Below are 57671 nucleotides of genomic sequence, written 5' to 3'. Positions count from 1 at the left end.
TTGGCGGGAACTTAAATACAATACAAGGAATTTGGGGTAGTCCTTATATGCCACCTATTCAAGAAGGTGATATTCTATTTATTGAAGATAGCTCAAAAGATGCAGCTACTATTGAAAGAAGCTTTTCCTTACTTAAACTTAACGGAGTATTTGATAAAGTCTCTGGTATCATTCTTGGAAAACATGAGCAATTTGATGATTGCGGTACGAATCGAAAACCTTACGAAATACTATTAGAAGTACTACAAAATCAAAGAATCCCTTTTCTAGCTGACTTTGATTGTTGTCATACGCATCCAATGATCACTATGCCCATAGGTATTCCAATTAAGTTGGATGCGACCAATAAAACGATACATATTTTAGAAAAATGGACGGTCTAAGCACACTTATATTATAGGAAGAAAATATAATGAACTTACCATTAGAAAACAATGAAAAGCTCCGTTTATGAAAAACGGAGCTTTTCATTATTGACCTAAATTTTGTATCTTATCTTTCAAATCTCGCACTTGATCCATCGTCTGCATAAGCTCAGAGTTTTTAAATTGCTCTACATCAATTTTCCCTTCCTCTACCTTCTTCATAGACGTATCAATTAATGTATTTAACTTTTCATTATATCCGACGATTTGTTGGTGAAGATCCTTCGCAACATCTGGTGGTGTTAATTCATTAAAAGCTGGTATATGTTGTTTAATTTCATTTAGCTTCGCTTCCAATTCTTTTCGGGCTTCTTTATCATTAACAGCCTTTTCCGCTAACGCTGGAGCTTCATTTGCAAATGCGCTTATTTCATTCACATAGTCTGTTGCCTTTTGAGCATAATCTAATGAGTTCTTTCCTTCCTCTACTATCGAACAACCTATTAAACCAATTGAAACTATCAATACTAATAAAATTGATTTTATTTTCATTTTAGACTCCCTTCGTCTTTATAATTGTCTGTAAGCTTCCCTTCATAACTTCTAGCTTAATTGCTTATAACCTTTTTTCAAATAGCAATTTACCCACTTACATGCCCTATTATTGTTACAACATCAATTTCTATATGTACGCTAATAATATCTTCAATTATATCCATATATCCTTGTCCTATAGCTGTTCCATAGTGTAATGACAGCCCCTTCTTTTCATAAACTGACTTTGGCACTGTAAAAATAAATCTCCTCAAGTTTCTTTCATCAGCTGGTTCCATAATTAAAACAATCCCATCCTCATCAAACATATACACTCGCCCTCCAACTTTACATTCACTATGGCTCAGTATTGCCTTGGTCAACTAAATTTAAAACCTAAAAATACGATACACGCTGCTCTATAATTAAAATAAGAAGCATTCATTCTTTTTTTAAAGAATGAACGCTTCTTCAAAACGTTGTTTTAAAGGTCCTTCCCCCCTGTAGATGGGGGATATCACTTCCCCTCAATACACATCTCTTGCCTATCATTTTCGGACAATATAGAGCATATCTGTTTCAGATAACCCAAATTTCTTAGCGCTTTTCATTCCTTGTTTTTCAGCTATGTTATACAGTTCCACCTTAAATCCTGCATTCATTAATCGTTGAATAAATCCTGATTGATTATAAATTCTTACATGATCTTCATGACCAAAAGCTAATTTTCTTAATTTCGGTGTTACAATTAATTCATTCTCTATAATAGAATCTACATTCATTACGATTGGCACTTGAATAATTCCCCATCCATTTGGCTTTAATATTCTATATAACTCTCGCATCGCTTTTTCATCATCGAAAACGCGTTCTAATACATGGTTACATAAAATCACATCAAATGTGTTATTTTCATATACAATTCTTGTAACATCTATTTCTTTCATTAACGGATCCTTCGGTTCAATATCTCCACATACATATGTAATGTTTTTATACTGACTAAACCATCCTCTTACCTTTGCTTCCGGTGCAATATGAAGTACAGTATCATTTCCACTTAATAAATCAGTTTCCATTTCAATATAAACACGATATAACCTTTCACGATCCATCGAATCACATACCGGACAAATCCCCGTATCTTTATTCCACATCTCGAATTTATATTTTGGAAAATCGTAATGTGCTGGCCAAGGGGAAAATTTTGCAAATTGTTGATTGCAATATTGACAATAACATACTTCTTTCTCAAATATACGAGTAACTACCTTATTTAGTGCCTTCTCTATCTTTCCATTATCAATTTCATTTAAATGTCCACCTCTTACTGCATCTTTCATTATGAACACCGCATTTTCCAAACAATAAGTCAAGCACTCTTTATAATCTTGCTCATCATTTAAAAATCCACTATTATATGCATCTATTATTAATTCAATCCATTCCTCAATTGTCATGAATATAAACTGCTTTTGCTTTTGATTTCGTCCACTATACTGTCTAAAATAACTAAGCGGTTCCTGTATATAAACGACTCTACCTTTCTTCATCATATCGAGCCATGTTGCAATGTCATGAATAGCAGAATAAGCTTTCCCCTTAAAACAACCAAACTCCCCTCCAAAAAACTTCCGATTAAACAGAACTGTTGTAGGTTCACCAACTACATTTTTCAAGTTTTTTAACATATAATTCCCTAATTCTTTCCCTTCAAAAAGTGTAGTTTCTTTGGCAATTTTCATATTCAATGTTGATGGGTGTAAAACCTCTCCATTCTCATCAATTAGTTCCCGATATGATGTCACAAACGAAATGTTTTCTATTCTAAAAAAACAATTCATCATTTTTTTAATCTTTTCAGGATGAAATAAGTCATCATCTAATAAAAAGTTTATATACTCTCCAGTTGCAAGTTCTATACATTTATTAAAGTTCTCAGCTTCTAATGGGGTTTCATTTTTAACATATGTAATGCATTCATATTCACGTAAATATGGTTGGATCATCGCGTGAACTTCAACGTTCGTACTGTCGTCAGAAATTATTATTTCAATATTTTCATATGTTTGTTTCAAAGCACTTTTGAGAGCTAATTCCAAATAATGAGGTTTATTATAGGCAGGAATAAGTATGCTAACTTTCGGTAAATGAGAGTTGTAATTCATATATTGTTTTTTCTTTTCTATATTAATTTTCTTTAGCTTAATTTGTTGATAAAAATCTAATGTATATAATAGTGATGATGGAACTATTCTTCTTGCATAGTCTAGAAAATTAGTTATTGCTTTGTCTAACTCTGTTTCATTAGCTAAAAAACCATATTTTTCTCCAACTATAATACTATGTGAAAAATCTTCTAATCCATCCATAAGTTTATTAGATTCATTTAACTGTTGACCTGGATGTAATCGGAAGTAACTAAGTGTCTCCGCTATATATACTGCTTTTCCTTTACTTAATAAGGATAACCATGAGGCGATATCTACGTTGCATAGATACCTCCTTTTATCAAACATACCATACGGTTCTTTCAAATCATTTTTACGAAATAATACCGTTGTAGGTTCTCCTATATAATTCTTTTGATTTACAATTACCCTATTTGCTAATTCCACCCCATCTACTATTGTGTCATTTTCAAATAGACGTACTGTTGAATAAATATGTCTTAATTCGTTCTCTTCATCATCAATTACTTGGCGATGGGATGTTACGAGCTTAATTTCATGATTTAAATCATTGACATAATATTTCATCATTTTTTCAATTTTATTAACATGAAATATATCATCATCCATTAAAAAGTTAATATACTCGCCGTTCGCCTCATTACATAACATAAGTGCATTTTCAAATTGCCCTAGAGTTGAGCTATTTTTTATATAATTAATATTTGAATACTTACACAAATATTTTTGTAATACCTTTTCTGTTTCGTCATTCGTACTATCATCTCCAATAATAATTTCTATATTAGGATATATTTGTTCTAACACACTACATAATGCTTTTTCAAAGTAGTGAGGACGATTATAAGTAGGAATTAATACACTCACCAATGGCATTCGATCTATCGCCTCTTTACTTTTTTCAAAATGACCTCTCATCTTATTCCTCCACCTTTTCGCATATTATTTATATACGCGACACAAAATCACATGACTAAAACCGCATGGAACCTTTATACTTTTATGCAAGCTCGTAACAAAATATCCTACTTTTCACTCCTATATATACACACTCAATAATACAGACATTTGATTTACAGCTTTCCATTCATAATGATTACCATCCTAAAACAGTATTGAGCCAAATAAATCTATACGTTGAAATGAATATATATTCCTTAACAAAAAATAGCTACACCATAAGGTGCAGCTATTTTTACGATAAGTACTTAATCAAATTATATTCCTTTATCTAGCTCATAAAGCATACGATATCTCTCATTTTCTTTAAGTAATTGCTCATGACTTCCTTGCATTACAATTTGACCACGATCAAGGAATATAACTTCATCTACATGTTCAATTCCTACAAGATGATGCGTAATCCAAATGACTGTATTTTCTTCCGTTGCAGAAAACATTGTCTCTATTAAAGATAACTCTGTCTTTGGATCTAACCCGATAGTAGGTTCATCAAGTACAATAATCGGCGCTTCTTGCATAAGCGTTCTAGCAAAAGCAACCCTTTGTCTTTCTCCACCAGAAAATCTCTTCCCCATTTCATGCATTTTTGTTTGTAATCCATCTGGAAGAGAAGCGATATGCAAAGCTAATTGTGCTTTCTCTAAAGCGTTCCATATCTCTTCATCATTAGCCTCTGGTTTACCGATTCGCACATTGTTTCCAATTGTCGTATCGAACAAATGCGGTTTTTGATTTAATACGGAAATATATTTGGATAAAAGATTCGTATGCGCTTGTTCACCATTCAATAAAACTTGTCCATGTACCGGACTTAACGCCCCTGTTAACAATTTTAGTAAAGTAGATTTCCCTGTCCCACTTCTACCTAAAATGGCAATTTTTTTTCCTGCTTTTATTTGTAACGATATATCTTTTAATACAGTCTCGTTACTGTCTGGATAACTATACGATACATGATTCAGTTCAATATCTACATGTTTTGGTGCACCGTAATCCTTATCTTCATGCAAATCCATTTCATCATGTAAAACACTATCACTTTCTACACGATTCAGACGATGAGCAGATTCTACATAAGATGGGATTCGATCGATGGCATCTGAAATCGGAATAAGCGCATTCGTTACAGATAAAGTCATTAATACGAAGGCCGCGATAACTGTAGGTGCAATCTGTTCACTTGCCACTTCATTCCCAGTCCATATAATCATTGAAATAACTACAATACCTACTACTAAATGAATGAGACTGTCTCGAATATGATACCAGCGTTTCAATCTCTTCTCTGTTTTTAACAATCGATCATTTTGCTCTACATACTCATTAATAAATTCATCTTTTCGACCACTTGCCTGCCAATCCGATAATCCAAAGACTGCATCTGTTAGTTGTTGATACAAACGGCTTCTTCCCTGCTTTAAAGTAACATGATTTCGCCTCATCAATAGTAATGATACGAATGGAAGAAGAAAAACGATAATAGCTAACATACAACCAGCAATCAGTGCAAATACGAAGTCAAATGTACCGATAACAAGTACGAAAATGCTATATACAACTAGTGCTAATATACTAGGGAATATTGTACGTAAATATAGGTTTTGTAAATGCTCTATATCTTCGGATAGTACGCCTAACACATCACCCGTTTGAAATCGCGAACGGAAAAATAACGCCTGTGGTTCTACTATTCTGTATAGTTTCGTTCTCATTCGTTCTAATATGCGTAGTACGACATCATGTCCCACTAAACGCTCTATATAATGGAAAACAGCTTGCCCTATACTAAACGCACGTGTTGCAACAATCGGAACATATACAGCCATTACATTTTCTGGTCTAAGAGCAGATTTAGAGATTAAATAACCTGAAATAAAAAGTAACATCGCACCTGAACTAACTCCAAGAAGCCCAAGGAAAATAGTTAAAGTCATTCTACCTTTATTTTGCTGTATATAAGGTTTAATCCAGTTACTCATTTCTCTCCCCTCTCTTCCCTATGAAAATGTAATGTCTCTTTCTTTAACAGTTCTTCATACGTTCCACTTTCTTTAATTTTCCCTTTATTTAAAATAAAAATATGATCCATTTGTTTCATCCAATGCAGACGATGTGTTGCAAGAAATACTAACTTACCTTCAAACAGACGTAACATCGATTGCTTTATTTCAAATTCAGTTTCAATATCAAGATGCGCCGTAGGTTCATCTAATAAAATGATTGGTTTTTCACTTAAAAGTGCACGCGCCATAGCGACACGTTGTTCTTGTCCGCCACTAAGCATACGTCCACCTTCTCCAATTCTTTCATCCATCCCATTCGGAAGGGATGCAACGAGTGAGCTAAGCCCTACATCATGAATAACTTTCTTCATTTCTTCATCCGTTGTATTTGTCTCGTAGAAACAAATATTATCTTTTAATGAAAGTGGGAAAATATATGGTTGCTGTGGAATATAAGCAATATTTTTTTGCCAATCTTCACGAGTAGATCCGTCAATTCCCACACCATTTACTAACACTTTCCCACCGGACGGAGAGAGAAATCCTGCTAACACATCGATTAAAGTTGATTTCCCTGCCCCACTTTCACCAATAATGCCTATAGCACCGTTACCTTGCCAAGCAAAGTCAATTCCCTCTAATATAGCCTTTTTAGATTCATCGTTATTTACTTTTACATCTTGTAATTTCAAGCTACTTGAAGAATTCCATACTATATCTACATTTGAATCTTTCTTTTCTATTTCTTTTTGTTGCTGTAGAATTCCCTCTATTTGTTCCATCGCAAGTTGGCCATCTAATGTAGCATGATAATTCGCTCCAACTTGCTTAATCGGTAGAAAATATTCCGGAGCTAAAATTAATATTGTAAGAGCAGGCAATAAAAGAATCGTTCCGTCTATTAAACGAATTCCTAAACCTACTGCCACAAACGCAATTGATAAACTTGTAAAGAAATCTAATGCAAAAGAAGAAAGAAAAGCAACTCGCAAAGTACGCATCGTTGCTTTTCTATATCTTTTACTAACCTTTTCAATCTTTCCTTCGTGCTGTTTACTTTTCCCTAAATACTTTAATGTTTCTAACCCTTTTAACGTATCTACAAAATGATTAGAAAGTACACGATATGTTTCATATTGACTATCAGCCATTTTCTGCGCTGCTAATCCTAAAAGAATCATAAATATGATTACAATAGGAATCGTTACAACTAAAATGATTCCAGACTTAATATCCAGCGTAAAAACATATAGTACAATTAATCCCGGAACGATACTACTTCTAATCATTTTAGGGATTGTCAATTCAATATATGTTTTAAATTTTTCAATCCCTTCAATCGATAAGGTAACCAGATGACCTGTTCCGACAGTTTGAACATATCTTGGTCCTAACGTGAAATATGCCTCTATTAATTGCTTTCTTAGCAACGTTCCTGTTTTTTCAGCGAAACGTTCCACTAAAATTTGTGATATTCGAACCAACATGTGGCGCGCTGCAAACATGACCCCAAAATAAACAGTTTCATTCAACACAGATTGCACTGTTTCTCCATTAAATAAAAACGTAATAGCTCTCGCTAAAAACACTGTTTGCGCAATAATACTAAAAACTTCTAAAATACTAATAATCGTTAACGCTACATATAACATACGGCTACCGGGATAAGACGGAAGTCCTCTTTTTCTTTTCATTAGTACTCCAAATCGTTGTCTGACTTAACAGGTTGTCTAAATACATAATAACTCCATATTTGGCTTCCAATAACGAAAGGCAAAATAGCAATCGCAAAGTAAGTCATAAGTTTTAATGCATAAGCTCCTGATGCTGCATTGTAAATTGTCAAATCATTCATTGCTCCTAAAGAGCTAATCATAACACGTGGGAACATACCGATAAATACACTCGCACTTAGTAAAATGATTGTTAAACTCGTCATAAAGAAAGCCCAACCATCTCTTCTTCTTTTATTTAATAAAGTGGACGCTAATAGTGCTACAAAAGCTCCAATTGGTACCATAATCCATTCTGTACCATGGGCAGTGAAAATATCGGTTTTCCATAACCCTATACCAGCAAAAATAAGAAGTGTTATTAATGAAAATGGTGCAATTTTTATTGCAGCAATTCGTGCACGTTCTCTCAATTTACCCGTTGTACGTATTGTAAGGAATTGTAGTCCATGAACAATACATAGCAGAAGGAACATTACTCCTCCAAGTAACGCAAATGGATGAAGTAATTGCAAGAATCCACCTACAACATTTTTACTCTCATCGATAGGTACACCTACCATAAAGTTTGCAATCGCAACTCCCCAAAGGATAGGAGGTAGCATACTTCCAAGAAACATACCCCAATCCCATGCACTCTTCCATTTATGATTATCTATTTTCGCCCGGAATTTAAAGGAAACACCTCTTAAAATTAAAGCAAGTAGCATAAATACAAAGGGAACATAAAAACCGCTAAATAAAGTTGCATACCAGTGCGGAAATGCCGCAAACATAGCGCCACCAGCACAAACAAGCCATACTTCATTCGCGTGCCAGAACGGTCCTATTGTATTCAAGTAAACTCGTTTTTCAAAATCATTCTTTCCTAAAAATCTTGAAACCATTCCTACACCAAAATCGAAACCTTCCAGTACGAAGAATCCAACAAATAAGATTGCAATAACTAAAAACCACAACTCATTAAGAGATAACATACTCTTCCTCCTTATCAAATGGATCATGGCTTTGATAATCCTTTTTCGTTTTCTTATTCGTATGTCCCTTAATAGTACGAACAAATAAGTACACACAAATTCCACCCATAATTAAATACATTGATGTGAATGAAATAAGTGAGAATAATACTTCACCGAATGTTACATTGGGTGATACAGCATCTTCTGTTTTCATTACACCAAATACTACCCAAGGCTGACGACCCATTTCAGTCATAATCCATCCTACTGTATTACCAATGAACGGAAGAGAAATTGCATACACCATTACTTTTAAATACCACGTTTTTTCAGCTAAACGATCTTTTCTTGATAAGAACCATCCGTAAGCTCCTAGAAGTAACATGAATGTTCCACTCATTACCATTGCTCTAAAACTCCAAAACATCGTATGCACTGGAGGAATATAATCTCCAGGTCCATATTTTTCTTCATATTGTTTTTGAATTTGATTCATCCCTTCAACTTGACCGCTAAACTTATCATACGACAATAGACTTAGCATATAAGGGATTTGAATTTCAAATGAATTTTCTTTCTTCTCTGTATCAATTTTCGCAAATGCTGTAAATGGCGCTGGATCCTCACTCGTATTCCATAGCGCTTCAGCTGCAGCCATTTTCATTGGATGTGTCTTAATTAATTGTTGTGCTTGTGCATGACCGAAGAACAATACAAGCGCTGTTGTAATCGTTCCAACAATGATAGAAATTCGGAACGATTTTTTAAATACTACAGTTTCTTGTCCTTTTGTAATTTTCCATGCACTTACACCCGCAATAAAGAATGCACCTGTTGCAATTGCCGCTGTAATTGTATGCGGGAACTGTACCCATAATTGTGGATTTTGAATAATCGCTAAAAAGTCATTCATTTGCGCACGACCATCTGCTGCCATTTCATACCCTACAGGTGACTGCATAAATGCACTTGCAGTTAAAATCCAAAACGCTGATAACATTGTTCCAATTGAAAGGAGCCAAATACATAATAAGTGAATTCGCTTCGGTAATTTATCTTCACCGAATACCCATAAACCTAAAAATGTAGACTCAATGAAAAATGCTAGTAATCCTTCAATTGCAAGTGATGGACCAAATACATCACCTACGAAACGTGAATATGTGGACCAGTTCATACCAAACTGAAATTCTTGTAAAATACCTGTTACTACACCTACTGCAAAGTTAATAAGGAATAATTGCGTCCAAAACTTCGCCATCTTCTTATATACTTCTTGTCCTTTTACCACATACAACGTTTGCATTATCGCAATAATAAAAGCTAAACCAATTGACAGCGGAACAAAAAAGTAATGGAAAATCGTTGTTGATGCGAACTGTATTCGTGCCAATTCGAGCGTTTCCATACTAAAATCACTTCCTTCATAGTTTTTATAATTAAAATTAATTGAGCAATCTAAAAAAACTCAATTATTAAGAAATGCGAAAAGACAAAAACATCTTGTATGTATTGTCGAAAAATGCAAAATTTCAGTTTTTCAAACTATTGCAATGCTATTTTTTACCTTTTCACTATTTCTGTAGTGTTTTGATTCGTTAATCGAATTGTATAATATACTTACATAATAAATTCAGATGATTTTTGACGTATTATTGACATCATTTTGTCTGAAATATGTCTTTTGGTATTTTTTTGAATTATATTTTTCACGTTATTAAAATGCATTCTTCGAATGTAAGACTTACTCTTTTATCAATAAAAGTATCCCCATCCCTCTTTGTACACTTGACTTTTATTCCAAAAAATGTCCTTGAAACTAACCAGAAAAAACGCTAGATTTTTGTCAAGAGAAAAATGCATTTCCTAAATTCAATCCTATCATTTTGCTATTCAAAAATAGAAAATAAGACTCTTCTCTCTAAACTAAAAATTCATTTCTTTGTCATTTTTTCAAACGAAATAAAGTGAAACTTTAATCAGCGGGGGATTTGTTCATCCCCCACTGATTATTAGCCCTCGCCAATCAAGCGTTTATGGACGATGTAACCTCTTTGCTTCAGCCTAATTTTGAGGTGGGATTTTTACTTCCCGCTAATAGCGAGATAAATACAGAAAAAAATACCGAGAATCCATTGGATTCTCGGTATTTTTAAATTATTTCGCTGTATGTTTTCTAACAGCTGGTAAAATTTCAGTAGCAATTAATTCAATGTTTTTCTCAATTTTATTAAATGGTACACCGCCGAAATCAATTTGTGCCATAAAACGTTGCTGTCCGAACAATTCATATTGATAAAGCATTTTTTCAATGATTTGCTGCGGGCTACCAATCATTAACGCATCACGGTAATCTAACGCATTTGTAAATTGTTGCTTCGGATACCCACCACCACGCAATGCAATCATTCCAGCATTAATATGGGGATAATATTCACTAAGCGCATCTTGTGAATTTTCTGCTGTATAGAATAAACTCGTTGTTGCAATCGGTAAACTCGCTGGATCAAATCCATTTTGCGCAGCCGCCTCACGATAAGCATCTACTGAAACTTTAAAATTAATAGCTGGTCCGCCAAGTGTTGTTATCATCATTGGAACACCTGCGCGTCCTGCTTTAATCGCACTTGCTGGCGGACCACCTACAGCACGCCAAATTGGTAAGTTATTATTTTTAGCTCTTGGAATAATCGAAGCGTGCTCAAGTGGTGCTCTGAACTGCCCATTCCATGTGACATGTTCCTCTTTATTAATCTTTAATAAAAGATCCATCTTCTCCTCAAATAGCTCTTCATAATCATTTACATCATAACCAAGTAAACTATATCCTCCAATACGAGATCCTCGACCAGCTACGATTTCAGCACGGCCATTAGAAATTAAATCAATTGTTGCAAAGTCTTCATATACTCGAACTGGATCTGATGTACTTAATATCGTTGCTGAACTTGCAATTTTTATATTTTTCGTTGCTTGCGCAATAGCTCCTAAAATAACTGTATGTGCTTGCGTTGTAAAATGCGTTTGATGGCTTTCACCGACAGCAAACACATCAAGCCCGGCTTCATCTGCTATCTTAGCTGTTTCAATTAGTTCATGAATTCTTTTCTCTGGAGTAATTTTCTCTCCATTATGTGGATTTAAAATATGATCCCCAATTGAATATAATCCAAACTCAATTCCTTTACTTGTATCCATACGGTATTTTTCCATAGTTGCTCTCTCCCTTAATCAAGTGGTGTTAACTTCTCTTCTATCTCTTGTCTTCTCTCTTCTAAAAATGGTGGTAAATCAAGTTCTTTTCCTAATTCTTCAACTGCTGAATCTATAGTAAAACCTGGTCCGTCAGTCGCAATTTCAAATAAAATCCCATTGGGTTCACGGAAATATACACTTTTAAAGTAAAAACGATCAATAATCCCCGTCGTTTCAAAACCTTTTTCTTTCACTGCTTCATTCCAATAGTTTAGCTCTTCATCATTTTTCACACGAATTGCTACATGATGAATACTTCCCTTTCCAGGTCTTTCATTTTCTCCCTCTTGCTCTTTCACTAAAATTTCTCCGAAAGACTGACCTAGGACAGATTGATATATCCCTTCACCCTCAGAGAGAGATACTTCTTTATACCCAAACAAATCTGTTAACGTTTTTGATAATTTATTTAAGTCCCTTACAGTCATTTCAACTGTACCCATGCCTAAAATACGATGATTTTGCTTTACAGAAGATTCATTCCATGCAGTCCAATATTCTGGTACTTCTTCACCGTTATTATTTAACAGTACTAAGCGGAGACCGTCTGGATCTTCAAAATGCAGTGCATCTCGCTTGGCATATATTGTAATTTCTCCATGTGTCACTTGAAGTGATTTAAAACGCTCCTGCCAAAATGTAAGGCTCTCTATTGAAGGTACGAGTAATCCTATTTGTGTTATCGCATTCGTACCATGAATTGTTCTCCCAACATTCGGCATTTCAAAAAATGATAGTTCAGTCCCTGCACTACCTGTCAAATCCCCGTAAAACAAATGATACATAAAAGGATTATCTTGATTGACTGTCTTTTTCACTCGTCGTAGTCCTAAAACATCTCGATAAAAATCATTATTCGTTTTCGCATTTTTTGTTACCATAGAAATGTGGTGGTGTCCTGGAATTGTATACATAAAGCTTCCTCCTTTTATCACTTGATTAGTCAATTGATTCTGTAAAAAAAATTACTCTTGCGGTAATTCTTTTTTTTCACTATGCTTATGAACTTTTGTCATTAACTCGTATAGTATTTTCTGTTCTTCCTCGTTCAATACATCATCAAAAAATGATGATTGAAATGCAAGTTGCTCTGGCAATGCTTTTTCTAAAGCTGCTTCCCCTTGCTCTGTAAGACTAATGGTTTTCGTTTTCCAATCTTGCTTTCGTACAATATATCCTTCTTTTTCAAGACGAGTTAACATTCGAGAAATACCGCCTTGCGTAACAGTAACCTTTTCAGCTAACTCCATTTGTGTCAACGGCTGGTATGTCCGTATTTGCAAAAGGACATCAAATTGGGCTGTCGTTAAATCAAACCGTTTTAAAAATTCGTTTGACATTTGATTACTTTGATTCGTAAATCGTATTAAACGTAACCATATTAACGATCCTATCGTATTATCACGCATGTTTTATCACTTCCTGGCGTTTATCTTATTGTCACTTTACTACGCAAGTGATGTTAATGCAAGTGATAATTACATTTTTTTATATAACTCAACTTACTTGAACTTAACCAAAGGTATTACTCATGTACTATTAGGTCTACTTACCATTCTCTACATCTCCATAAAAAAAGGATTAAGCTCCAACGCCTAATCCTTATCATGCATTTATTTTTGTTTTCCAAAACGGTATGTTTGAAATTCACACCATCTAACCTATTATTTTCTTTTATCGTACCGTAAATTCATTCAAGATTACCATCTTCAAGTAAAACTTGTATAGGTTTGCATAAGAGACCCTTGTTTACACCAATAGGGCTTTTACGGGATAAATTATTTAAGTTCCACTTTTACTTCCTCTTTAGACATAACATCAGGTCTATAAATTAATTGAAGATTTGAATCCCCTTTTTTCGCTTCAAATGTTATCGCTCCTGTTAACTTACCATTTGGATCTACATCTTTAATTTTAAAAATATTTTTATTACTAGTTGAAAATGTATGGTCGACAATACTTCCATCGCCTCTTTCAAGGTAAAAATCTAATGGATTAATTCTAACTTTTTGATTACCAATATTCTCTACTGTGACATGAACAATAACAAACTCATTACCTTTTTCCAACTTATCATACTCTGCCACTTGTGCTATTTGTACCTTATGGACTGTTAATTTTTGATCTCTAATTTGAGTTGTTTTTTCAACACTATATTCCCTTGTATCTTCATTCTTCGTATTTTCTTTTTTTGCACTACCTTGTTCTTCCTTAGTATTATTTGATACGGTTTTAGCTGCTTCTTTCTTCTCATCACATGCCGATAAACTGAAAGCTAATGCTCCTGCTAAAGTGACTGTCCCGATTTTTTTAAACATATATTCCCTTCCCCCAATGTGAAAATGATACAGATTCCCAAAAACTATATACTATAATAACAGATGAATGAACAGTATATTGTCGTTGTTTGTCGAATGTAGTAAAGCGGTGTATAAGTATGAAGTATTACTTCATCTCTCGTCTGTTCGGCATATGATAAAATCTCAAAAATAAGATATCTACCTTACTTACGAACTCTTTCTTATCATAACTATGAGTATCATAAAATTTTAAATAAGAAAAAATTCAAATAAAATGATAAAATTAAACAAAACACTCGTATTAAGGTGGGCTGAACATGCATATTTCTAAACAATTTATAAAAACGTTTCCTGCATATGAAGAAGTATTTTATGATAATTTGGAACTGCATAAAAAACACTTTTTACCCATTTGCTCTATAAACTTGCAATGTATTGAACCTGAATCGAACGAATGGTTACATATTGTGTCAGCAAAAGAAATCCATGATGGGTGCGTTGGTGATTTCACCAAACCATTTCACACAAATTTTACAAAAGCAGATACGTTAGGCTTCGATGTCATTGATGGGAAGTATAAATTCGAAGCAGATTGGAATTATTTCGAAATCGAACAAAGGAATTCTGATGTGATAGAACAAGCCTACGAGAGTAATGAAAAAAATTATCAAATCCGTAAAGAATATTTTCAACGTAACCAAAAAATTTATCCTTATTCTAGCTTTGGAAAAGAATTTACATCTGTAGAAATATTAGAACAAGAGTTTGCTAAAAAACAAACAAATGGCTGGGGATTAAATTATCCCGAGATAAATGGTATCCTAAATGATGTACGTTTTATGACAGAAGAAGGTAAAGAATTATTAGAAGACTGCGTTAACGAAGACGAAATTTTTGACTATACTAATCTTCTATATGTGCCAAAAGATGAATATGGTCATCCATTTACGTATGTTGGATTTGTTACAGGATATTATTTTCAAGCTTATGGTGCAGATCGTATATACTTATTCTTTAATAAAGAATTAAGAAAAGCAGTAATTTGTTTTGAGTATACATAAGATAACCAAGAAAAATCCATTTTGAACCTTTTTACTTGAATCAAAATGGATTTTTTATAAATAATTAATCTATATTTCAATTCCACATCTACTGTGAAATGTGTAGAACTTCATATATTGTAATATCCTTCATTGCTTCAATTTCAGGCTTTTCTTCATAAAAATCAAAATGACTATATCCCCACTTATCTGGGTTATAGACTATTACATTCCCTATACAATTTTCTGTATTCTGGACATTCTGATTCGAAATATTAAATTGAGCCCCAATCAATGAATCCATTTGAGAAATACTCCCTACATATTCAACAACATATCTACTTTTTCTAAAGTCATTACTTACATTAACAACGAATGGAACACCTATATTTATTTGTTGCCACCCGAACGATTGTAAAATATTATCGTAATACCCTTCAAAGATAAATTTGTTCATCCCTTCATGACCATTCCAAATATATAAAGGTGCATAGCAATTATAGAAATTCCCGTCCTTACCTGCCTCAGTAATTAAATAGGCCTTAAAATTCAACTCTTGAAAACCATCTGTTTTATGACCATTCTTTTTTACCCTTTCTCTAATAATCCTTATATCATAATCCTTTGGCAAAATAACCTTATATTGCATTCCAATCATGTTTATCACTCACTTTCAATCTTATATACATAATGATAAACCGATGGCTAACTAACGTAAAATAGGTATAAATTATGTTTGGTATCATTTATAATGATACCGTATAAGGGGCTGAAATGAATGGAAATAAATGATCTTATCATATTTAAAACTGTAGCGAATGAAGGCTCTATTAGTAAAGCTGCTAAAGAGCTAGGTTATGTGCAACCGAATATAACGGAGCGAATAAAAAAATTAGAACAAGAGTTAGAAACACCATTACTACATAGAGATAACAAAGGTGTTTCATTGTTACCTTCTGGTGACATTTTATTAGACTACACGAATAGAATATTAACTCTGTTAGAAGAAGCAAAAAATGAAATTAAAACGAGTGGTTCTTCTTATGTAATTGCGACATCACAATCTATTTTGACAAATTATTTAAGTATGCGCATTAAAGAAAATTTTAGGAGTTACCAACTATACATTGAAAGTAGTAGCCACTTACAAACACTGTTACAGCAACAAAAAGTTGATATGGTCATAACTTATGAGGATTATCCTGACGCAGCGTTTAAAAAAGTATTCACCACTTCAATTTCTGTAGGTTTATTAAAAGCGAAAGAAAAGTGTACCATTGACTATTCAAAAGAACTTTTCTTCGTTAGTAATGACAAGAAGTGCCCTTTTAGAAATAAGACAATACAATTTTTAAAAGAAAACAATCTATCTCAGCGCCAACTTCAACAGTTAGATTCTTATTCGCTTATGGAAGAATTTATCGTTGAGGGAAATGGGATAGCTTTTTTACCGATTAAAAATGATAAGTTAGTAACAATTGAAAATGTTCCAATAGAGAAATTAGCTGTTCATTTTTTTACGAATCGAAACTTTATTAAGCATACCCCTGATGAACTATTTGAGTAATAGAATGACTTTGTTTACAAACTTTTTTCAAAATAAAAACCCCTCTTGAACGTATATAAAAGAGGGATTTTTTTTATATACAATTGATTTTTCACACGTTCTGCTCCACACCTGCGCTTTTCTCCTTCTTACTCCTTTTAACACTCTTCAACTGCTTAACCGTTCCAACTAATCCTTTCGGAAAAACTAGTAACACGATTATATACAATAACCCTAGAATAATCGTCCATCTTTCAAAAATCGGATACTCCGTCGCTAATTCTGATAAATAATATTTTAGTGATTCAATGATACCAGCTCCTGCAATGGCTCCGATTAACGTTCCACCCCCTCCAATCATTGTCATCAATAATGCATTTAACGTCATTTCAATTGAAAATACAGTCGTATTTACAAAGCGTAATGTGATGACGAATAGACCACCGCTAATCGCTGCAACTATTCCTGCCACTACACTTGCGATAATTTTATAATGAAGAACTTTATAACCAAGTGCTTCAACTCTTTGTTCATTTTGTGAAATTGCCTTTAATACTTTCCCAATTGAAGATTTTGTGAAAAGACGTAGCAAAATGAAAATATTGATTAAACATATAAACGTTACATAATAAAATGTAAAACGATCACGGAATATTTCTGGTACTCCAAATGTAAATCCATCTCCTCCGTGAGTTAGCCCACGCCATTTTTCAGCAAGTACGAAAAACAACTGTGAAATAGCGAGCGTTAACATTGCATAAAAATGACTTTTCAACCGTAAAGAAAGCAAGCCGATTATATAACTAACGATTGCTGAAACGATAATTGCCGCTATTATACCTATGAAAAAGTTTGTTATTGATACACCTTGCCGATCGAATAAAAGTGCTACCCCATATGCTCCTATTCCAAAGAACATACAGTGGCCGAACGATACAATTCCTGTATAACCAAGCAATATATCAAAACTCATTGCAAAAATAGCAAAGATGAAGATTTGAGTGAACAAAATTAACAAGCTCCGTGAATCATTTACGAACGGAAATACACTTAAACAAATGAGCATAAATACTCCGAAGTATACTTTAATTCGATTCGATGTGTTGTTCACCATTTCACCCCTTTTCACCAACAAGTCCAGTTGGCTTCACTATTAAGAAAAACAGTAACATTAACATATTGATTGCAAGTGATAAATCTGGCATGAAATATGCTGTAAAAGCTCCGGCTAATCCGACAATTAAAGAAGCGATAGCTGAACCTTGGACGCTACCTAACCCTCCAATTATTACTACAATGAAAGCTAAAATTGCATATTGCATACCCATTTCGGCGAAAACAACGCCTGAATATGGTGCAAATAAGAATCCACCTAACGCTGCCATTCCTGCTCCTAATAGAAAGACGAACGAAAATATAGCTTTCACGTTAATGCCGAGTGCTTGAACCATCTCCTTATCCATTACACCAGCGCGGATCATAAGACCTATCTTTGTTTTTTTGAGTAGTAATAGTAGAGCAATGTAAATTAGTATCCCAACTAAAATAACGAACAACCGGTATTTTATTAATATAACCCCTCCAAATGTATAGCTACCTTGTAACCATATCGGTAACTTTGCACTAATTGGATTCGGTCCCCAAAATATTTTTATACACTCACTAAGAACGAGCATTCCTCCGAGTGTAACGAGTAGCTGGCGAACATGGTTTCCATACACTGGCCTAATAAGAAATCGTTCTAAAATAAAACCAAGCAACATTCCCATAGCAACCGCTCCAACTAACGCTAACACATAACTACCTGTCATATTAAATAACCAAACGCCTGTAAAAGCTCCCCATGCAAATAAACCACCATGTGCAAAGTTTAAAACGCTCATTAGGCCGAAAATAAGTGAAAGACCTGATGCTAATAAAAAAATAAGCATCCCGGTTGAAACGCCGTTTACAAATAAGTTAATTAACACATCCACGTTCTATCCCCCCGTATCAATGTTAAGAAATACCTAAATATTTATGACATGTTTCTTTATCCTCTCGCAGTTCATTCATAAAACCTTTATGCACAATACGCCCATTATCCATAATGTAAAAATAATCACCGATTTGACTAGCCATCATAAAGTTTTGTTCAACAAGTAAAACAGTCGTTTTCTCCTTCATTTTCAAAATTGCTACCATTAATTTTTCTATCATAATTGGTGATAGCCCCTTACTTGGCTCGTCAATAAGCAATAGTCCATCACTATTAATAAACGCTCTTGAAATAGCCAACATTTGTTTTTGTCCTCCGCTTAAAAGCCCACTTTTCTTATTCCAAAACTGCTTTAAATCAGGAAATAGCTCGAGCATCCAATCTATTTTCTCGTCAACTTCTTCTCCTTTTCCACTCGCAAGTGCGAACGTCTCTTCTACTGTTAAATCATGAAAAATCCCTTGATTTTCTGGTACATAGCCTATTCCTTTTCTTGAAATTAAATGTGTAGATAATCCATTGACTTGCGTACTATCATAATAAATCTCACCATTTGCTATCCGATGAAATCCCATAACCGATCGCAACGTTGTTGTTTTTCCCGCCCCGTTTCTTCCAAACAGTACAGTAATCGTCCCTTTCTCAACAGTGAGTGATACCCCTTGTAAAATATGAAACTGATCTAAATACGTCTCTATATTATTCACTTGTAATAGAGCCACTATATAATCCCCCTAAATAAGCACTTTGTACACGCTCATCTTTCATCATTTCTTCTGGTAACCCTTCCGCTAATAACTCGCCATGAAATAAAACGATAAGATGGTCCGACAAACCTAGTACCATATCCATTTTGTGTTCGATGAGTACGATTGTGCTCTCTGGATGTTTTTTAATATTTTCAATCACTTGTAAAATAGCCGGAACTTCCTCAACTGAAATACCCGCAGTTGGCTCATCAAGCAGTAATACATCTGTCTTTAATGCTAATAACATAGCAAGCTCTAACTTTCTTTTTTCCCCGTGAGCTAAATCTTTTGCTAATACCCCCTCTTTCTCATGAAGTAGCACTGTTTTTAAAAGACGTCTCGCCTCTCCAGTTTGCTGCTTTAACTTAGCTACATTCGGGAAAAAACTGTAATAATCTTGCACGAATGATTGAACACTTAAACGTACATTTTCAAGTACCGTTAACTCTGGGAATATATTTGTAAGCTGAAAAGAGCGCCCGATTCCTAATCTTGTTCGGTCTGAAATCGATAATTTTGTAATCTTTTTTCCTTTAAAATACACTTCACCTTTCGTCGGAGAAATTTGTCCACTTAGTAAGTTAAATAACGTTGTCTTGCCGGCACCGTTCGGTCCAATAATTGAAATGAGCTTTCCCTTTTGTACCGTTAAATTAACATCTTTAATAACATGATGGTCACCAAAAGATACACAAAGATTTTTCGTCTCTAACAAATGTGTCACGAAATCCCTCCCTTTAAAGCTTTCAGTATGAAAGAAATACGTATAAAGAGGGTATCCCCTCTTTATACAAAAACAACAGAAAATTCAGTCTATTTATTTTGAACGGGTGGTTCTGTCTCTTTCATCGTTAATTCTCGCTCTAACACTGGTACCGGATAATCAACACCATCTTGCTTTTTCAACGTGATAGAATATAGCGTCTGCATCGCTTGGTGGTCTTTCTCTCTAAATTTCATCTTTCCTTTCGGTGTATCAAATTCCATTCCTTCCATTTTCTTAATCAATGTATTTACATCTGTATCACCATTTGTTTTCTTTAATGCTTCCACAATGGAAATTGCCGCTGACATTCCTCCTGCTGTAAATAAATCTGGTACTGCACCATTAAATCTTTTTTTATGTTCTTCAACTAACCATTCATTCACCTTATTTTTTGGAAGTGCATGATAATAAACAGAAAAACCTTGCATTCCTACTAACGCATCCATCGTTTTTAATGCTGGTATATCCGGTGCACCAGTAGAGACTTTAATACCTTGCGCTTCCACATTCATATCTTTCAACTGTTTCCAAGGTGAATTTGCCCCTGCCCAAACGATAAATAAGTAATCTGGTTTTGAGCTAATGATATTTTGAATATTTGCCGTAAAATCTGTTGAATTCGTGTCAGCGTATTGCTCGTTTACAATGTTTGCTCCTAATTTTTTCGCACCCGCTTTAAATGCCGCAATCCCTTCACGACCAAAAGCGTTATCTGGAGCAAACGTCGCAATCTTTACATCTTTTTTCGCAATTGCTGCTGCTCCTGCAATCGCATCTTGTGAGGAACTTCTTCCAGTTCTAAAAATATATTTATTCCAGTTCTTCCCGGTAATACTATCAGCAACTGCCGGTTCTACAACCATAATTTTTTCATATTCTTCAGCAAGTGGTAAAACCGCTAACGTATCACTTGAACTAGACGATCCGACTAAGAAATCAACTTTCTCTTCTTCTAATAATTTCGTAGCTTTCTTTACCGCTACATCGGCTTTCGTTTCCGTATCTTCTACTACAAACTTAATTTTTTTCCCTTCCACTTTCCCTGTTCCACCAGTTGCATAGTCTAACCCTAATTCAAATCCGTTCACTGTTTGCTTTCCATACGATTCTAATGGACCTGTTAATGATGCAAGAACCCCTACCTTAATCGTTTTTTCATCCTCTGTACTTGTTTTCTTTCCTGAACAAGCTGCCGTTATTAATAACGAACCTAAAACACAACCAGTAAACATTGTTTTTAGCCACTTACGTTTTTTCATCGACATTGTGATCCTCCCCATACTTTACTTTCTGATAGAATCAAACACGCCAAATTCCCCTGCCCGTAATCATGACTTTTAAACTATAAGATAGATAATGGAAAACTCTTGTAGTATCCTCTACATTCGGCACAAATCTATAATCACCTTCCTATTAAATGGAAACGGACATACAATCAATATATATTCCGTTATCCAATTGAAAATACTGTTTCATTACAGTATTCATCACGAAAAAAGCTGCAATAATTAACTTAAGTTAATTATTGCAGCCTACATAAAAAGCACTTAATTATTTTCTACCTTTTCTAACCCTTCAACCAATTGTTTCTTATCTAGCCCTTCCCCGATTACTACCAAGTTTGTCGGGAAACCAAAATCTTGCTCCAGTAAAGTTGGTACGCCAAACGAATATTGGAATAGATGAGGGTATTTATCTCCATGGAATTTCACAAAACCTTTCACTCGATAAATACTATCTGGTAAATTCGAAAGCCATTCATATAATTTGTCTTGATCAATCGATTTCGTAAATTGATACGTCATCGTTTGTATATGTAAATGCTGTTTAACATGAAGTGTCTCGTGTTCCCCAGCACTCATAAATTCAGCTTCTTCTATATCATCTAAAGATATATTACAATATTTTGTTTCAAACAATTTCGCATGATTATTTATTGCTTTCACTTCTTCAAGTACTTTGTTCTTATCTTCTTCTGTTAGTAAATCTGATTTATTAATAAGAAGGTGACTACTAAATTTCATTTGCTCATGCAGTAACTGTTGCACATTTGCACTTAATATACTTCGATTTAACCATCTTACTGCATCTAAAACGACTACAATTGATTTCACTTCTAAGAAAGGTGCTAAAATTGGTGATACACATGCATCTAACACTTCAATTGGATGTGCGACGCCTGTTGTTTCTATGTAAATTACATCTGGTCTTTCTTGCTGATATAATGAATGCAATTGTATTTCAAGTTCTTCCTTTAACGTACAACAAATACATCCTTTTAGTAATTCTCTTAATACATTCTCTTTACCAATAATATCTGTATCTACTGAGTATTCACCAATTTCATTCATTAAAACAGCAACTTTTCTATTCTTCTTCTTCTCCGCTAATAATAAATTTTGTAATAATGTTGATTTTCCACTACCTAAAAAACCACCTAATATATGAATTTCCACTTTATTCATTTGATCAACCATCCATTTCTTTATTTCAAACGTATTCAAAGCGTAATAATTACGATTTATATTTATCATTTTATTAAAAGAATAACAATTTGTAAATATATCTTATCTTCACTTTTCATTTACTTCATGAGCAACTCTAATTCCAGACTCAATCGCTCCCTGCATCCACCCATGTGTCAACGTTGTATGTTCTCCTGCAAAGTGTACGTTTCCAGCCGGCGACGCAATATAAGGAAATAATTCTAGCTCTTGGCCTGGTTCAAAAGCTGTAAATGCTCCGCAAGAATACGTATTCTTACTCCAGCTAAAAGATTCCCCTGTTATAAACTCACTATAGACTACATTCCCATATATTTGCGCTAAATTTTTCAATGCGTAACGAATACGCTCTCTATGCGGGAGACTATCCCATGTTAAAGCCTCATCCGCCCACGTATAACTTGCTATAACGATAGCTGCCCCTGGTGACTGAATGCCATAGCTCGGATAATATGTAAAACGTATCGGTAAATCCGTAATAGATTTCCCACCATACTGCCCGACTCTTTCCCAAAATCTACTTTTGAACTCTATCGCAATTTTAGTTGCAGCAATATAATTTAATTCACGAATTGCTCGTCTTTTAAAATAAGTGAATAAATGAAATGGTTGAACTTCTACAAATCGTAACGCCGAAAACGGAATTGTGATAATAGCAATATCACTTGTTATTGTAAATGGATCTAACGTTTGTTCATGGTTTACTTGCAGCATCACTTTATTATCTTCTTGTATTATTTTTTCTACTTTATAGGACATAAAAATATTATCCTTTAGCTGTGGCAAAAATGCATTTGGTAATGCATCCATCCCGCCCGTTATCTCGTAATATTTCGCCGTTGAAGTAAAAAAAATCATTTCCCGTAATACTTCAATTAAAGACATTCCCATATATGCTTCCATATCAAGAAGTACACCAATCATATCTATTGCTCCATCCGAATAATACTCCATTAAAAATGAACCAAGCGAATACGTTTTATACTTTTTTTCAACGATAAACCAGTTTTTATTAGGATCCTTCTTAATATAATTTAGTATTGGTTCTAATACCTCAAGCATTAGCTCTTCTGCCGTTTTTCCTCTTTCTTTATCCAAAACCGGATATTCAAGTATACTTGGATCATTTTCAAACACATTCAATCTCGTTTGAATATGATTCGTATAAATGATATCTGCAAAAGTTTTATTTATAAAAAGGTTTAACGGTAGTTTAAATTTACGAATATACGCTAAAGTTAACTCATGCGTATCAGGAATTCTCATCGGTCCTGCATTAAAGTATAAACCCGCACTAAACGGTTCACGAATCGTATACACCCTGCCACCTATTCTGTTATTTGCTTCTATAATCGTTACTTCATGTCCAGCCTCTTTTAATAAAGAACCTGCAACTAATCCAGAAATCCCTGCACCGGCAACTGTAATTTGTTTGGGGTTATTCGTTTTGGCAAGCCCTTCATGAACAATTTGAAGCATTTGTTCCATCGATAATGGATTCCCCATACCATTTCCCCTTTTAAAAAGGATTTTACTGAATTATATTCAGTTAACTGAATTCCTATGTTTTGTTCGCAAATTTGAACAGATACATTTTCAAATACTTGAATATCTTTCATAAAATGTAATAAACTAGATATGAATCTATAGAAGTAGGACGTATTATCTTACATAATAAAATCAATGAAATTGCGAGGAATTGTGAAATGAAAAAAGGTATTAACCGTGTTGTATTAGTAGGAACAGGTGCAGTTGGATGTAGCTATGCTTACTGCATGATTAACCAAGCTGTAGCTGAAGAATTTGTTTTAGTTGATGTAAATGAAGCAAAAGCTGAAGGAGAAGCAATGGATTTAAGTCACGCTGTTCCATTTGCACCAGCTCCAACTAGAGTATGGAAAGGTAGCTACGAAGATTGTAAAGATGCTGATCTTGTAGTCATTACAGCTGGATTACCACAAAAGCCAGGTGAAACACGTTTAGATTTAGTTGAGAAAAACGCTAAAATCTTTAAACAAATCGTTCGCAGTATTATGAATAGCGGATTTGATGGCATCTTCTTAATCGCAACAAACCCTGTAGATATTTTAACGTACGTTACTTGGAAAGAATCTGGTTTACCAAAAGAACGAGTAATCGGTTCTGGTACAACGCTTGACTCTGCTCGTTTCCGCTATATGTTAGGTGAGTACTTCGACATTGGTCCACACAACATTCATGCTTATATTATCGGAGAACATGGCGATACAGAACTTCCAGTATGGAGTCACGTATCAGTTGGTATTCAAAAACTACAAACGCTTCTTGATAAAGACAACACATACACACAAGAAGATTTAGACAAAATTTTCATAAATGTTCGTGATGCAGCCTACCATATTATTGAGCGCAAAGGTGCAACTTATTATGGTATTGGTATGTCACTTCTACGTGTTACAAAAGCTATTTTAAACGACGAAAATAGCGTATTAACAGTTTCAGCATACTTAGAAGGTCAATACGGTCAAAAAGATGTTTATATCGGCGTACCTGCTGTTTTAAATCGCGGCGGCGTTCGTGAAATTTTAGAAGTAGAATTAAGTGAAGACGAAGAATTAAAATTCGATCACTCTGTTCAAGTGTTGAAAGAAACAATGGCTCCCGTTCTTTAATCGTATATTTCATTCAAAAAAGCAATCCAATTCATATTGGATTGCTTTTTTATATTTTTATTGTTCACCCTCAATCTAAAGCGTAATATTATCCATAATAGAAAGGAGTGATTTTATGGATGAGTCTTGGACAATTGTCATCCTCTTACTAGCTGTAGCGTCATTAATACTTTTTCTCTTTTTAATCATCAGAACGCTATTTCCAACTAAAAAATATGATAAGAATCTCGGGTTGATCCTTATTATTTTAAGCTTATTAGCAATACCGATAAGTATGTTCCTTATAGGAGGATGGGCAGGTCTGGGGATTGGCATAATCGCGGTGCTTATTTTTGCTGCTGTTATTATAGCTTTAATTGCAAATAAATTTATAAAACTACCTCCTCCAAAGAAAAAATAACCGATGTTTTCAAAAAAGACAACATCGGTTATTTCTATCACTTATTGCTTTTAATCAATTTATCATTATTTACGTCAAGTACATCTAATAAAAAAATAAAGATCGGTATCCCGATAATAAGCCCCCATATTCCGAGGAAATGCTCTGAAAAGATGAGAATCATAAATGTATAAAAGACAGGCAAATTCGTTTTTGCAGACATAAATTTTGGATTTAAAAAATAACTTTCAAGAGCGTGAATCACTGTAATGAACACTAGTATGTACAAAACGTACATAACCCCACCTACGTTATAGGCAATGATACAAAGTGGAAACAGTGAAATGATTACGCCGGCAACAGGAATCAACCCTAATAAGAAAATCATAACAGCTAATACGAGAAGCTGTGGAAATCCTAAAACGATTAATGCAATGACAGTCAGGATACAATTTACAACTGCAATTAAAAATTGTGCTTCAATTACTTTACCGAACGACCTTGCAAACCTTTCACCAAAATATGCAATCTCCTCATAAAAAATCTTTAGCTTACTCTCTTTAAACTTAGAAGTAAATGTAATAATACGCTCTTTTTCTAATAAGAAAAATAAGCTTAATATTAGAGACAATAATATTTGTAAACTCACCTTTCCTATATTCGCTATCGATTGATAGATGACGTCTACACCTTGTTCTATATATTTTGATACTTCCATTCCATTAATTGTCGAAAGTGCATATTTAATGATCTCATTATCCGGTGGATTTTGAAAAAACAGTTTAAATTGATAAATCAATTGTGAAATTTGTATCGTTAGCACAGGCAAATATTTATACAATGTCGTGCCGATAAAGGAAACTAATATTATATACAAACATGCGATAACAATTTTTCGATTCACTTTCAATTTCTTTGAAATAAAACGTTGAAACCGATCCATTAAAAATGTCAGTATAAACGTAATTAATATTAAATTGATCATACTTTTTAATCCATATAATACAAACGCTAATATTATTAAAACGATAAACCGTTGAAACCCTCTACTTCGAAAAAAATTTTTCACTTCATTCATTAAGATTTAACCTCCCCCTTCTATGGATGGAAATTTGATATATTACAAAACGAACGTATTCATTGTAATACTATTACATTTTATGAACTTCTATAGACAATCTTTCTTACTAATTTGGAAGAATCCTTTTTTTCTTTTTTAATGTCTGATTTTTTATCTAATCCTTTCCTAAAAACTATTTTTAAATTCTATATTTTAGGAGAACGTCTATTTTTAGACTGTTGTTCATACGCATATCCAATATTGAAAAGTTCTTTTTCACCAAACTGCCTCCCGACAAATACAACACCTACTGGCTCTCCATTTTTATCATAACCTGCTGGTACCGCTAATTCAGGATAACCAGCTACAGCTGATAAAAGAACTTCATCGTTATTAATCATGACTAAAGCATCCAATCCTTTTTCTACTAAATACTTATCTAGCTCTTTCCTTGCATTTTCTTGACTCGTTTGAACTACTTTTTCAAATTCATCTTTCGTTATAGCAGATTTTTCAGAGCCCTCAATTAATGTTTGTCCATATTTCATTCTTCTTTTACTATCTTTTTTATTAAACACTATAATCTCTTCTAACGATTTTACAGGCACATTTTTTTGCTTCGAAAGATAGTCGTTAACATTATGTTTGAACTCATATTCTAATGTTTGCAGATTATCTACACCCTCGCTACTTAACTGAATATCATCAGTCAATATCGCACCGGCATCTTGAATGTCTTTTCTAATCTTTTCTGCTACTGCTTTTCTATTTTCATCTTGTTGATCTACAGAAAAAAGAATCCCTATCTTTTTTCCTGTTAATCCATCTATTGATAAATCATTCGTATAATCTATTCTATCTCTATCTTTCATTTTTTCTGTCATAGCATCTTTTTCATCATAACCTACCATTGTATTAAATAACGTTGCCGCGTCTTTTACCGTTCTTGCCATTGGCCCTGCAGTATCAAGTGCTTCAGCTAATGGGATAATGCCAGTTCTGCTAACCATACCTAACGATGGACGTAACCCAACTACAGATTGCTGCGTCGCTGGTGCGACAATAGATCCCGTCGTTTCTGTCCCAATTGCAAGCGGTGCAAAATCTGCCGCAACCACTGTAGCAGACCCCGAACTCGATCCTGATGTATCAAATGTAATTGGACCGTACGGATTTAAATTTTGCCCTTTCTTCCCACTATATCCACTTGGCATTGTAAAAGATAAATAATTCGCCCACTCAGACATATTTGCTTTACCTAAAACTAATGCCCCCTCTTCTTTCAACTTCTGCACAATCGTCGCATCTTCATCTGCAACCCAATCTTTTAATACAAAAGTGCCTGCGCTTGTCGGCATCACTTTTGCAGTTTGTACATTATCTTTTACGATGACAGGAATGCCGTATAAGTTCGATTTCTTATTTAACGACCTCTCTTTATCTAACTTTCGTGCTTGCTCTATTGCATTTGGATTAATCTCTGTAACAGCATTTAATGATATTCCATTTTGGTCATGTTCTTGTATTCTAAAGAGATAAATACTCGTTAATTCTTCATATGATAATTTTCCATCATCGACCATATTTTGAAGTTCATCCACAGTTGCATTTACAACTGCTTTTTCTTTTATCTTTACATTATCTATGTTGATTCCTTTAAGCTGCTTATGTATCGGCTTTAACACTCTGTCTTTATCATATACAATACGCTCTGGTTCCTTTGGAAAATAATTTTTATACACGTAATATCCACCGGCACATACCAATAGGACAATACCTCCGGCGATAGACAACGTTATCTTTACCCACTTTTTCATGTTGCTTCCTCCACTCTTACAGTTGCTCAGTTATAAAAAAAAGAGAGTTACCTTTTACTTAACTCTCTCCAATCAAAATGTTAAATGAAAAAATGAATGATTTCAATCTAATCACTTCTTTTTTTGCATTTGCTTCGCTAACATTTCTTTCACTTGATTATACGTTAATCCTGAATTTTTATTTAAACGTTTTACTTCCTCGACATCAGTACCTACCACTGTATATTTTTTCTCGTCATTCATTTTCCTACTTCCTTTCTCACCTGACTATTTGTTATATTCCTTCCCTAAATGCTCATAAATTAACACTAATACAAAAAAGGAAGCTGTTTCTAAGCACAGCTTCCTTCTCGTTACATATTGTATTTCTTAATAAAATTTCACTACATCTTCAGTAGGTAAGAATGTTCTTTCTGCTGGCTGTTCATTTGGTTCACCAAATGGCATTTGACCTACTAAGCTCCACTCTGCTGGAATGTTCCAAGTTTCTTTTACTTCAGCATCTACGATTGGGTTGTAATGTTGCAGTGATGCGCCAATTCCTTCAGCAGATAATAGCATCCACACAGTATGTTGTAACATTGCATTACCTTGATGAGACCAGAATGGAAATTGATCTTTATATAACGGTGCATTTTCTTGCATTTTTTCTACAGTTGCTTGGTCTTCAAAGAATAAAACTGTACCTACACCTGTATGGAAACCTTTTAGTCTTTCTACAGTCGCTTCAAAGTTTTCTGCTGGTACGCGTGATCTAAGCGTTTCTTTTACGATATCCCAAAACTTTTCATGCTCTCCATCCATTAATACAACCATACGGCCACTTTGCATATTAAAAGATGTTGGTGCGTGTAAAGCTGTTTTTAACACTTCTTCAATTCTTTCTTTCGTAATCGCATCGTTTTTTGTTACTTTACGAATTGAACAACGGTTCACGATTGCTTCTTTTAAATTTGTTGTAGTTGCTGACATTTTAATTCCTCCAAATATTTGTTTTATTATTTATTTTGTTATTTCATAACAAGCGAATTAGCAATATCCATCGGTATTACATTGCACACCTTCAAATGAATTTGTTTTATCCTTTTCAATTTCTTTATCAATGACCTTTTCTAGTGTTTCTTTACTAGCAAGCCCTTGAATGACTTCATCTCCAATCATGACAGTTGGAACAGCCATAATATTCGCTTCATCATATGCGTGCTGAATTGCTTCTTGATGCTTTTCTTTATATTTACGAGTTACTAAAGCATCTTTAAATTCCGCCTCAGGAAGTCCTACTTCTACCGCTAATTTTGTTAACACATCAATATCTTCAATGTTTTGCTCTTCTTGGAAAAATGCTGTGAATACGCGGTGATGATACTCATTACCTAGTCCACGTTCTTTCGCAAATTGACATCCTTCGAAAGCTAAATGTGTATATGGATGTGGGGAAACACGTGGCAAACGCATATCAATTCCTAACTTCTTCGCTGTCGGAAGAATGAAAGCATCCCATGAACCTAATTTTTCTGGCTCATTCCATGGGTCTATTTTTGAATATGGACTTGGACGTAATTCAAATGGCATCCATTCAATCTCTACATCTTTCTCTTTCACTACCTCATCTAATGGACCTTTTGCTAAAAAACAAAACGGACATATAAAGTCTGAGTATACTTTCATTTTTACAGTCATAATTTTTACACCTTACCTTCATAGTTGTAATCGATATAGTTACATCAATAATAAAAAAATATAGATAATATTTTAAGCATTCATTTTCTCTTGTAAAGATTCAAACAACTGCCCCATCGAAATATTTTTCAAAACTTCTTCCATCGCGGATTGTGCCTGAATTAATATAACTTCTAACACCACTTGAATATTCGCCCCAATTGGACAATCTGGATTCGGTTGCTCGTGAATATGAAATAGCTTGTCTTCTTCGACTACGTTCACTGCATGATACACATCTAACAATGTGATTTCATGTAAATCCTTTAATAATCCCGCACCACCTGGCCCGCGATTTACGTAAACAAATCCAGCTTGTTTCAAGTACGACATAATTTTACGGATTACTACCGGATTTGTATTTACACTTTCAGCCATATAGTCTGAAGTACAAAGTGAAGATGGATTGTTTCTCAAAATAGATAAAATATGAACAGCTATAGAAAAGCGGCTACTAATTTTCATCGTCATCACCACCTCGATGTAATCATTATAGTTACAACTAAAAAATAAGTCAATCCTTTTCACAGATTTTTTATAAGTAAATTAAAAAGTGTCCCATTATGATATATGAGACACCTCTTTTTATTCTGCAAATAGCGCTTGAAATTCTTCAATAAATAGCTGCACAGCGATTGAAGAATCCTTTAATGAAGGAGCAGCTAAAGCAATTTCTCTCCATACTTGTGGTTCCAATTCTCTCGTTTGCACATTTTTTGGTAAATTCGTTAAAGATAATTCAGCCAATATTGCAATGCCTAATCCTTCTTGAATCATATTTAAAGCTGTAGTAACTGTCGAAATTACATACTCAGCCCGAAGTGGTACGTTTGCTTGTTTAAACATATCAATAATGGGTGGTTCGTATCCACCCTTACATAATATGATCGGTTCATTCTCTAAATCACTAATTGTAATAGCGTCCTTCTTACAGAGAGGATGATCCTCTCTTAAGATAACAACCATTTTCCCCTTCGCTAATGGAACAATCTCCATATCTTTATTAGGCAAAATAACAATTCCTATATCAATAACCCTCGATACTAACCAATCTTCAACTTCTTTAATCGTTCCTTCACAAAGAACTACTTCTAAGTTCGGATACTTCTCCTTAAAAAGGTTTATCATTTTGGGTAAGAAATGTGCAGAAGCGCTCGGAAAACTCCCAATTCGAATCGTCCCAACTTCGTGTCCTTTCTCCATCGCAACTTCTTGCTCAATTTTCTCAATTCCATTCAATATTTCTCTAATATGAACAAGAATTCTCTCTCCTACGTCAGTAACAATTAACCCTTCTCTCTTATCACGTATAAGAATCGTAATATCTAATTCTGACTCAATACTTGAAATGGCATGACTGACAGCAGGCTGTGTCATATTAAGTGCTTTTGCTGCTTTCGTAAAACTACCTAATTCAACCGTTTTAATCAAAACTTGTAGTTGTGTAATGGTCATAACTAATCACTTATACCCCTTATAAAAAAGATTCATTTTATTTATCACAGTCGATATCATATCATAGTGAAATGAAATACAACAAGGAGGTCTTACCGTGACACAGCTTTCTCGAACAAAAACGGCCATAATCCTTACTTTTCTCGTTATTATGTGGGGAATTAATTGGCCTTTATCTAAATTTGCCTTGCATTATACACCACCTGTTTTATTTGCAGGCGTTAGAACTTTAATTGGGGGATTCATTTTACTTATTTTCGCATTACCGAAATACAAAGAGCTACATTTAAAAGAAACTTGGCATTTATACGTTATTTCTTCTTTACTTAACATCATTATCTTTTACGGACTACAAACTGTCGGTCTTCAATACATGCCCGCTGGATTATTTTCCGCAATTGTATTTCTACAGCCTGTTTTACTCGGCATTTTCTCGTGGATATGGCTTGAAGAATCAATGTATGGCTTAAAAATTTTCGGTTTAATTCTAGGATTTATTGGCGTGGGGGTTATTAGCTCTAGTAGCTTAACCGGCCATATTTCTATCATTGGAATCCTTCTCGCATTAGGTTGTGCGATTGGATGGGCACTAGGTACAGTATTTATTAAAAAAACCGGGCACCGCGTTAATGCTATTTGGATGGTAACACTTCAGCTTATTATTGGAGGTCTTTGCTTAGTCGGATTTGGATCAGAGTTTGAAAGCTGGTCTAGTATCGCTTGGAGTATGCCATTTGTTAGTGTGCTACTCTTTATTTCGTTCTTTGTTATTGCAATGGGATGGCTCGCTTACTTCACACTTGTTGGAGCTGGTGAAGCAAGTAAAGTTGGAGCTTATACGTTCCTTATCCCTCTTATCGCTATTATTGTAAGTTCAGTTTTCTTACATGAGGCCATTACAATGAGCTTGTTTATCGGTCTATTATTTATTGTCGTGAGTATTTGCTTTGTAAATATAAAGCCGAAAACACTTGCTGTAGGGCAGCAAGTTGAAGTGAAATAAATAAACGTGAAAAAGAGCCTACTATTTGTAGGCTCTTTCTTATACCTTACTTTTTACGACGTACTACAAAAACAAACGTACCTACCGAAGATACAATCGCTAAAACTGATAACACAATTGCTATTGCTTGCATATTACTTGTACCTTCATTTTTTACCACACTAGATACTTCTCCATGTTCTCCAGTTAAGGACGTACCTTTTGCAATTGTAGTAACTGAATGCGGTTTTTCAGCTTTCTCATCGCCTGTCCATTCAACAATTTCTCCGTCTTTATATTGTTGATACGCATCCCAGGCTATCTTTTGTTCTTGATCTGGGTTTTTAGCAACGAAAGTAAATCGCTGGAACTGACCAGATAAAATCCCTTCTCCTGTTGCTTCCCATACTACAGTTTTCACTTTTCCAGCATTATCTTTTTGCTCTTCCACTTTCCACCCTGGCACTGGTTCATACTGTTGAAACTCAACGCCGGACGGTATTTTCAATGTAACTTTTGTCGTTGCTACATTCTTTTCAACTGGTACTTTTATCGTGTAAGTCTCCCAAGAGTTAACATCCGAAGTTGCTGGCTTCACAGTGACGTGCGCACTTACAGGTAACGAAAAAATTCCCATTGCAATTATTGTTGCGATCATTGTTGTTCCTAATTTTTTTATACGTTTCATTTTCTATTAGCTCCTTTTTATCTATACCTTCTCTTTATCTGCCACCTACAATAAATTTATAATCCGTATCAAAGCTATCAAGAGATTTTGTTAATCCGTGAACTTGTATATTCCAGTTGCCTGTCATGTTAATATACATACCTTCCGCTTCATATTCTCCCGGTGAAATTGCTGAAACTTTAAATGAACCTTTACCCATATTCATATCTAACGATTGAGTCGTCAATACAATTTGTTCCATATTAGTAACAGGCTGTCCATTCTCATCCTTCAAAGTAATATGAAATGTATTCTGTCCTACCTTATTAGGGCTTACATGTAAAGTAAGTTCATATCCATTATCTAATTGTTTACTCTCTGTAAAAGGTCCAGTAGGAGGCATCGGCGGTGTTTGTACGTTTGTCATAAAAGCTACGATTATGAAAACGATAATTCCAATGATCAACTCTACTTTCAGCGTAGCGCCTAATCCTTGTCGGGCTCGCATTTTCCCTTTCACATAATGAATAATTCCCAATATCCCCATGAAAACGAATAAAAGTATCTTTGCTAATAATGCTAATCCATACTTCGTATCAAATAGGGAATGAATCGTGGGAATAAAAAATGTACTGTTAAAAAGACCCGTTAATACAATGACTATGACAGCACCTGTTGCCCATGGTGAAAAACGCTTAATTGCATCCCAATACTTCGTCCACTTCTCATCCTCTTTACGTAAAAGAAGAATAATCGATGATAGACCGCCAACCCATAACGAAGCTGCGAATAAATGTAGAAAGTCCATAACGACAGCAATGTCTTTAAACTTCAAACCAAATGCGTGACTATTAAAGGCTTTCATAACGAGTAACCCAATAAAAAGTAATATTGGAATGCTCCATACTTTAAACGATGAAAGTTTCTCACGCTTCAACGCAAAATAAGTAACAATGATAAGCACACTAATAAGAGCCATTTGAGTGATCCATACATAACCAAAAACAGATAGTTGCAATGTTTCTTTTAATAATAGTGGATCAAATGCTTCTAACCACGAAACATCAGCATTTATTTTCGCTTGCAATGGTAGATTGCATAGTAAGCTAATGAATATACCTATTAATGATATCCATATTATTCTCTTACTCCTTGAGTGAACTTCTATTGCATCCCCTTTATATATAATAAGATTAAAGAATAGAACTCCTAAAAATAGTGAGAAACTTGTATATAGAACCCCGCGTTCCATAATCATATCGATTTGCGGGACATACCCCATCTCTTCTACTTGTACATCATCTGCTCCCGCTTCAGCTAACCCAATCTGGAACGGAATAACTCCTTGAATTGGATGTCCATCAGCTGAAATAGCTTTCCATTGAATAGAATAGAGACCGTCTTTAAGATTCTCTTTTACCCCTGCCTCTAATAGTTTTTTGTTTCTTTTATCAATATGAGCATCCTTTAAATCTACTCTTTTACCTGAGGTATCTCTTACAAACAATGTATTAAAATGTGAAACTTGTATATCCTCATCAAATTCGATTTTCACGACAGTTGGTGCTTTCTTCAACGTTTCATTTTCAACAGGATTTGATTTCACAACATATGCATGAGCAGACGCGCTTTTTGGTATCAATATAATAAGCACACATGCTATTACTAGCCATGCCCCTAACCTTCTCATTACTTTCACACTCATTTCACTTCTTTCTTCTTCATCGCTAAACTTTCATTACTTTATACTTCCTAGTTTGATTTTCTGACGAAATATTAACCTGATTAAGTATAAATTTCCATGCTATATAATACTTACTTTCTCCCCGCTTTTAAACTACTAATATAATAGTAACTACCCTAATTAAAACAACTTATATTTTTAAAGTCGATTGTAATTATATCATAAAATATATTTATGTAAGTTCCTTAAGAAGAAAAGTTCTCGTGAATCATTTGTGAAGAAAATGTGAAATACATAAAGTGAAACTTTAATTAGCCCTCACCAATAGAGCTTTTACGGGCAGTAAGACTCCTACAAATAGCGAGATAAATTAAAAGGTGTTACGTAATAACGTAACACCTTTTAAAAAATATCCTTCTTCTATTTTTCTTCCGGATAATCACAATACTCAATAATCGTTCCTTCTGTATCCGCTGGGTTCAGGTAAATTAATCGTCTACCATGTTTATTCATTCGAAGTGTATGCTCTAATGTTCGAATACCTTGTTCTTTTAATTCTTCTAAAGCCACATCTAAATCATCGACACGATACGCAACGTGGTGAACACCTTTCCCTTTTTGTTTTATAAAGCGTGCTATTGGCGACGTCGTATTATTCGTCGGTGCAAGTAGTTCAATTCTATCTCCATCCACTTCTATAATAGCAACTTCACTTTCCACACCTGGTGCTTCACTTACGTAACGATCTATTAATTTCCCTGATAGAACCTGTTCATAAAAACGTATCGTACTATCTATATCACGAACTGCGATTCCGATATGATCAATTGTTTTTTTCATTTTATTTCCCCTACTACTTTATTTTTTCTCATTATTAATAGTAACAAAAAAAGCTATAGAAACAAGTTCTATAACTTTTTTTATTTAACCTATTTTCTTATCCGCTCTAGTTGCTGGTTGAACTTGGTTTTTCACTTTTAAAACGCTAATGCCATATCCGATAAATCCACCGATAATCGCTGGGAAGATCCAGCCTAATCCTACTTCCTGCATCGGAAGGAATTTAGTGAACACTTGGCTTACTACTTCAATGTTAACTCCAGCTGCACTTAATCCATCGAATAAGCTGATGATAAATGTTACGATTAAGCTCACTTGATAAACTTCAGCTCTTCCTTTGAATAATGAATGGAAGAATGTTAAGAAAATCAATACGATTGCTAGTGGATAAATTGCTGTTAATACTGGAACAGAAACTGCGATTAATTGTGTTAATCCTACGTTTGCAACAATTGCACTAAATACACATAGCGTGATTGCAATTGCTTTATAAGGAATATTTGGGAATAACTTATGGAAGAATGAAGAACATGCTGATACAAGTCCCACACTAGTTGTCAAACAAGCAACTGTAATCATTAATCCTAATAATACTCCACCATATGATCCGAAATAGTAATTAGAAACTTTCGCTAATACTTCTCCGCCGTTCTCTAAATGTCCAAGCTTCGCAACACTTGAAGCTCCCATATAAGAAAGTGCTGTATAAATAATTGCTAAAATAGATGCTGCAATGATTGTCGCTTTTGCACAAACGACCATAATCTGTGTTTTCGTTTTCGCACCTTTTTCTTTAATTGCATTAATGATGATGATTCCGAATACGAATGATGCAAGCGTGTCCATTGTTAAGTATCCTTCTTGGAATCCTTTAAAGAATGCATGTGATGTATACCCTTCCACTGGTGCTTGCATATCTCCAATTGGATGAATAAAAGCAACGATTACTAAAATACCGATGAATGTCAATTTAATTGGCGTTAATATTTTTCCAACAATATCGACAATTTTCGCAGGATTTAGCGAAAAAAAACAAGTGATGCTAAAGAATATAATTGTGAAAAGAATTAAAGGTGTAGAACCTAATCCTTCTGGCATAAAAGGCTTAAGACCAATTTCATAAGAAACATTACCCGTTCTTGGTATTGCAAATAACGGACCGATTGCTAAGTATAAAACTGTTGTAAACACAATCCCGAATACTGGGTGAGCACGACTTGCTAATGACTGTAAATCATCTTTACCCGAAAAACCAAATGCTAGTACACCTAGTAATGGTAATCCAACACCTGTTACTAAAAATCCAGCGTTAGCAATCCATACATTCTCTCCTGCCGATTGACCTAGCATAGCTGGGAAAATTAAATTTCCGGCTCCAAAAAATAGTGCAAATAACATTAATCCAATAACTACTATGAACGAAAACGGTACTTTATTCGCCATAATATAACCCCCATTCAAATTTCCTTATCTCATTTTCCAATTTTAACTAATTGAATTTTCTGAATATTTAATTTAAGTATCAACTATTCTTGAACTTATTATAATTCTCTATATAATATTTTGCAATACTATTTTCAAACTTTTCTTTTATTTTATGAATATACATTTTTTAACATAGAATATAGACTAAAAAACCAACATGGTCATCCATGTTGGTTTTTCCATTTACTATCAGTAATTAAAATTTCGCAGCTACTTTTTTAACGTTTTCTAAACCTTCTTCAACAATTTGTTGTGAGCGATCTGGATATTGATTGTGTCCTTCAATTACCACTGTTTCTGGATTTGTAATTCCCCAGAATCCAAGTACAGTTGTTACATAATTAACCGCCATTTCCATAGGAGCCATTTGCTCTGAAGAATAATCTGAACCACGAGCACCTAGTACAACTACTTTCTTATCACCAGCTAAACCTTCCGGACCATTTGCTGTATATTTAAACGTTTTTCCAGCTTGAGAAAGGTATGAAATATATGTGATTAATGGTGCGGGTACTGTGAAGTTCCATAATGGGAACGCAAATACAACTTTATCAGCTTCTAAAAACTGATTTAAATATTGATCTACTGTTGCTACAGCCTTCTCTTCTTCAGCTGTTAACTCCATTCCTTGACTGCGTTTATATCCACCTGAAATTGCGATATTTCCGTAATAAGGAAGATCTAATGCAAATAAATCTAACTCTGTAATTTCTGTATTTGGGTTCGCTTCTTTATAAGTACTTACAAATGTTTCATACATTTTTGAACTAATTGCTTGCTCCGCTGGACGATCGTTTGCTTTTACAAATAATACTTTTGACATTGTTTTATTCTCCTCTACTTTCGTAATTTCTTCTTTTTTACCAAATAATGAGCTAAATAGTCCCATTTTCTTCACCTAATCTTTCTTTTCATATTCATTATTCATCATCATAAAAATTCTTATTCTAAGAAAAAGTTCGAATAGAGACCTTCATTTCAGGAATCTATAACTTTTTGTTATTTAATTACCTTATGTAAGTGATTGTAATATAGTTGCTTACTTTAGTCAAGTAACTTTTAATAAAAAATAAAGTCTCGAATTGAAAATAATAATAATACACCAAATACTACTTTATTACTTGTATAATTAACTTAGAGAGGGAAATTCATATTTAGAAAGGATTTATTCATGAGCACTATAGAAAAGATTCAAACTTTTATTATTCTATTTGCTGTTACATGCGGCATTGTACTCGGACAATTTAATATCATACATATGTATTCAGACAAATTTATTGTCCCCTTCTTATTTTTCATGTTATATGGATTATTCCTCAGCATCCCATTGAAAGAGATTAAAAACGGATTTCGCAATTTAAAATTTGCAGGAACAAGCCTTACCATTAATTTTTTATGGACGCCTTTCCTCGCTTGGGGATTAGGTGCATTATTTCTTTCAGATCACCCAGCACTTTGGGTTGGGTTTATAATGTTAATGGTTACTCCATGTACAGATTGGTACTTAATATTTACTGAAATAGCGAAAGGAAACGTAGCGCTTTCCACAGCGATTTTGCCTGTAAACTTAATTTTACAAGTATTATTGCTACCTGTTTATTTATTTTTATTTGCCGGTGTAATGAAGACTGTAGCGGTTTCTATTCTAATAGAAAGTATCGTAATCGTTATCGTCTTACCATTTTTACTTGCACATGCTACAAAATTCATTATGAATAAAATGAAAAACGCTGAAACACTCGAGAATAAAATCATTCCGTTTTTCAGCTCTGCTCAAATTGTATTTTTAAGTTTAGCAATTGTAGCGATGTTTGCATCACAAGGTAAATATTTACTTCAAAATATGAATGTTGTTTTATTATTACTCATTCCCGTTCTATTGTTCTTCATCATTAATTTTTTACTAGGACAATTTATCGGGCGTATCCTGCATTTATCTTATAAAGATACAGTAAGTTTAAGCTTAACAACATTAGCAAGAAACTCGCCTGTTGCGCTCGCTATTGCTGTGACTGCTTTTCCAGACGAGCCTCTTATCGCACTTGCACTTGTTATTGGACCGTTAATTGAGTTACCAGTACTTGCTTTTGTTTCACAAGTGTTGTTACTTATTAAGAAAAAACGGCAATACGCATAATAAAAAAACGTCCCACTTTGGGACGTTTTTTTATTGTCGAGAAATTATATAAATGCAAAATTGAATTATCGGCTCTAAAAATTTTATACGTTATAGAAGATTGACTTTTCGTTACATTAACAGATCCTTTTTAATTAAAAATGATAGGAAAAGTAAATATAACGAACGCTGCCCAAAGTCCGTAGATTGGCAAATACTTCGTAACGGCATCTTGGATAGGTAAAGGTCCGGATTTATTTTGTAGAAAACGCATATAAGAGAGCATAATCCAAATTAGATTTGCCCAAATCAGTATATTTACTCCTAAAACAGCAAGTCTATTAGGCGTAATACCATAGGAAGAAAGTCTGAACACGATAGCTGACAAAGCCACACTATCAATAATAAGCGCAAGAACAATTAAGACAAAATTTATATAATCTGAAATGTTCTTTTTCTCATCTGAGTCGCTCTCAACAATGGAAAATATAGTAACAGCCAATACAACAAGAAGTATTCCGTTGAAGACCATCAAGAAATTGCGGTCCAAAAATGGATTTTTCCCAACCCATATAACCGTTATAAGATAGATCAACAAGGTGATCAGGACAAGCGGACTAAAAATTTTAGCTATATAGGGGGTAATATTTTTAGCAAACTTAAGATTCATTGATACTAAGTATGCAGCCACAATAGCGAGAGCGGCAGCACCAAATAAAACAACATTACTAAAATAGAACTCTCCTATATCCAAGTCAACAAAACTAAATAACCGCATGGTGAATACTGCTAGTATCATTCCGCTAACTGCCATGCTGGCGTAAAGAATACAATATTCCAAATTAAATTTAATATAAGCTAACCTTGTACTGCCTTTTGAATATTCATTTCCTGTAAACGCAAGCCCTACCAATACCCATAAGAATATAGGAAGGTGTAAATAAGCAAGGATCATACTGTCTTTATCATTTAATGGCAGCATATTAAGATAAAGCCCAGAAATTAGGAACAACGCTGCAAGAAAATAAATAATATTTTTGTTCGGAGTATTATTGTAAACAAAATAGGCAGCAATAAAAGGGATTATACCAAAAGCCAGATTAATCGGAGCAATTGCTTCCTGTTCGACAAAGTGGAAAATGATTCTGGTGCTTAATCCGGCTAGAATAGCTAACATGCCCATGAATAAGAAACCCTTTTGAATCAAGGAGGGCTTTCTTGTATTTCCCTTCTCCTTGAAATGTAATCTTTCATACCAAATACCCAAAACCTGAGAATCCGGATTTTGTTCCCATGCTTGTAAGAATGACTTTTTAAAAGCTTTCGGGTCTTTTCTATACATTCTCTCCAACTCATGAGGGTTATCCATATTTTCAATAATCAAATTGTGACTGTTCATATTTTTACCTCCTCTAAAAAAACAACGTTGTTACCTTTTCCATAAAAAGCAACTCGCTTTTTTATTCTGATTTTGATTTTAATATAAATTTTATCGTTTTACAATAAATTTTTATTATTTAAGATAATATTTTTGTTGTATATTTTTATTCCAAGCAAAAACAAAAAGCATTCCTCATTCAAAGAAATGCTCTATAACTTTTTATAAACATCGGTGTAAGCTACAGCCAGTTTTGAAACTTCCTCAAGTAAAGAACTTTTTATCCCGGCTCAATTTTTCGTAAGATGTCTTTATTACTTGATTGAAGGCTATTTTTGCTTTGTTCATATCTCCTAATCAACCATTTCCCAAAATTGAGATGCTACTTTGGAAATTCTTTGATTTTTTAATTTTACTATTACAGGTTCTAAATGAAAATCAAATTGTTTCAATTCAAAAAGCGTTGTATGTTCTAAAAATGATGATGTGTAATCCATTCTTGGAATAACGGATAATCCTAGTCCTCTACTAACAAGTGCTACAACCATCCTTATATCTTTACACTCGATAATGATATTTGGCTTGACTTGATGTTCATCAAACACCTTGAAAAGGTCTTCATTGAAGGAGAGTCCTTCCATTGCTCCTAGCATAATGAATGGGAACTGGGCAATCTGTTCAATCGTCACATGCTGTGATGAAAACGATGTTGCCCAACTTGATGGAATAATCACAGCGGTTGGTTGTTTTTTTAATATTTTCATCTCATATTGTTCACTATTGCCCAATCGTAAAAGTAAGGCAACATCAATTTCTCTTTGTTCTAGTTTTTTTAATAATTCTTCTGAATTTCCAGTTACTATTTTTATTTTGACATTAGGGTATTGTGTTCTAAACGTACTAACATAGTCAATGAGCATATTCGAACATGTAGACGATACACCGATATTTACTGTTCCGCCTATACCTTGTTCAATTTCTTGAATTTGCTGCTTTACATCTTGAATTTGCATTAACATTTGATTGGCATATTGGTATAGTATTTCACCTGTTGCTGTAAGCTCCCATTTTTGACGATATCGATGAATTAAAGTTGTGTCAAGATCAGTTTCAAGCTTTTTTAATAATTGGCTAAGCGGGGGCTGCGCGATATGGAGCACTTCTGCTGCTTTAGAAATGCTTCCTTGCTTCACAATTTCTTTAAAGTAATATAATTGCCTGAAATCCATTGTATCTCTCCATCATATGTTTTTTGATATGATTAGTTTATCATATATATATTTTTCATATGTCGAATTTGGCGTTATATTTAATTCTATAGCTATAGTCTTTATATTGATAATATTAACTAGAAAGTGAGAGATACTATGAATCATTGGAACAGAACCTTGAAGCGCATCTTCTTATACGTGCTCGGGTTGTTTTTTATGTCGATTGGCATTAGCATGTCGATTCAAGCAGGATTTGGTGTATCGCCTGTGTCATCATTAGCATATGCAAGTACGCTAACGATTGGTTTATCGATTGGTGTGACAATGGCGCTTGCAAATGTTTTATACATTATTATTCAAGTGATATTAAGTAAACGAATGGAGTTAAATGAATTTGTGAGTCAATTCATTATTTCGTTTTTATTTGGTTTTTTCATGGATGCAACGCTCTTCCTTGTCCAACTTTTCCCTGCACCTGAAACTCTCCTTGCTCGAAGTGTATATTTGATTGTTAGTTTATTTGTTATAGCGGTCGGTTTAATGGGCTATACAACAGCGAAACTACCATTAATGCCGTATGATGCATTAACTTATGCAATTAGTGAAAAATTTAATTTAAAATTCGGTAAAGCAAAGATTTTGAGCGATTTAATAAACATTTGTGTGGCTGGTGCAATCTGTATAATTTTCATTCAATCATTAGGCTCAATCGGAACCGGCACACTAATTGCCGCCTATTTTATCGGCAAAATTTTAGGGTGGATGATACCGTATTATCAACCACCTCTCCAACAATGGGTATTTAAAACAGAAAAGGCTGCCTAAGGAATCATAATAAAGTACAGGAAAAATAGATGAATCAAATTCCTCAACCGAAATCAAATAATGAATTTTGCACCTTACCAAGTGCCAGTCCACATTAGGAATGGCACTTCTTTATTACTGCCTTTTCTTTGACCTTCTATCACTTTGGTTAAATGATAAAACAAATATTGTATTAAAACTAAACTGCCGTTTAGTTAAAGAAGAATCTTTAAACTTTTTTATATTTTAAAAGACTTTATTGCTACTTAATACTATTTCATACCACCTTTTCAAACAATTATTTCAAATAAATTTTAGTGCTAGTATACAAAACTCTGTAATTATAAAATAAAAAAGCATGACATAAAATTGTCATGCTTTTTCTTTTCTATCTATATTTTCAAACCGAATACAGAACATTTTACTCGGGAAAGAGCTTTGTCACATGTTGAAACCACTTAATTCTCAAACACAAAATTAATCTTATTATCTTTCCACTCTAACTTCGCATCAAACGTTTTCTCGCCCTTTTTAAAGCCTTTAATTAAATCGGTCTTCTCACCTTTTAAGAGCTTTGTCATATTCTTTTGCGAAATTGTTTTACTTAATATTTTCTTCGAGATGGTAAAGTCACATTGTGTTGTATTGTAATTGGAACAACCGTAAAACGTAGATTTATCAATTACATCACCATCGCATTTTTTACAACTTCCAACCTTTTTACCTGTCGTAAATTTCGATCCTTTTCGCTCAATCGATTCAACATGTAATCCAGTGAAATCCCATTTCTCCGACATTTCTACCGCATCTTCAATAATTTTAGCTGATAGCTTTTTCGTTTGTTCCATAAATGTAGCTGGTGAAGCGGTACCTTCTCCGATTTCTGCAAGACGTTGTTCCCATTTTGCAGTCATTTCCGGTGAAGCTAGTATTTTGTCGCCGATTGCTGTAATTAATACTTTGCCCTTATCAGTCGCATACACTTGGTTTTTCTGCACATCTATATATTTACGGTCTTTCAGCATCGTAATGATGCCGGCACGAGTCGCTTCCGTACCTAAACCTTCTGTTTTCTTTAATACTTTCTCCAGCTCTTCATTCTCTAAATACTTACCTGCCGTTTTCATTAACGTAATAAGTTGTCCTTCTGTATAACGCTTCGGTGGCTGTGTTTTTCCTTCTTTCACTTTCACCTTTACAACTTTTCCTTGGTCACCTTCAGCTACAATTGGAAGAATCGTTTCGTCATCTTTATCGTCTTGGAAAATAACTTTACGCCAACCTTCTTGTATTTGCTGTTTTCCTTTCGAAATGAACGCAGCACGTTCGTCTACAAGAGTTGTAATTGTTGTGTAGTCAAAGATTGCTACTTCATAATGCGCCGCAATAAGTCTTCTTACGATCATATCGTAAATTTTCTTTTCATCGCCTGATAGTTTGCTTGGATTGGTAACTTGTTCTGTCGGAATAATTGCGTAGTGATCTGTAACTTTCTTTTCATTCACATAACGCTTATTGTTCAAAATCGATTCAACCGGAGCCGGTAATAAACCTTTATATTCATCAAACTGACTTAATTTCTGTAAAATATCAGGGAACGTCGCTGCTTCTCCTTGTGTAACATAGTTAGAATCCGAACGTGGATAAGAAACTATCCCTTTTTGATATAGTGCTTGCGTTATATCAAGCGTCTTTTTCGGCGAAAATTTAAAAGCTTTATTTGCTGTCGCTTGCAGTGCTGATAAATTAAATAAAAGCGGCGGCTGAAACTCTTTACGCTCCGTTTTCATTTCCTTCACTTCTGCCGGTTTCCCTTGACAAAAAGCCGCAATTTTATTCGCCATATCAGGGTCTTTTAAGCGGGATTCATTATCCTTCTCCCATTTCCCATCATATTTCTTCCCTTCAATATTAAAGGTTGCGAACACTTCCCAAAACGGCTCTGACTTAAAGTCTTCAATTTCTTTCTCACGCTTTACGATTAATGCGAGTGTCGGTGTTTGTACACGTCCGGCGGAAAACACATCATTCATTCCCTTTTTCTTTAGCAAAATGCTAAAAACACGCGATGCATTCATACCAACAACCCAGTCGGCGCAAGATCTTGTATATGCTTCGTAATACGTATTAATCGTATCTGCTTCATCTAGTAAGTTTTTAAATCCTTGATAAATGGCTTGCTTCGTTAAAGATGAAATCCAAAGACGTTTCATCGGCTTTTGCACGTTACAAAGATTAATAATGTTTCGTACAATTAATTCCCCTTCGCGCCCAGCATCGCCTGCGTGAATAATTTCTGTTACCCCCGGATTATGTAACAGTTGTTTCACTACATTAAATTGCTTATACTTTGACTTTGTTACTTCAAATTGAAAACGTTCTGGAATCATCGGTAACGTATTAAGTGACCATTTTTTCCACTCTGCATGATAATGTTCTGGATTACATAACTGCGTCAAATGACCAATTGCCCATGTACAGTACGCTCCATTTGGAAATAACTCATTTGCTTCTACTTCTAAATATCCATCTTTTCGGCGATATTTAAACTGTGAAACAAGAGCCAAACCTTGATCTGGTTTCTCGGCAATAATTAATTTCATTGTATAACTCCCTATCTGTATTCCAGTGTTACTTTCATTGTATATATGTTTAGAAGCGATGATAAAACAACAATCTTATTTATCATTCGCGGGTCGCTCCCAAAAATGGGATAACTATAATATTATACGCTTTTTCTTTATTGCTTCACAATAGGGAGAGTTGCATTATCCAAGTATCCTCTCTTAATTCGTCTTTCGTAACATTGTAATTGGTATTTCTAGATTTCATGATTTTATAAATAATTCTAAATCTATTCACATCTAAATTAGCTACTACATTTCAAAAGATGAGATATCTTCTCTTTTCTATATGTCCTTGAAGTAAAAAAATGTAATTTGATATTACGATTAGTTCTCATATAAGAATCCGTCTCGCTCCAAACATAATTATGTTTGGAGCGAGACGGATTCATTTACTCAAGATTTTAAAATATGGGTTGAGGACTCTCCTAATCTATCCCATGCTGTGAATGCTCAATTAAAAGTAACAAAATTACATTTTTTAAATATCATACTTTTATTTCAAAGTTATACACGTTTAGTAAACCTTATGATCCGATACACAATTATTGCAGTAATCGAAATAATAAGAGCGGTTATCAAGCCAGATTCTCCAATCCAAATCTCTAATTGATATCCTGTAGTTGCACGTGCAAAAGGCCCTTGAATAATAGCATTCCAAGTGGTGTGGATGATAACCGACGGCCAAACACTACCTGTGATAAGTCGTAAATAAGCTGTAATATAACTGAATGGTACAATACAAAAATAGATGCCAAGTACAGAGAGAAAGACAGATGTTCCCTCTACATATAGACCAGCAATAACAATTGGGACATGCCATGTTGCCCATATTAATCCACTAATAAGGATTGGACGTGAAAATTCCGCATCGACTAGCCTTGTGAGCATATAACCCCGCCAACCCATCTCTTCTCCCATAACTGGGATTAAGTTAAGCAAGCTTCCTAAAATTCCGCTCAATACTACTATAAAAATGAAACGTAATGGTATCGGTAGATACTGAAGTCCAAGTATATTGTAGATAGGTTCTAGCATACCACCTTGTGGGAGCTGAAACCTCGCAAATCCGCTAAACCAGGCAATCGAATATGTAATTCCACATATTATCATAGGTATTATCAGGGCCAAAGCAATCCCCTTCCATATCTTTAAGTTATCTAGACTAAAAGATACATCTTTAAAGCCTTCTCGCAGTATGATACGAGTTAGAATAGAAGAAATTGCAGGAGTAAACATATATACCACAATTAGCGGCATGCTTTTCGTAATCATTATTACTACATTTAAAAGAATAGAAGTAATGAACAAAATACTTAAAAACAGTTGCAGTCCTTTTTTAGCACGTTGGACTTTATCCATATTGTGGAATGATTTTGCATGTAATATCATTGTAATCCGTCCTTCCCCTTTTATTAATTTGTTTATCTAATCAACTTCCTGTCATTTCGAGAAATACAACACAGAATGAAGATGTTTTTTCATATTGATTAATCAATCCCCCCTCTTAAATTCATAATCTAGCCTTACTTACGATTCAATCATGTAATTATTCTTCATAAGTTGTCATAACCGATAGTACGAAACTGTAATGTTTAACCTATGACCTGTGTCAAATAATCTTGTGACAATATGTAACTAGAAAATATGATATGGAATAAATAAAAATTGAATTACGGCAATTGATTCGTGCAAGTACATGAATCAATCTTGCTTTTGAAAATAATTCAATTGAGGTGAAAAAAATGAATAAAAAAAAGAGGTATTGTGGAATGGTTGCAATGGTTAGTACAGCTATATTAGTCGCAGGAGGTGGAGAAGTAGGAAAAGCACAAACGGTTGCAGTTGAAGATTCAGCTCAATCAATCCAAAAAAATATCGTTAAATCAATACAATCACAGGCGCATCCATTAAAAACGATAGAACCGTCAAAACCATTTGAGGATTTAAAACCACTTAAGAAAATGATTGGGCGCGCACAATATGTAGGATTAGGAGAGAATACTCATGGAAGCTCTGAAATTTTCACTATGAAGTTTCGACTTGTGAAATATTTGGTTACTGAGATGGGTTTTACAAATTTCACAATGGAAGAAGATTGGGGAAACGGATTAAAGTTAAATGAATATATACAAACAGGAAAAGGAAACCCTAGGGAGTTTTTGAAATTGTTATATCCTACTGATGAAATTATTACCATGATTGAGTGGATGAAAGATTATAATGCTGATCCATCCAATAAAAAGAAAATCCAATTTATCGGACTTGACTTAAAAACAATGGACCAAAGTGTTTTTAATAAAGTAATTGATTATGTAAAGCAGCATCGACCAGATTTGCGGGCAGAAGTAGAAGAAAACTATAAAGACCTTTCTTCTTTCACTGGAAGTATACAGGAATATATGAATCTTGCTCCTGAAATGAAAGCAAAGTTCAAGGCAAACGCTGAGAAAGTAGCCCAATTACTAAAAGATGAGAAGGAACAGGCAAACAAAGATGTAGGTTCATCCGAGTACATCTGGGTAAAAGCAACAGCGAATGCAATAGAGAAATTTACCACAATGCTGCTTTCTAATGACTACCCAAATGTAATAAAGCTACACGAGCAATACTTGGCCGATCATGCAATGTGGGCACAAGAGACATTTGGTGGTAAAACTATGGTATGGGCACACAATATTCACATAGCAAAAGGAATTATCGATGAGAAATTATATCCTGATGTTGCGGGGCAGTTTTTGAAGGAACGTTTAGACAATAATTATGTCACAATTGGTAGTACAACTACAGAGGGGAATTTCACCGTATACAGCGAATATAATCCTTCCACCGGAGGTAAGATTGCAACGGATACTATTCCACAAAATGTAAATAGTTTCAATTATACCCTCGGAAAAGTACCGTATAAAATGTTTTTGTTGGATAACCGTCACCTTAAAGGACACGCAGAGAAATGGGTTAGAGCAAAAAGGCCATTACTAAGTATAGGGGGACAACTCCTCCCAGACGGTTCGTTATACTTTGATACTTCATTGCTTGAGCAATTCGATATTATTTTTCATATCCGAAAAACAAGTCCATCTCATATTAAATAAAAGTACAAAACAATCCCTTCTTGCTGATCCAAGAACGGGATTGTTTTGTAGATGATTAATAAAATCATCTTGTTTTTAACTAAGAATAGGCTAATCCCCCCTTTTTATCATCATGTAAAAATGTCATATGACATCTTTACACTGGTGAGTTTGACAAAAAAAGCAGTATGATGCGGTTATTATAGATAGGAGCGATACACTTTATGAGATCAAGATTCATCCAGAATGGTTATTTTTTATTACTAACTTTCATTACAGGTTTGTTTTATTTTTGTTTTTACTTAATAGCTCTGCTATTCAGTTTCACCCTTTCATTTACGGTAGTTGGGATTCCATTAATTATACGCGTACTACAAACTACCACAACTTTTATCCAATTCGAGCGCATACAAACGAAAATTTATACTGATATTTCGACAGACTCTTACGATAGAAATGTAACAACGGATACATCGGACTGGGCTCAAGTGAAATTAGGACTTACGGATCGCCGCACTTGGTCTGCTGTCTTTTGGTTAATGCAGAAATTTGTGATTGGCATTTTCAGTCTCATTAGTGCAATCATTTTTTATGTAATGCCACTTATGTTCCTGTTAGCACCACTATTGTATCGATACATCGATATGAATATTATTTTCATACAGATAGATACTTTTCCAAAGTCACTCCTTGTAATGTTTATGGGTATAATGTTTACCGCCATAAGTATTAAAATAGTAGATGGTTTAACGAAAAAGTTTGGAGGTTATACACGCAGTATGATTCAACAACTAAATCGATAGAAATTTGTAGTCTACGAGTAGTAGGCAGTTTAAACTTAAAAATATAACAATGCAAGAAGGATTATTCTATAATATAGGAAATGAGAAAGAAGGCTACTTAGGGGGTAAATGAATTGTTTGATATGGTTAAATATTGGTTTTGGTATGATTGGATTATGTTAGGAATCCGTCTACTTGTTAGTGTGTCTACCATCCTAGCAACATTAAATTTTCAGGATGGTTTAACATTACCACTTTGGATTATTATTCTTTGGGAAATTATTGCCTTCTCTATTCCATGGGTGGCCTTACTGTTCAATTACAAATATTACTTATTCACAGAAATATTGCTATATGGTGGACTATGTATATATTTAACCTCTTTATTTCCAGAAGCTTACAATATTTTTCTTATATCGGTGTTTCTTATCGCAGCAAATAGTAAGCATTTGTCCTATTATTGGACAGCTCCAACAACAGTTTTTGTAATAACCGGGATTTTCTATGCAGTTGCGCCAAGTAATAGCTATTGGATTATGGTCACCTACTACGGATTCGCTTATGTAATGGGATTCGCTTTCCATTTATTAATCATCAATCATAAACAAAATGAAGTAATTCGTAAACAAAACGCGGTACTTGAGCAATATATGTCTCAGATCGAACGCATTACACTGGCCGAAGAACGAAACAGGCTCTCTAGTGAACTTCATGATACAGTAGGCCACGCCTATACTTCCATTATTATGGGGATGGAAACGTTGCGAACCGATCTTGCTACCGAAATGGGTGTACAGAGGCTAGATTCCCTGCTTGAAATGGGACGTAAAAGCATCGAGGACGTGAGAGGTTACCTACATCAAATGGATCCTCAGTGTCAATCGCCTTCCTTGATTCAATCTCTACAAAATCTTGGAACTGAATTTCAGGAGCACGCTCAGGTGGATGTAAGCTTCCGAACATTCGGAGAGGAATATCAACTGTCTCGACAAGCGAAGATAGCATTCATTCGTTGTTTACAAGAGTCCCTTACGAATGCGGTACGTCATGGTCAAGGGACTGAAATTATAGTTTCATTGCAGTTTGAACAACAATATACGAGATTAGAAGTGCAAGATAATGGAAAGGGAAATGTAGAATGGCAGGAAGGCTTTGGTATGAATACGATGAAAGAGCGGGCGATGAATTTACAAGGTCAATTGTCTGTATATACAAAGCCAGAGGAAGGAATGCTTGTTACATGTACCATACCGCGACAAACTGAAATAAAAGATGGACTTATTCGTTTATTAATTGTCGACGATCAGCCATTTGTTCGGGAAAGTTTGAGTACACTACTCGACAGGTATGAAGATATAAATGTAGTCGGTTTGGCTGAAGATGGCGATCAAGCCATCGACTTGTGTGGGCGCCTTCAACCTCACGTTGTACTCATGGATTTAGATATGCAGCAAATGGATGGAGTCGAAGCGACAAAAAAAATTAAGCAACAATGGCCACATATCCGCGTATTGATTTTTACAACGTTTCAGGATACGAAACAGGCGTTGGACTCGCTTCGTAACGGTGCGGATGGTTTTTTACTTAAATCCATTGAAACGTTAGAGCTAGCTAATACGATCCGACTTATTCATGGCGGTGGGACGCTGATTGATCAGGGGATGTCTCACAAAATATTTGAGCAGTTTGATGAGCAAAACGAGACACCACAATCAAAAGCAACTGCTTATGAACTAACAGCCAGAGAGATAGAAATATTGCAGCTAGTAGCAAAAGGACTTCGATACAATACGATAGCTTCAAGGCTATATTTATCGAATGGTACGGTCAGAAACTATGCTTCCTCGGCTTACACAAAGTTAGGAGTACGTAACAAGGAAGAAGCTGTCCAGAAGGCTCTAGAAATTGGAATTATCGAATGAGAAAACGGTTTGTTATTTCTTTAGAGCTAGCTAAACTGTAGTTACAAGATGCAGTAAGGAATAAGACTATAAATCTAATTTTTTATCGTTTTTGGTAGGCAATTTTGAATAGGTTCATCCTGTTTTCAAACCTTTAAATAGCCTTACTACATTCAATATGTAGTAAGGCTATTATATTCTATATCAAAATTAAACATCTTTATTATTACTATATCGAAACTTGTTTCACGTCTTTTCACCAGAATCCAAACAATACTTCTCATACCTATTAAAGATCTTTGTCTGTTTTTATGTTAGAGATTGAAGTGATGAAATAATATCTTTGTTCATTCTTTGGCTTCTTTTTGTAAAGAATAATAGATAAGTAGAAAGTAATCTTTTATGATATAAATCACTTTATATTCGCTTCATTCTCGTTTCTTCTTTTGGAGGAGTAATTGGCGTATTTGAAACATGGCGGAGGCACAAAGAAGGGTGCTAATTTTATTTCGATCTTCCTAGCACCCAAGTAGCAATATCATTTATTACATACTCAGGGATATTAGCAGGACTATAATATTCATCCGGTTTACTTAATTCTCCATCTCCTTCTGTAAAGAAGTGATTTAACTTTGGATATAGTCGATAATCAACGTTATCTCGTTCTTTTAATTGTTCTTTCCATAGAGGAATTTCGATTTTTGATTGAACTTGATAGTCTCTTTCTCCTTGAATAATTAGAAGCGGTGTCTTTTGTTCTTTTGACATTTCTGCTGCTTTAACTTTACGAATAGAATCCCAAAATACTGCTGATCCTAAATAAAAACCTTTTGGAGGATTCTGACTAGAGAAGTTGGGATCATTTAATAATTCAAATTGCGATTTGTAAAATTTATATTCATCCGGTTTCATTGCTCCAATAGAAAAAAGATACTCAAATTGATCTAAAACAACATCTTGAATCGTACGGGCTGGTCCTCCCATCACAATCGCCCCAGCAATATTTTGATTTTGGTCTTTTTCAATCATTTTCGGAAGCATCATTCCACCTTGACTATGACCAAGAATATAAATTTGATTCTTATCTATCAGAGGTTCATTTTTAAGAAAATGAGTCACAAGAAGAGCATCATCTGTTGTCTCTTTATCCACTGTATAAAAAGGACTGGATTGTGTTTTCAATCCATGTTCATAAGTTCGTTTATTATAGCGAAGGACAGCAATTCCTTTCGAGGCAAGACCTTCAGCTAAATCACGAAATGGTTTTAAAGCAAACGCTGTTTCATCCTGATCGGTTGCTCCAGATCCTTGAACAAGAATAACCACTGGGAAAGGACCCTTCCCCTTCGGAACAGACAATGTTCCTGGTAATGGAAACGCACCACTTCCAACCACTACTTCTTTATCAACAAAGGATTCAGGCTTACTATATGACGGACGCTCTGCAACTGGACTAAACGACATACTAAGTTGAAAATCATCTATTTTTCCAGATGGATCTAGCTTAATTAATAATGGTACTGTAAATTGTTCAAAAACTAATTTAATCTCTACATTTGTATGAACAGAATTTGTCTCTTTTTGTGTTACCTCTCCAATCTCCATAAAAGAACCTGCTTGTAATTGCGCAGGGAGTTCCTTCCAATAACTCTTCAGCCATTCTTCGGATATTACTTTCTGTAATGATCGAGAAGTTAAATCAATTGCAGATTTATAGTCTTCTGTATCCATATAACGGATAAATGAAAGGGTAGTAGCTATAACAGGATTTTCACTTTCAGTATTGTCTATTTTTTTTATATTGTTGTTTGTTTCCTTTAATGTCGAAATAAATTGGTGATTGAACGGATTTTTATATGTACAAGGATATAAGCTTGATTTTAATACATCCGTATTCCGTCCCTCATACAAACTTGAATCATTCACAAAATTTTCAGGTGAAATTACTTCCTCCGCATATGAAACTGAAGGAATAGCTATTGTACAAATTGCACTAACAAGTAATAACCTATTCCCTATCCTTCTTTTCGTGCTCATATTTATTGATTCTCCTTTCGAAATTAAATTTTTTATACAGCTTGCCCTGTACTATAAGAAAAATTAAAATTATCAAAGAGATTAATAGTCTACTTTACGATCCCCCCTAACAAATTAAAAAGCTACTATAAACAAACTTCAATAAAAAATGCCTTCTCCCTCTTTTTTTTGACTGGATTTTTGAGTGGCATGGAAGGACCAAGCTGAATCACATGTAGCCGACCAAAGGTATACAGGTAAACTAGCATCCAAGAACAGTGCATATAAAATCTCAGTAGAAATGTTCTTTTGGATTTCATTTTTCTTGTTATTTGACTAATAAAAAGAGAGCACCTCTCAGTAAGTGCTCTCTCGTAAAAAATATCAGTCATTCTATTCGCAATGCGCATTATCTATAAGGTTTTTTAATGTATAATTTCTATATAAGGGATATCGCCACATACCTATTAAGCTAAGATTTTACAGTCCCCCCCATTTTATGCACCGTTGACTACTGATTTAAAATGTACATTCCTTTTGTTTACTAGTGGTTCGCTTATCTAACCTAAAGATAAGTATGTGGTCCTTTTACAATTTGAACTTCTTTTTAAGCTTCTTATATTTTCTATATGAACGTCTAACAATGTTTAACATGAAATACGGTATTTTAACAGGGAGAGGCAATTTATAAATGAAAGGCAAGTAAAATGTAAAATATGCCTTTTCTAGATCTCTCCACTTACTATCTTCTTTTGTTTTTAAGAAATCAGATACATCGACTACATATCCCCTTCCGTTTTCCATCATCACATTTTTCCCGTGAACATCACAAGGAGTTAATCCTTGTTCTCTTGCATACTCTAAAGCTTCATTGATATCGAGGATTACCTGCTTAGGAATTTTAATCCCCTTATGAATAGCATCGTACAAGGTAATTTCTTTTAACCGTTTCAATACTATGAAATTTTCTCCTTTATATATAAGCCTCGAATAAGAAGGATGATTTCCGATTCTTCGGTATACTTCTGACTCTTTTTCAATCCCTTCTCCTTTTCGCGCATAAACTTTCACTACCCAACCTTTGTGTTCTTTGTGCATAAATACCGCGGCATAATTACCTGTCCCTAAACACTTCCAAAGTCTAGGAATATCTTTAACTACTACAGGCTCGAATTCATCCTCACTTCTTATGCTTACCTCTTTTAATAATTCGTCCTTTATCAATCCCACAAAACTATTTATACTCATCATTTCCACTCCGTTTTTGCTAAAAGGGGTCCCACCCCATCGCTATTAAGCTAAGAAAATACAACTACTCCAGAACGAGATTTTGTCCTAACTTGTAATAAAAATAAATCCTATTGCGATAAAAGACAATAATTTTTCGTTCTGGGGACACCATAAATATTAACTTTATAACAGTGGGCTAGTTTAAAATTGCATCAAAAACCTAATTGAAATTAAATCAGGAATGTTATTTAAACCGATTTTAACCTGCTAATTTGCAGGTGAACTATTTTCTATTTCATAACAACCCACCAGTATTTCTTTTAAATATTCCTTATATTTGGAGCGTAGCATTTCCGGAGAAATGATTTTAATTTCTTTATCGAAAGACAAAAATATTGAACCAGAAAATCCATCTCCTTTTCTCCAAAAGTCACAATAATGTATTTGTTTTGTTATTCTTCTTGAAAAGACATGTTATCGTAAATGCGTTTATAGAATTGTTCTACCCCTTTCTCACTAACTTTAAAAGAAAATGGTCGTTGTGTATTGAATTGTTTTCTATATAACGAACTAATTGTCTCTTCAGTAAAAGGAATGCTTTCCTTATCTTTATACTTTGTATATTGAATATAGTCACAACGGAAATTTCGAAATTCTTTTTTGTCTAAATCCCAACTAAAGCAATACCAATTTCCATTTGTGATTAATAATCTTAAGGGTTGCATGATTCTTGAATTGTTGCCATAGCGACAATCATTAATTTCTATTACCTTTTTATTCAGTATGGCAGAGAAGAGTTCTTCTAAAAAGTACGACTCCTTTTTTTGATTTATTCCTACAAATTGGATAACTTGATCTGCCTAATGAACTACCTCTTTTTGCCTCTTTGGGGTCCCATATCATGCCCATCAAGCTAAGAAAACAAGTTACCCCCAAAACGAAAAAATGAGCTAAATTACTCATAGCAAAATGTAATAAGCTAAATTTTATTTTTGAAGACTTCAAAGTATTAGCTTGGTACAAATTGGTGATATTTCAATAAGGGATGTGCTCATTTTCTTACTACTGATAATGAAATTTATGTAAATTACCAAAGAAACATTTTTATTTAATGAGAATGTATAGCTACTCCATTTGTAATATTATTGCAACAATTGTAAAGATAATTCTGGAAAATCGAAATAGAATTCTAATTCTAAGGGTATTTCCAATTGTTTGGTTGGGTTTTCAGAAAGAGTAAGGTAAATACTTTTAAAGTAATATAAAAGGAAAATTAGGTATCTTTATGCACGTTAAATTAACATAAATAGGCATATATAGAGAATTCAAACTTATTTAAATTTAAAGTGTTGTTAACCCCTATGAAACACGAATCATTCTAATTGTTAGTACAATTAGAATGTAAGATTTAATTGGAAAGAAGGGGTTATTGTGAAAGAAACAATTAGTAGTTATGAAGATTTATTGGATATGTTAGATTCATTATTGCGTGAACCAACTCAATTTTGGGATGATTTTTATTCAAATCGTGAAAAAGGAGTTCCCTTTTTTACTAATAAACCAGATGAGAACCTAGTTAATTATTTCGAGAAAAAATTACTTAATCCAGGGAAAGTTCTTGAACTTGGATGCGGTCCAGGCAGAAATACAATTTACTTTGCTGAAAAAGGATGCTTAGTTGATGCGGTAGACTTATCACAGGAATCAATTCAATGGGCAACCGAACGGGCAAAAGAAAAAAATGTACATGTAAATTTTATTTATAACAATATCTTTGACTTACAAATTGAAGAAGGTACATACGATATTGTGTATGATTCAGGATGTTTTCATCATATTGCTCCACACAGAAGAATGAATTATATAAATTTGGTGAAAAAGGCTTTAAAACCAGGTGGTTATTTTGCAATCACTTGTTTTGTTCAAGGCGGAGAATTAGGTGGGGCAGATATAACGGATTGGGAAGTATACAAACTACAAAGTCTTAAAGGTGGATTAGGTTTTACAGATGCAAAACTTAGAGTCATCTTTAGAGACTTTTCTGAAGTAGAAATACGTAGAATGAAAGAGATAAAACAATCGAATAAAGTATTTGGTGTCTCTGGGCTGTGGACAGCTTTATTTATGAAAAAGCTTACTGAATGGTAAAAAGAATTATGTTTTCTTAGTGAATTATATTTATATCTGTTAGCAAAGACTATGTGAACGAAGAAACCCTTCAGAAAATCTGAAGGGTTTCTAGATACATTAAATACTAATAAGGATATCATCTCATCGCTATCAAATTGAGATAAATTTGTATCTAAATAATAAGAAAAACGCTATTCTTTTTGTAGAAATATACAGAAAGGATGGTGTTTTTGTATGAATCTATCGATTCAAGATGAGTTTCATTTATTCGCTGAAGAACTACAGCGATATCTATCTCCACATATCCTCCAACAAGTCGCACAGGAGACAGGTTTTGTAAAACGTAAAAGTAAGTATGGCGCACGAGATATGGCTGCTTTATGTATTTGGATCAGTCGACATGTAGCAAGCGATTCCCTCACTCGATTATGTAGTCAACTTTATGCAAATACAGCTACACTCATGAGTCCTGAAGGACTTAATCAACGTTTTAACCGATACGCTGTTTTATTTCTACAGCGTGTATTCTCCCTTTTAATCAAAAGCAAACTAAACGATTCGTCTCGAATCTCAAACCAATACACCTCTTATTTTCAACGTATACGTATTTTAGATGCTACTATTTTTCAAGTACCCAATCATTTGGCTCCTATTTATCCTGGTTCAGGAGGATGTGCACAAACAGCCGGTATTAAGATTCAGCTAGAGTATGATTTACATAGTGGAAAATTCCTCAATTTTCAAATGGAACCAGGTAAAAATAATGATAAAACCTTTGG

The 57671-nt window shown here is 34.2% G+C and carries 51 protein-coding genes and 1 pseudogene (1 of these 52 running past the window's edge); 13 read left to right on the top strand and 39 right to left on the bottom strand.

Annotated elements, in window-relative coordinates; translation table 11 throughout:
* On the top strand, positions 1 to 383 hold the 3' portion of the coding sequence (locus tag JDS81_RS25340) for a S66 family peptidase (protein ID WP_000602822.1). 619 nt of this gene lie to the left of the window's left edge; the window shows 383 of its 1002 coding nt (coding positions 620-1002); its start codon lies off the left edge, out of view; its stop codon occupies positions 381 to 383.
* Between the two features lie 87 nt (positions 384 to 470).
* Here JDS81_RS25340 and JDS81_RS25335 read toward each other — a convergent pair whose 3' ends face one another.
* From JDS81_RS25335 to JDS81_RS25285, 11 genes are all read right to left on the bottom strand, one after another.
* On the bottom strand, positions 471 to 917 hold the full coding sequence (locus JDS81_RS25335) for a DUF6376 family protein (RefSeq protein ID WP_097953330.1): 447 nt from the start codon (positions 915 to 917) through the stop codon (positions 471 to 473).
* Positions 918 to 1006: 89 nt separating this feature from the next.
* Positions 1007 to 1228: a hypothetical protein gene (locus JDS81_RS25330; protein WP_000459109.1), complete on the bottom strand. Its 222-nt coding sequence runs from the start codon at positions 1226 to 1228 to the stop codon at positions 1007 to 1009.
* 219 nt (positions 1229 to 1447) lie between these two features.
* The gene (locus tag JDS81_RS25325; RefSeq protein ID WP_097953329.1) at positions 1448 to 4009 is read right to left on the bottom strand and encodes a glycosyltransferase; all 2562 of its coding nucleotides are present in this window, start codon (positions 4007 to 4009) and stop codon (positions 1448 to 1450) included.
* A 299-nt stretch (positions 4010 to 4308) separates the two neighbouring features.
* Positions 4309 to 6033, bottom strand: a complete 1725-nt coding sequence (gene cydC, locus JDS81_RS25320) for a thiol reductant ABC exporter subunit CydC (protein WP_097953328.1) — start codon at positions 6031 to 6033, stop codon at positions 4309 to 4311.
* On the bottom strand, positions 6030 to 7751 hold the full coding sequence (gene cydD, locus JDS81_RS25315; RefSeq protein ID WP_199688632.1) for a thiol reductant ABC exporter subunit CydD: 1722 nt from the start codon (positions 7749 to 7751) through the stop codon (positions 6030 to 6032). Before cydD ends, cydC begins: the two co-directional genes overlap by 4 nt.
* The gene (gene cydB, locus JDS81_RS25310; RefSeq protein ID WP_097953326.1) at positions 7751 to 8767 is read right to left on the bottom strand and encodes a cytochrome d ubiquinol oxidase subunit II; all 1017 of its coding nucleotides are present in this window, start codon (positions 8765 to 8767) and stop codon (positions 7751 to 7753) included. Before cydB ends, cydD begins: the two co-directional genes overlap by 1 nt.
* Positions 8754 to 10157, bottom strand: coding sequence for a cytochrome ubiquinol oxidase subunit I (cydA, locus tag JDS81_RS25305; protein WP_016108204.1), 1404 nt, complete (start codon positions 10155 to 10157; stop codon positions 8754 to 8756). Before cydA ends, cydB begins: the two co-directional genes overlap by 14 nt.
* Before the next feature lie 749 nt (positions 10158 to 10906).
* Entirely contained in the window at positions 10907 to 11962 is a 1056-nt protein-coding gene (locus JDS81_RS25300; RefSeq protein WP_097953325.1) for an LLM class flavin-dependent oxidoreductase, read from the bottom strand.
* 14 nt (positions 11963 to 11976) lie between these two features.
* The gene (locus JDS81_RS25295) at positions 11977 to 12918 is read right to left on the bottom strand and encodes a ring-cleaving dioxygenase (RefSeq protein WP_097953324.1); all 942 of its coding nucleotides are present in this window, start codon (positions 12916 to 12918) and stop codon (positions 11977 to 11979) included.
* Between the two features lie 51 nt (positions 12919 to 12969).
* Positions 12970 to 13413, bottom strand: coding sequence for a MarR family winged helix-turn-helix transcriptional regulator (locus JDS81_RS25290; RefSeq protein ID WP_001205517.1), 444 nt, complete (start codon positions 13411 to 13413; stop codon positions 12970 to 12972).
* 369 nt (positions 13414 to 13782) lie between these two features.
* Positions 13783 to 14322 carry a DUF4352 domain-containing protein gene (locus JDS81_RS25285; protein ID WP_087950183.1) on the bottom strand — a complete coding sequence of 180 codons (540 nt, stop codon included), beginning with the start codon at positions 14320 to 14322 and terminating at the stop codon, positions 13783 to 13785.
* Between the two features lie 299 nt (positions 14323 to 14621).
* On the opposite strand from JDS81_RS25285, the gene JDS81_RS25280 reads away from it, so the two are divergent.
* Positions 14622 to 15365, top strand: a complete 744-nt coding sequence (locus tag JDS81_RS25280) for a siderophore biosynthesis protein (RefSeq protein ID WP_097953323.1) — start codon at positions 14622 to 14624, stop codon at positions 15363 to 15365.
* Between the two features lie 88 nt (positions 15366 to 15453).
* Here the strand turns inward: JDS81_RS25280 and JDS81_RS25275 are convergent, their stop codons facing one another.
* Positions 15454 to 16002: a DUF4865 family protein gene (locus JDS81_RS25275; RefSeq protein WP_000579878.1), complete on the bottom strand. Its 549-nt coding sequence runs from the start codon at positions 16000 to 16002 to the stop codon at positions 15454 to 15456.
* A gap of 120 nt (positions 16003 to 16122) precedes the next feature.
* On the opposite strand from JDS81_RS25275, the gene JDS81_RS25270 reads away from it, so the two are divergent.
* Positions 16123 to 16911, top strand: coding sequence for a LysR family transcriptional regulator (locus tag JDS81_RS25270; RefSeq protein WP_000404971.1), 789 nt, complete (start codon positions 16123 to 16125; stop codon positions 16909 to 16911).
* Positions 16912 to 17002: 91 nt separating this feature from the next.
* Here JDS81_RS25270 and JDS81_RS25265 read toward each other — a convergent pair whose 3' ends face one another.
* From JDS81_RS25265 to JDS81_RS25235, 7 genes are all read right to left on the bottom strand, one after another.
* Positions 17003 to 17956, bottom strand: a complete 954-nt coding sequence (locus JDS81_RS25265) for a branched-chain amino acid ABC transporter permease (RefSeq protein ID WP_142311479.1) — start codon at positions 17954 to 17956, stop codon at positions 17003 to 17005.
* A gap of 49 nt (positions 17957 to 18005) precedes the next feature.
* Positions 18006 to 18866: a branched-chain amino acid ABC transporter permease gene (locus JDS81_RS25260; RefSeq protein ID WP_000382809.1), complete on the bottom strand. Its 861-nt coding sequence runs from the start codon at positions 18864 to 18866 to the stop codon at positions 18006 to 18008.
* A 22-nt stretch (positions 18867 to 18888) separates the two neighbouring features.
* Positions 18889 to 19590 (bottom strand): branched-chain amino acid ABC transporter ATP-binding protein, encoded by a 702-nt coding sequence (locus tag JDS81_RS25255; protein WP_001196710.1) that lies wholly within the window; start codon positions 19588 to 19590, stop codon positions 18889 to 18891.
* On the bottom strand, positions 19568 to 20341 hold the full coding sequence (locus JDS81_RS25250) for an ABC transporter ATP-binding protein (RefSeq protein WP_097953321.1): 774 nt from the start codon (positions 20339 to 20341) through the stop codon (positions 19568 to 19570). Before JDS81_RS25250 ends, JDS81_RS25255 begins: the two co-directional genes overlap by 23 nt.
* An 89-nt stretch (positions 20342 to 20430) precedes the next feature.
* Positions 20431 to 21648, bottom strand: coding sequence for a substrate-binding domain-containing protein (locus JDS81_RS25245; protein WP_097953320.1), 1218 nt, complete (start codon positions 21646 to 21648; stop codon positions 20431 to 20433).
* Between the two features lie 282 nt (positions 21649 to 21930).
* Entirely contained in the window at positions 21931 to 22848 is a 918-nt protein-coding gene (locus JDS81_RS25240; protein WP_097953319.1) for a CobW family GTP-binding protein, read from the bottom strand.
* 108 nt (positions 22849 to 22956) lie between these two features.
* Positions 22957 to 24393, bottom strand: a complete 1437-nt coding sequence (locus JDS81_RS25235) for a flavin monoamine oxidase family protein (RefSeq protein ID WP_000528020.1) — start codon at positions 24391 to 24393, stop codon at positions 22957 to 22959.
* Between the two features lie 200 nt (positions 24394 to 24593).
* Between JDS81_RS25235 and JDS81_RS25230 the strand changes: the two genes are divergently transcribed.
* Positions 24594 to 25538, top strand: a complete 945-nt coding sequence (locus JDS81_RS25230; RefSeq protein ID WP_097953318.1) for an L-lactate dehydrogenase — start codon at positions 24594 to 24596, stop codon at positions 25536 to 25538.
* A 115-nt stretch (positions 25539 to 25653) separates the two neighbouring features.
* A complete protein-coding gene (locus JDS81_RS25225; protein WP_097953317.1) occupies positions 25654 to 25938 on the top strand; it encodes a YesK family protein in 285 nt (94 codons plus the stop codon).
* Between the two features lie 37 nt (positions 25939 to 25975).
* On the opposite strand, the gene JDS81_RS25220 is transcribed toward JDS81_RS25225, so the two are convergent.
* From JDS81_RS25220 to JDS81_RS25195, 7 genes are all read right to left on the bottom strand, one after another.
* Positions 25976 to 26995 (bottom strand): AI-2E family transporter, encoded by a 1020-nt coding sequence (locus tag JDS81_RS25220; protein ID WP_001006567.1) that lies wholly within the window; start codon positions 26993 to 26995, stop codon positions 25976 to 25978.
* Between the two features lie 188 nt (positions 26996 to 27183).
* Complete coding sequence (locus JDS81_RS25215) at positions 27184 to 28794, bottom strand: amidase family protein (RefSeq protein WP_097953316.1); 1611 nt, start codon at positions 28792 to 28794, stop codon at positions 27184 to 27186.
* Between the two features lie 111 nt (positions 28795 to 28905).
* Positions 28906 to 29037 carry a hypothetical protein gene (locus JDS81_RS30785; RefSeq protein WP_000997344.1) on the bottom strand — a complete coding sequence of 44 codons (132 nt, stop codon included), beginning with the start codon at positions 29035 to 29037 and terminating at the stop codon, positions 28906 to 28908.
* Between the two features lie 126 nt (positions 29038 to 29163).
* Positions 29164 to 29766, bottom strand: a complete 603-nt coding sequence (locus JDS81_RS25210) for a nitroreductase family protein (protein WP_097953315.1) — start codon at positions 29764 to 29766, stop codon at positions 29164 to 29166.
* Between the two features lie 57 nt (positions 29767 to 29823).
* Positions 29824 to 30474, bottom strand: coding sequence for a DsbA family oxidoreductase (locus JDS81_RS25205; protein ID WP_097953314.1), 651 nt, complete (start codon positions 30472 to 30474; stop codon positions 29824 to 29826).
* Between the two features lie 72 nt (positions 30475 to 30546).
* Positions 30547 to 30978, bottom strand: coding sequence for an Rrf2 family transcriptional regulator (locus JDS81_RS25200; protein ID WP_097953313.1), 432 nt, complete (start codon positions 30976 to 30978; stop codon positions 30547 to 30549).
* A 120-nt stretch (positions 30979 to 31098) separates the two neighbouring features.
* Entirely contained in the window at positions 31099 to 31968 is an 870-nt protein-coding gene (locus JDS81_RS25195; RefSeq protein ID WP_000156755.1) for a LysR family transcriptional regulator, read from the bottom strand.
* Between the two features lie 97 nt (positions 31969 to 32065).
* Here JDS81_RS25195 and JDS81_RS25190 point away from each other — a divergent pair, with 97 nt between their 5' ends.
* Entirely contained in the window at positions 32066 to 32971 is a 906-nt protein-coding gene (locus JDS81_RS25190) for a DMT family transporter (RefSeq protein WP_097953312.1), read from the top strand.
* A 46-nt stretch (positions 32972 to 33017) separates the two neighbouring features.
* Here the strand turns inward: JDS81_RS25190 and JDS81_RS25185 are convergent, their stop codons facing one another.
* The 5 genes from JDS81_RS25185 to JDS81_RS25165 form a co-directional block, all read right to left on the bottom strand.
* A complete protein-coding gene (locus JDS81_RS25185) occupies positions 33018 to 33638 on the bottom strand; it encodes a YcnI family copper-binding membrane protein (RefSeq protein WP_097953311.1) in 621 nt (206 codons plus the stop codon).
* A 34-nt stretch (positions 33639 to 33672) separates the two neighbouring features.
* On the bottom strand, positions 33673 to 35322 hold the full coding sequence (locus JDS81_RS25180; RefSeq protein ID WP_142312409.1) for a copper resistance CopC/CopD family protein: 1650 nt from the start codon (positions 35320 to 35322) through the stop codon (positions 33673 to 33675).
* A gap of 399 nt (positions 35323 to 35721) precedes the next feature.
* Positions 35722 to 36141, bottom strand: coding sequence for a VOC family protein (locus JDS81_RS25175; RefSeq protein WP_000750859.1), 420 nt, complete (start codon positions 36139 to 36141; stop codon positions 35722 to 35724).
* 84 nt (positions 36142 to 36225) lie between these two features.
* Positions 36226 to 37584 carry a branched-chain amino acid transport system II carrier protein gene (gene brnQ, locus JDS81_RS25170; RefSeq protein WP_087970024.1) on the bottom strand — a complete coding sequence of 453 codons (1359 nt, stop codon included), beginning with the start codon at positions 37582 to 37584 and terminating at the stop codon, positions 36226 to 36228.
* 238 nt (positions 37585 to 37822) lie between these two features.
* Positions 37823 to 38515, bottom strand: coding sequence for an FMN-dependent NADH-azoreductase (locus tag JDS81_RS25165; RefSeq protein ID WP_000522498.1), 693 nt, complete (start codon positions 38513 to 38515; stop codon positions 37823 to 37825).
* A gap of 282 nt (positions 38516 to 38797) precedes the next feature.
* On the opposite strand from JDS81_RS25165, the gene JDS81_RS25160 reads away from it, so the two are divergent.
* Positions 38798 to 39763: an arsenic resistance protein gene (locus tag JDS81_RS25160; protein ID WP_000103794.1), complete on the top strand. Its 966-nt coding sequence runs from the start codon at positions 38798 to 38800 to the stop codon at positions 39761 to 39763.
* 130 nt (positions 39764 to 39893) lie between these two features.
* Here JDS81_RS25160 and JDS81_RS25155 read toward each other — a convergent pair whose 3' ends face one another.
* Together JDS81_RS25155 and JDS81_RS25150 are read right to left on the bottom strand one after the other, a co-directional pair.
* Positions 39894 to 41141 carry a DUF4153 domain-containing protein gene (locus tag JDS81_RS25155; protein WP_097953292.1) on the bottom strand — a complete coding sequence of 416 codons (1248 nt, stop codon included), beginning with the start codon at positions 41139 to 41141 and terminating at the stop codon, positions 39894 to 39896.
* 332 nt (positions 41142 to 41473) lie between these two features.
* Positions 41474 to 42349 carry a LysR family transcriptional regulator gene (locus tag JDS81_RS25150; protein ID WP_097953291.1) on the bottom strand — a complete coding sequence of 292 codons (876 nt, stop codon included), beginning with the start codon at positions 42347 to 42349 and terminating at the stop codon, positions 41474 to 41476.
* 138 nt (positions 42350 to 42487) lie between these two features.
* On the opposite strand from JDS81_RS25150, the gene JDS81_RS25145 reads away from it, so the two are divergent.
* Complete coding sequence (locus JDS81_RS25145) at positions 42488 to 43156, top strand: YczE/YyaS/YitT family protein (RefSeq protein WP_097953290.1); 669 nt, start codon at positions 42488 to 42490, stop codon at positions 43154 to 43156.
* Between the two features lie 437 nt (positions 43157 to 43593).
* Here JDS81_RS25145 and topB read toward each other — a convergent pair whose 3' ends face one another.
* Both topB and JDS81_RS25135 read right to left on the bottom strand, forming a co-directional pair.
* The gene (gene topB, locus JDS81_RS25140; RefSeq protein WP_097953289.1) at positions 43594 to 45738 is read right to left on the bottom strand and encodes a DNA topoisomerase III; all 2145 of its coding nucleotides are present in this window, start codon (positions 45736 to 45738) and stop codon (positions 43594 to 43596) included.
* A gap of 528 nt (positions 45739 to 46266) precedes the next feature.
* Positions 46267 to 47151, bottom strand: a complete 885-nt coding sequence (locus tag JDS81_RS25135) for a CPBP family intramembrane glutamic endopeptidase (protein WP_000600477.1) — start codon at positions 47149 to 47151, stop codon at positions 46267 to 46269.
* A gap of 380 nt (positions 47152 to 47531) precedes the next feature.
* Between JDS81_RS25135 and JDS81_RS25130 the strand changes: the two genes are divergently transcribed.
* From JDS81_RS25130 to JDS81_RS25120, 3 genes are all read left to right on the top strand, one after another.
* Complete coding sequence (locus tag JDS81_RS25130) at positions 47532 to 48854, top strand: erythromycin esterase family protein (RefSeq protein WP_371399166.1); 1323 nt, start codon at positions 47532 to 47534, stop codon at positions 48852 to 48854.
* A gap of 203 nt (positions 48855 to 49057) precedes the next feature.
* A complete protein-coding gene (locus JDS81_RS25125; protein WP_097953287.1) occupies positions 49058 to 49636 on the top strand; it encodes a sensor domain-containing protein in 579 nt (192 codons plus the stop codon).
* 113 nt (positions 49637 to 49749) lie between these two features.
* Positions 49750 to 51537: a helix-turn-helix transcriptional regulator gene (locus JDS81_RS25120; protein WP_097953286.1), complete on the top strand. Its 1788-nt coding sequence runs from the start codon at positions 49750 to 49752 to the stop codon at positions 51535 to 51537.
* Between the two features lie 329 nt (positions 51538 to 51866).
* Here the strand turns inward: JDS81_RS25120 and JDS81_RS31135 are convergent.
* The 4 genes and pseudogenes from JDS81_RS31135 to JDS81_RS30575 all read right to left on the bottom strand — a co-directional run.
* Positions 51867 to 52019, bottom strand: a pseudogene (locus JDS81_RS31135) (IS4 family transposase); the annotation flags it as partial.
* A 1-nt stretch (position 52020) separates the two neighbouring features.
* Positions 52021 to 53553, bottom strand: a complete 1533-nt coding sequence (locus JDS81_RS25115) for an alpha/beta hydrolase (RefSeq protein ID WP_199688631.1) — start codon at positions 53551 to 53553, stop codon at positions 52021 to 52023.
* 567 nt (positions 53554 to 54120) lie between these two features.
* Complete coding sequence (locus JDS81_RS25110) at positions 54121 to 54780, bottom strand: protein kinase family protein (protein WP_000026521.1); 660 nt, start codon at positions 54778 to 54780, stop codon at positions 54121 to 54123.
* Between the two features lie 434 nt (positions 54781 to 55214).
* Positions 55215 to 55523, bottom strand: a complete 309-nt coding sequence (locus tag JDS81_RS30575) for a WYL domain-containing protein (protein ID WP_252199178.1) — start codon at positions 55521 to 55523, stop codon at positions 55215 to 55217.
* Positions 55524 to 56193: 670 nt separating this feature from the next.
* Between JDS81_RS30575 and JDS81_RS25100 the strand changes: the two genes are divergently transcribed.
* Together JDS81_RS25100 and JDS81_RS25095 are read left to right on the top strand one after the other, a co-directional pair.
* Positions 56194 to 56910 (top strand): class I SAM-dependent methyltransferase, encoded by a 717-nt coding sequence (locus JDS81_RS25100; RefSeq protein WP_097953285.1) that lies wholly within the window; start codon positions 56194 to 56196, stop codon positions 56908 to 56910.
* Between the two features lie 216 nt (positions 56911 to 57126).
* A partial coding sequence (locus JDS81_RS25095; RefSeq protein ID WP_199688630.1) for an IS4 family transposase occupies positions 57127 to 57671 on the top strand: 545 nt, incomplete at its 3' end.

The organism is Bacillus cereus group sp. N31 (assembly GCF_016483245.1).
GTDB lineage: Bacteria > Bacillota > Bacilli > Bacillales > Bacillaceae_G > Bacillus_A > Bacillus_A toyonensis.
Note: the sequence above shows the minus strand (reverse complement) of the source record. Positions and strands in the feature narration are given on the sequence as shown.

Bases quoted from the DNA above. Each gene is read 5' to 3' on its own strand.
- JDS81_RS25335 (WP_097953330.1), bottom strand. From the start codon at position 917: ATGAAAATAAAATCAATTTTATTAGTATTGATAGTTTCAATTGGTTTA.
- JDS81_RS25330 (WP_000459109.1), bottom strand. From the start codon at position 1,228: ATGTTTGATGAGGATGGGATTGTTTTAATTATGGAACCAGCTGATGAA.
- JDS81_RS25325 (WP_097953329.1), bottom strand. From the start codon at position 4,009: ATGAGAGGTCATTTTGAAAAAAGTAAAGAGGCGATAGATCGAATGCCA.
- cydC (WP_097953328.1), bottom strand. From the start codon at position 6,033: ATGAGTAACTGGATTAAACCTTATATACAGCAAAATAAAGGTAGAATG.
- cydD (WP_199688632.1), bottom strand. From the start codon at position 7,751: ATGAAAAGAAAAAGAGGACTTCCGTCTTATCCCGGTAGCCGTATGTTA.
- cydB (WP_097953326.1), bottom strand. From the start codon at position 8,767: ATGTTATCTCTTAATGAGTTGTGGTTTTTAGTTATTGCAATCTTATTT.
- cydA (WP_016108204.1), bottom strand. From the start codon at position 10,157: ATGGAAACGCTCGAATTGGCACGAATACAGTTCGCATCAACAACGATT.
- JDS81_RS25300 (WP_097953325.1), bottom strand. From the start codon at position 11,962: ATGGAAAAATACCGTATGGATACAAGTAAAGGAATTGAGTTTGGATTA.
- JDS81_RS25295 (WP_097953324.1), bottom strand. From the start codon at position 12,918: ATGTATACAATTCCAGGACACCACCACATTTCTATGGTAACAAAAAAT.
- JDS81_RS25290 (WP_001205517.1), bottom strand. From the start codon at position 13,413: ATGCGTGATAATACGATAGGATCGTTAATATGGTTACGTTTAATACGA.
- JDS81_RS25285 (WP_087950183.1), bottom strand. From the start codon at position 14,322: ATGTTTAAAAAAATCGGGACAGTCACTTTAGCAGGAGCATTAGCTTTC.
- JDS81_RS25280 (WP_097953323.1), top strand. From the start codon at position 14,622: ATGCATATTTCTAAACAATTTATAAAAACGTTTCCTGCATATGAAGAA.
- JDS81_RS25275 (WP_000579878.1), bottom strand. From the start codon at position 16,002: ATGATTGGAATGCAATATAAGGTTATTTTGCCAAAGGATTATGATATA.
- JDS81_RS25270 (WP_000404971.1), top strand. From the start codon at position 16,123: ATGGAAATAAATGATCTTATCATATTTAAAACTGTAGCGAATGAAGGC.
- JDS81_RS25265 (WP_142311479.1), bottom strand. From the start codon at position 17,956: ATGCTCATTTGTTTAAGTGTATTTCCGTTCGTAAATGATTCACGGAGC.
- JDS81_RS25245 (WP_097953320.1), bottom strand. From the start codon at position 21,648: ATGTCGATGAAAAAACGTAAGTGGCTAAAAACAATGTTTACTGGTTGT.
- JDS81_RS25240 (WP_097953319.1), bottom strand. From the start codon at position 22,848: ATGAATAAAGTGGAAATTCATATATTAGGTGGTTTTTTAGGTAGTGGA.
- JDS81_RS25235 (WP_000528020.1), bottom strand. From the start codon at position 24,393: ATGGGGAATCCATTATCGATGGAACAAATGCTTCAAATTGTTCATGAA.
- JDS81_RS25230 (WP_097953318.1), top strand. From the start codon at position 24,594: ATGAAAAAAGGTATTAACCGTGTTGTATTAGTAGGAACAGGTGCAGTT.
- JDS81_RS25225 (WP_097953317.1), top strand. From the start codon at position 25,654: ATGGATGAGTCTTGGACAATTGTCATCCTCTTACTAGCTGTAGCGTCA.
- JDS81_RS25220 (WP_001006567.1), bottom strand. From the start codon at position 26,995: ATGAATGAAGTGAAAAATTTTTTTCGAAGTAGAGGGTTTCAACGGTTT.
- JDS81_RS25215 (WP_097953316.1), bottom strand. From the start codon at position 28,794: ATGAAAAAGTGGGTAAAGATAACGTTGTCTATCGCCGGAGGTATTGTC.
- JDS81_RS30785 (WP_000997344.1), bottom strand. From the start codon at position 29,037: ATGAATGACGAGAAAAAATATACAGTGGTAGGTACTGATGTCGAGGAA.
- JDS81_RS25210 (WP_097953315.1), bottom strand. From the start codon at position 29,766: ATGTCAGCAACTACAACAAATTTAAAAGAAGCAATCGTGAACCGTTGT.
- JDS81_RS25205 (WP_097953314.1), bottom strand. From the start codon at position 30,474: ATGACTGTAAAAATGAAAGTATACTCAGACTTTATATGTCCGTTTTGT.
- JDS81_RS25200 (WP_097953313.1), bottom strand. From the start codon at position 30,978: ATGAAAATTAGTAGCCGCTTTTCTATAGCTGTTCATATTTTATCTATT.
- JDS81_RS25195 (WP_000156755.1), bottom strand. From the start codon at position 31,968: ATGACCATTACACAACTACAAGTTTTGATTAAAACGGTTGAATTAGGT.
- JDS81_RS25185 (WP_097953311.1), bottom strand. From the start codon at position 33,638: ATGAAACGTATAAAAAAATTAGGAACAACAATGATCGCAACAATAATT.
- JDS81_RS25180 (WP_142312409.1), bottom strand. From the start codon at position 35,322: ATGAGTGTGAAAGTAATGAGAAGGTTAGGGGCATGGCTAGTAATAGCA.
- JDS81_RS25175 (WP_000750859.1), bottom strand. From the start codon at position 36,141: ATGAAAAAAACAATTGATCATATCGGAATCGCAGTTCGTGATATAGAT.
- brnQ (WP_087970024.1), bottom strand. From the start codon at position 37,584: ATGGCGAATAAAGTACCGTTTTCGTTCATAGTAGTTATTGGATTAATG.
- JDS81_RS25165 (WP_000522498.1), bottom strand. From the start codon at position 38,515: ATGGGACTATTTAGCTCATTATTTGGTAAAAAAGAAGAAATTACGAAA.
- JDS81_RS25160 (WP_000103794.1), top strand. From the start codon at position 38,798: ATGAGCACTATAGAAAAGATTCAAACTTTTATTATTCTATTTGCTGTT.
- JDS81_RS25155 (WP_097953292.1), bottom strand. From the start codon at position 41,141: ATGAACAGTCACAATTTGATTATTGAAAATATGGATAACCCTCATGAG.
- JDS81_RS25150 (WP_097953291.1), bottom strand. From the start codon at position 42,349: ATGGATTTCAGGCAATTATATTACTTTAAAGAAATTGTGAAGCAAGGA.
- JDS81_RS25145 (WP_097953290.1), top strand. From the start codon at position 42,488: ATGAATCATTGGAACAGAACCTTGAAGCGCATCTTCTTATACGTGCTC.
- topB (WP_097953289.1), bottom strand. From the start codon at position 45,738: ATGAAATTAATTATTGCCGAGAAACCAGATCAAGGTTTGGCTCTTGTT.
- JDS81_RS25135 (WP_000600477.1), bottom strand. From the start codon at position 47,151: ATGATATTACATGCAAAATCATTCCACAATATGGATAAAGTCCAACGT.
- JDS81_RS25130 (WP_371399166.1), top strand. From the start codon at position 47,532: ATGGTTGCAATGGTTAGTACAGCTATATTAGTCGCAGGAGGTGGAGAA.
- JDS81_RS25125 (WP_097953287.1), top strand. From the start codon at position 49,058: ATGAGATCAAGATTCATCCAGAATGGTTATTTTTTATTACTAACTTTC.
- JDS81_RS25115 (WP_199688631.1), bottom strand. From the start codon at position 53,553: ATGAGCACGAAAAGAAGGATAGGGAATAGGTTATTACTTGTTAGTGCA.
- JDS81_RS25110 (WP_000026521.1), bottom strand. From the start codon at position 54,780: ATGAGTATAAATAGTTTTGTGGGATTGATAAAGGACGAATTATTAAAA.